Consider the following 55925-nt stretch of genomic DNA (forward strand, 5'->3'; position numbering starts at 1 on the left):
TCAACCTTAAAAGTAAAAGTGGTCTTATTTTCAAAAGGCCTACCTTCTACTGGTCTTGGAATGGTGCGTTCTGTATATTCACTTAAGTTTCCATAAAGTCCTTCCTCATTTTCTATCTGATACAGGTCTGCTGGAGACAAATACACCCCTAATTTAAGACCGTACTTTTTACATGATTCTGAAAGTTCCCTTAACACATCACCCTTACCATCTTTAAAAGGAGTAGACATTATCCCGTGATCGGTATACCTACTTTGCCAAAGCACAAATCCGTCGTGATGCTTTACTGTAAGGATTACCTTTTTCATTCCGGCATCGCTCATGGCCTTAACCCATTGATCTGTGTCCAAATTTTTAAGATCGAATATCTTGGGATCCTCCATTCCATTCCCCCATTCCATTCTAGTAAAAGTGTTTGGGCCAAAATGGATAAACGCAATAAATTCGTTTTTTAAGGCCTCGTACTGGTTAGGCGTAGGAACTACATGCGCCGCTTTTAAAATAATGGAATCCTTGGTATCTGTATCCTTCACAGGAATAGTACTGGAAACTGGCATTATCAAAGCATCGAACTTTGGTTTTTGAGCACAAGCCGATAAAAAAACTGCTATGGCTAAAAATTGAAATATTTTATTCATTTTATTATTCTTTCACTTTTCGTTGATCGAAATTATTACCAATACGCACTCTGGTTATGCTATCAAATTGAGCAATCACCGCATTAATATATCTCCAAATTGACACATTGACTCATTGGTACATTGGTACATTCACTAATTGGTACACTGGTTCACTAATCAATTGCTACATTAACCCAATAATCCTATCCATTCAATTTTATAAACCCTCCATCAATCGGGAAATCGGTTCCCGTTATAAAGGAGGCTTCATCTGAACATAGGTACAAAGCTAAATTGGCAACTTCCTCTGGTTTACCCATTCTACCAATAGGCTGGGTTTTAGAAAGTTTCTCAAACATCTCTGCTTCCTTTCCAGGATAGTTTTTTCCTATAAATCCATCTACAAAAGGTGTGTGGATTCTTGCAGGAGAAATACTGTTACAACGGATACCCTCTTCTAAATAGTCCTTTGCTACAGAAAGTGTCATAGTTAACACTGCACCTTTAGACATGGAGTAGGCGAACCTATCAGATATCCCAACTGAAGAAGCAATAGAGGCCATATTAACAATAACTCCACCTTTCTCCTTCATCTTTCCTACTACAGCATGCATACAATTATACACCCCTTTAATATTCACATTATAAATCCGATCCATATCATCTTCGGCCGTTCCCTCTAAATTTCCAACGTGGGCAATACCTGCATTATTGATCAGAATATCTATATATTGTTTATCAGCTATGGCATCCACTATTTGCGCAACCTGCTTTGTATTAGAAACATCACAGGCATGGAATGTTGCATTGCCTCCCGCGGAAGAAATCTCTCCTACCACTCTATTTCCATTTTCGGCATTAAATTCCAAAATATGCACATGAGCCCCTTGAGCAGCAAATTTTTTGGAAATAGCCTCGCCAATACCACTAGCACCGCCAGTAACAATAGCTGTTTTATTCTTTAAACTAAAAAGTGTCATATTCGTCAGTTTAATATTCGTTATTACGTATTTTATTACTGCGCTTTTTCCGCCGCATCTTGCTGCCAGATAACACCATTTGGAAAACTATAATCTTCCAAAGATTGCTCTTTCATGGTTATACTATATCCTGGCAATGAAGGAGGCATATAAGCTCCGTTCTTAATCACTACTGGGTCGTAGAAATGTTCGTGCAAATGATCTACATATTCAATTATTCTATCCTCAAGAGTTCCGCTAATCGCAATGAAGTCGATCATAGACAGGTGTTGCACATATTCACACAATCCCACCCCACCAGCGTGTGGACATACAGGAATTTCAAATTTTGCTGCCATTAAAAGAATGGCCAAAATTTCGTTCACTCCTCCAACTCTACAGCTATCTATCTGGCAGATTCCCAAAGCCTCAGCTTGCATCAACTGCTTAAAAATCACTCTATTCTGACAGTGCTCACCTGTAGCCACTTTTATAGGATCTACGGCCCTCGCAATTTTAGCGTGACCTAGTATATCATCTGGACTAGTAGGCTCTTCTATCCACCAGGGATCAAACTTTTTAAGTTTAGCCATATTCTCTATAGCCTCATCTACATCCCATTTCTGATTAGCATCCATCATCAGCCTTAAATCTGTACCAATTTCTTCACGGATAATGGCAGCACGGCGCATATCGTCTTGTAGATCGGAACCTACTTTAATTTTCATATGCTTAAATCCGGCTTCTTTCGCCTCCCTACAGAGACGTCTCATTTTATCATCCGAGTACCCTAACCACCCTGCAGAAGTAGTATAGGCAGGATAACCATTTTTAAGCAAATAGTCTATTCTTTCTTGCTTGGTAGCCTCTTTTTCTTTTAGAAACTGTAATGCCTCTTCTGGTGTAACAGCATCTGTGATATAGGTGAAATCGATACAGGACACCAGTTCTTCTGGAGACATATCTGCCAATAATTTCCATAGTGGCTTTTTCTCCATTTTAGCATAAAGATCCCAAACAGCATTTACCACAGCCCCTGTTGCCAAATGAATTACTCCTTTTTCTGGCCCCAACCATCTAAGCTGACTATCTCCAGTAATCATCTTCCAGAAAGCACCCATATTCTGGATAAAACTTTCCATAGATTTTCCTTTTACCAAGGGAGCAAGGGAGTGAATTGCTGCAGCACAAAGCTCATTCCCTCTACCTATAGTAAAGGTTAGCCCATGACCTTCCAATCCATCTGGATGGTCGGTTTTCAAAATTACATATGCAGCGGAATAATCTGGATCAGGATTCATAGCATCTGAACCATCCAAAGATTTACTAGTTGGAAATCGAACATCTTTCACCAAGACATCCGTAATTATTGTTTTACTCATTATTTATCATATTAGAACAACAAAATTAAGACTACCCCTACAACATCTCAACCACAACAAGACTCATTTTCGATACTTTTTTAACCCTAAATAGTCTTTAATCTTGTTTTTGAGTATGAAGCTTCACATATTCAGAAGGCGACATACCCATAATTGATTTAAAGTGGCGGTTAAAATTGGAGATATTATTAAATCCAGATTCATAACAAACAGGGGTGATGTTATCCCGATTTTCTATTAGCAATTTACAGGCGTAACCTATACGTATCTCATTAAGATAACGGGTAAATGTTTTTCTATGCACCCTTTTAAAGAACCTACTAAAAGCGGAAGGGTTCATCTTAGCAATTTCTGCCACATCTTTTGACCCTATAGGCTGATTAAAGTTTTTGAAAATATACTCATAGATTTCATCTAAACTTTTATTATCGGTCTTATTAAAGGAATTTAAAAAACCTGGACTAGATAATAGTTGATATTCCTCATGAGTAGCAAGTAGGTGAAGCACCTCTAATAGCCCAATGATTTTATGAAAAGGATCCATATTAAGTAGATCTTTAATTTTCGTTAGCACACTATTATCTATATTAACGAATTTAATCCCTTGCCTCGCTCTTTTTATTAATTGAGAAATGGGCTTCATTTCTATAGCCTTTAAAAATTCCTCCCCCAAAAAGTCTTCTTTAAAATGAACAGCGATTGCTTCTGCAGTCAGACTAGCATCCTCATCAAAGTAAACCTCATCATTGAGCCACATATGGGGCAGATTCTTCCCTAAAAGCACTAGCTCACCTTCCTCAAATTTTTCTATTCCATCTCCTATAAATCGCGTTCCTGTACTCTTTACAATGTACACCAACTCCAATTCGGGATGATAATGCCAAACTTTTAAAAAATGAGAAAAACTATTCTGTGTAACAGTAAAAGAACTATTCTGCAAACTAGCCCTATTAAGTAAATGTAGCTTCATAATAAGATTTGAGTAATAAACTAAAACAACTAGACCATAGCCAACAAATATACTCGATTTTAATGGTATTTCTTTATAAAGCAAAAAAAGTATTGAAATATTACCATATATTAGTTGCAATACATGGAAAATACAGAATACCTTCGACCATTCCCATTTTTATGTAAGCTCTTTCTTATAGAGAAAATTGACTGTAAGAGTAGTTAATTCATAAAAGAATGAAGGCTATGGAATCAGCTTTATATAAATCACAAAAACTTTTCAATTGGGATTATAATAACATACAAAAGAAACACAACTAGCTATACTAACTTAAAAACACACGTACAAAATGAACTGACAAAGAGAAAAAACAATAAGATCACTTTCACTAAAAACCGAAGATTGTTGAGATAATTCCAACAAAATAAAGTGAGCAAAACAAAAAAGTTAACCAACTAAACTTATTAAAAAATGAGAACAATAAACTCAGCGGAGCCCTTCCATTCGGATTGGCCTAGTACGTATCATTTAAAAATGAAACTGACCGCCCTTTTACTTATAATTTCACTATTTAAGATTCAGGCCAACACCTACACCAAAAATTCGAATTCCACATTAGATCCTAAAAATACTTCCATTCCACAACATTCAGTTAGCGGTACCGTTACGGATACTCACGGGGATCCACTTCCAGGGGCGAACATTGTAGAGAAAGGAACCACCAATGGGGTAACTTCTGATTTTGACGGTAATTTTTCGATTAACGTTACAAATGAAAATGCAATTCTTATTGTTTCGTACATTGGTTTTGCTTCTAAAGAAGTTCCTTTAAACGGACAAAGCACCATTTCCGTAAACCTTGAGGAAAGCGCTTCCGGACTAGATGAGGTGGTCCTAATTGGATACGGATCTCAGAAAAAAAGTGACCTCACCGGTGCTGTGGGCTCCGTAAAGGCCGAAGAATTAGCAGAAAGACCTGCAGCCTCATTAAACCAAGCCATGGCCGGTAGAGTATCTGGTGTAAACGTATCTTCTGGCTCAGGGCGACCTGGCGGAAGAACTACCGTAAGAATTCGTGGAAATACATCAGTAAGTATTGCAAACACCCCTCTCTATGTAATTGATGGTGTTATCTTAAGTGCTGCCAGCCTACCTAATGGCAGTACACCAATAGACTACATGAACCCCAATGATATTGAATCTATCGAGGTTTTAAAAGATGCATCGGCAACAGCTATTTATGGTGCAAGAGGCGCCAATGGTGTGATATTAGTAAGCACAAAAAAAGGCTCTAAAACTGGACGCACTAATGTTAACTATGATGTAGATTTTAGTTTAGGAACCTTACCAAAAAAATTAGACCTTCTAAATTCCGAAGAGTTTTTACTTGTTGAGGAAATAGCCTACGCCAATGCTGAAAAGTTTGATCCTGATGGATGGGCAGGTGGAAGATATACCGATCCTAGATTAAAGAGGACAGACCCTAGACTTTTTGACAGTAATGGGAAACCCCTCTACGATACAGATTGGCAAGATGAAACCATTAGAGATGCCTTTATCCAAAACCACCAACTTTCATTTACCGGCGGCAATGAAAACTCTAATTTTGGACTATTCATGGGTTTCCGTGATGAAGAGGGACTACTCATCGAATCATGGTTAAAGCGATATTCAGGAAGGTTTACTTTAGATACCGATGTTAATGACTGGCTAAAAGTTGGAGGTAGCCTAAGCTATAACGACCAAAACGAAAAACAAGTAGACGAACTTGGGGGTGGTGGTATCACTACAATGCGACAAGTTTTTGAGGCCTTACCAATTATACCTGTTCGTTATGAGGATGGCACTTGGGGGTCTAACATCGACTATCCTGGAATGGAAGGTGGCGGTAGCCCCGTTGCAGTAGCAAATGACCGTAGGTACTTCTTAAAAACCCAGACTGTTCTGGGTAATTTCTACAGTAATATTAAATTTAATGACAACCTACAACTACGCACCACTCTAGGAGCTAACATCATTAATCAAAGAAACGATTATTATGGCGGTAAAGACCTTAGATACATAGCCAGACCAGACGGTGCTGCACATGTGAATAATGCTCGTTATAATTCATGGCAATTTGAAAATTATTTGACCTATAACAAAGACTTTGATAGTGACAATTCGCTATCGGCTATGCTTGGTCTTTCTTGGCAGCATATTGATGAGTTTTCTGCAAGAGCATCTACCCGTGGATTTGCTGATGACTTTTACGGATTTAACAACCTTGGTGCAGGATCTAAACCTCAGGCGCCTTCTTCTAGTAAGATTGCATATGGATTAAACTCTTATTTTGGACGTGTTAACTATAACTATAAGAATAAATATTTGTTGACCCTTACTGGTAGAGCTGACGGATCCTCTAAATTTGGTCCAGAAAATCAATTCGCTTTTTTCCCTTCTGCTGCACTTGCTTGGAGAGCTTCTGAAGAAGACTTTTTAAAGGAGTCCTCTACCATTTCTAACTTAAAAATTAGAGCTAGTTATGGTTCTACAGGTAACTCCGAAATACCCGCTTACAGAGCATTGGCCGGTTTAACTAACGGAACCGTAATTTTCGGTGGTGATCGTGCGGCCTATACCGTTCCAGGACGTATGGCAAATCCTGATTTAAAATGGGAAAAAACAGACCAAGTAGACGCTGGTATAGAATTGGGACTTTTAAATAATCGTATTGGACTGGAAATAGATGTATATAGAAAATTAACGACAGATATGCTCCTAAATGCACCAGTACCTTCTTCTAGTGGTTTTTCTAATGTATTTAGAAACGTTGGTAGTATGGAAAACAAGGGTATCGAAATTAGTTTAAATACAACCAATATAGATAACGAGATTTTTGGATGGAACAGTAACTTTAATATTTCCATTAATAAAAATGAGGTTGTTGAACTTTCTGGAGGTTCCGATATTTTCTTGGGATCCACATTAATTCGTGTTGGTGAACCTGTTAGTACTTTTTACGGATATATTGATGAAGGGACATGGAGTACCGATGAGGCAGCTCAAGCAGCTATATATGACAGACTGCCAGGAGATATTAAATACCGCGACCTTAACAACGATGGAGCTATCAATAGTGATGACAGAACCATAATCGGAAAAGGTATTCCGGACGGTTTTGGAACCTTCTCCAACACCTTCAGATATGGCAATTTTGAGCTACTGGTAGACTTACAGTTTCAGTATGGTAATAGTGTTATGTACAGGGACGAACATTCGGCTGAGGACCGCCAAACAATTGCCAATAGCTTTAAGACCGTTTTAAATGCATGGACTCCAGAAAATCAAAATACACATATTGCTCAGATTAGACCTATTGCTGCTGGGTATGACACTAATAATGATTCTGGAAAATTAAAGGATGCTTCATTTTTAAGAGGAAGAAACTTAATGCTATCCTATGTATTTAAGCCTGAAGTAGCAAAGCGATTACACCTAAATCGCCTAAGATTATATACCTCAGTTCAGAACTTTTTTGTAGCAACAAGCTACCCGGGTTATGACCCTGAAAGCTCTAATGGTGGTGGAGCTTTTGATCAAGGATTCTCCCTTTATGATTATCCGAGACCTCGCACCTTTATGCTAGGATTAAATGTTGGACTATAACGATATAAAAGATAAAAAAATGAAAATCTATAAAAACTTTATAAGAGCTATAGCTGTGGTAACCGCATTAATATGCACAACAGCATGTAGTGATTTTTTAGATGAAGAAGATGCGTCTAACTTCACAACCGATACCTATTTTACTACGGCTGAACATGCAAAAAGTGCTGTTAATGGTATCTATCAGCCTTTAATTCCAATTACCGAAAGTGGATTTGGCGGAGGCCCTTGGTTAATGTTAGAATTTGCTACAGGCTTGGCCAACACATCTTTAGGGCAGGCTACAAACATTTATCTAGTAAAGGATTTAATTAACAATTCGGATAATGGGTATGGAAATAGCTTTTGGACCCAGTATTATACAGGCATTTCTAGAGCAAATCTTGCAATTGAAAAAATCCCTGAAATTAATATGAACGAAACCCAAAAACAGAATTATCTTGCTGAAGCTAAATTCATGAGGGCATACTATTATTTTGGCTTAATTAGAATGTTTGGAAACATTCCACTTATTACCAATTCTGTAGACTTGAGTTCGGATCAATTATACCCTGAGCAAGCTTCTCCTGAGGCAGTCTATGATTTAATTATTAGCGATCTAAAAGAAGCTGAGAGCGCTAGTTTACCATGGAGAGATCCGTCTGGAAGGGCTTCTTTGGGAGCAGTTAAAACTCTATTAGCAGATGTTTATCTAACTATGGCTGGCTACCCTCTTCAGAAAACAGAGAATTATGCGCTTGCAGCTGCCAAGGCTAAAGAGGTAATTAATTCTGGTGAGTTTAGACTTTTCGATACTTATGATGAGCTGCATGACCCATCAACTAAAAACACTGGTGAATACATCTTTATGACCCAATTTGCAGCCAATATTCAATCTGGTAATTGGCAACCAGCAATTTTACCATATAATTTAGGGATTTCAGCTTATTCAGCCCAAACCGGTGGTATCTTTTCAACTAATGAGTTTGTTGACTCTTACGAGACTGGAGATAAACGAGCAGAAGAGAAGCAGTTTTACTTTACAAACTACTCTTTAGAAGCAGACCGAAACGATAGTATTAATCTGGGAGCACCTTATCTCTATAAGCATTTTGATATTGAGGCAAATGAAGCGAGCGCACAATCTGACTTAAATTGGACTATTTATAGATATGCCGATGTATTACTAATGTATGCAGAAGCCGCAAATGAAGCTGAAGGCGGACCTTCAACAGAGGCCTACAATGCAGTTAATAAGATTAGACAGCGAGCTGAACTTGCCGACTTAGCAGGGCTTTCACAGGATGACTTTAGGACAGCTGTACGAATTGAACAAGTACATGAGTTAAGTTTTGAAAACCAAACTTGGTTCGACATGGTTAGATGGAGAAAAGCGTATAACCCTGAAACTAATGAGTTGAGGGATTTTATTGGTCACAACTTCTCTTATTTACCAAATAAAGCTTTGACCGAGAGAGAACTTTTATTTCCGATACCTACATCAGAAATGCAAAACAACCCGAATCTCGAGCAAAATACGGGGTATTAATTACAACCAATTAATTCAATAACCATTGATAAGGCATGGATAGATAAACACTATTCATGCCTTTTACATTTCAGCACTGTTTACGATTAAACACCCCCAATTAGCAACTAATTTAAATAATGCTGATTATACTTTTACTAAACTTCTAGGAAGCCACAAACAGTAAAAACCTCATTATGAGCAAAAAACGTATCAGCATCGGTACTTATAGAGGTAGCACACCTCCGTTTATTAATCTATATTGCACTATCTGCTCTTCCTAATAGAAAGAGCTGCAAAAAAATAAGATTACGTTTTATCTATATTAAATTGGTCCTACAAAAAGAACCAAGTACATTTTGAGTTAGTTTGGAAAATCCGGATACCGTCTTAATGGTTCCGGATTTTTTATTTTAATAATTTATTCCTCACATAAAAGACTATTTTTTTACAAAATTCTACATCTATATTTAAGCACTCTAATGCTTAGACAAACACTAAACGACCTCAGTAAAAAATAATATAAAACATAGCATTTGTATTAGTTGCTCTTTTCTTGAAGGTTAGGTATATTGGCCCTCTAAAAATTGAATGTCATAACAGAATAAATTTTGTTATTTTACTAGATTAAATACAAAGGAAGACCCCAAATTTCTTAACCCGATCCAATGAATTATAGATTTCTATTTCCTATCCTATTTCTAAGCTTACTAGTAAGCTGCAAGAAGGATGTTATATATACAGAACTGGACCGTATTCCCAAGTATGAACTTAAATTTGATCATCTAGCCTCCTCTTGGGATGAGGCTATTCCCCTAGGAAATGCCACGGTTGGGGCTCTTATATGGGAAAAAAATGGCAAGCTGCGCTTTTCCCTGGACAGGGCAGACCTCTGGGATCTACGACCTATGGAAAATTTAAATTTTCAGGAGTACGGATTCAATTGGGTAAAACAACAGTGGGAGAACGACACTTATAAAAATGTACAGGATCGTTATGATGTACCATATGACCACTTACCAGCCCCCTCTAAAATCCCAGGTGGCGCCTTAGAGTTCGACATAAGTGGACTTGGTGAAATAGATTACGTGAAGTTAAACCTAGCTACTGCCGTATGCGAAATTAAATGGAAAAACGGAGCCACACTTAAAACTTTTGTACATGCAACCGAGCCTTTAGGCTGGTATTCTTTTGAAAACGTAAACAGCGACCTAAACCCTACTATTATCCCCCCACCATACGTATCCTTACAGCAAGAAGGAAATGAGGATCCGGTAGCGGGACAAGATCTCCGTAGATTAGATTATGAAGGAGGAAGGGTCACACAAAGAGAGAATACCATTACCTATGACCAACAGGGATGGGAAGACTTTAAATTCCAAGTACACACCCAATGGGAGCCCACTCCTACCCACCTAAAGGGCAGCTGGAGCATCAGCACAAAAAATTCCACATCGGATGCTTCTAAATCTGCAAAGGAAATAGTTACCAATAGCCTTAAATCAGGAATGCCTAATGCTTTGGAAAGTCATACCAATTGGTGGCATAATTTCTGGAATCAATCCACCATTAGGGTTCCAGATCCCATTTTACAAAATCAATGGTATATGGAAATGTACAAATTTGGTTCAGCAGCAAGACAAGGGGCACCTCCAATATCCTTACAAAGTGTGTGGACGGCAGACAATGGGAAGCTACCACCATGGAAAGGCGATTTTCATCACAATGCCAACACCCAATTAAGCTATTGGCCTGCTTATTCGGGGAACCACCTGGATTTAGAACAGGGTTTTATAGATTGGATGAGTAACCACAAAACTGCTTTTAAGAAATATACCAAAGATTTTTACGGCACAAAAGGGTTAAATGTTCCCGGAGTAACTACTTTAACGGGAGAACCTATGGGCGGGTGGATACAATACTCCTTTGGTCCCACCGTCGGAGCCTGGCTGGGCCAGCATTTTTACCTGCATTGGCGCTATTCAATGGACCGAGAATTCCTTAAAAACAAAGCTTATCCGTGGATTAGGGATGTAGCCATCCATTTTGACGAACTTTCGGTTATGGACGAAAATGGCAAAAGGAAACTCCCCTTAAGCTCCAGTCCCGAAATTCGCAACAATACCCGAGATGCTTGGTTTAACGATATCACCAATTTTGACCTTTCCCTAGTAAGGTGGACCTATACTCATGCTGCTGAATTGGCAATGGAATTAGGTCTAAAGGAAGAGGCCGATAAATGGAATACCACCCTAAAAGAATGGCCAGATTATGCCATTGATAAAAACGGACTTATGGTATCCCCAAGTCTACCTTATAATGAATCTCATAGACATTTATCACATCTTATGGCGATCCATCCTCTTGGACTTTTAGATGTGTCTAACGGCGAAGCAGAAAAACAGATTATACAAAACACAATTGACAATTTAGACAAAATAGGATCTAGCCAATGGGTAGGATATTCTTTTAGCTGGTTAGGGAGTTTAAAAGCACGAGCCTTGGATGGAGAAGGAGCTGCTAAGGCTTTAAAAGATTTTGCAACAGCATTTGTACTACCCAACAGCTTTCATGTTAACGGTGACCAATCGGGTACAGGAAAATCTAATTTAATCTATAGGCCATTTACCCTAGAGGGTAATTTTGCTTTCGCTGCCGGATTACAAGAAATGCTAATACAAAGTCATACAGGCACTATAAAAGTATTTCCGGCCATACCAAAAAAGTGGGACAATGTAAGTTTTAGCAAATTACGGACAGAAGGCGCTTTTTTAGTTTCTGCCCAAATGAATTCTGGGGAAGTAAAATGGGTGAAGGTAGTCTCTGAAAAAGGAGGAGAATTAAGACTTAAAAATCCCTTCTCCACCCAAGGCCTTATTTCGGAACCGGATACAGATCTCCAATGGGAAGGCGATATCATGATCCTTAATATGAAACCGGGACAAGAGGTACAGTTTAAACTATAGGGTCTATTTTGTGGGAAGCGAATTACATTTAACACCTATTAATGAACTACTTAGCATAGACAGTCCGACCATTTGGTTTGTTTTGATTGCTGCAGATTTTGCCGACAGCAATGATTTAAGTCTATTTTTTCTCGAAAACATCCACGATTAGCTTATAATTTAGTAACTATCTAGCCTAAAGATGTGATTCAATTGTGCATTACACATTAGTATGTCCATTATCGAAATAATCGAGGCCAGGACTAATTATAAGACCCTCACTCTTGGGAAATATGAAGAATAGCATCTCCCTGATTCACAATTGGGGATTGGTTGATACATATAACATGGCCGGTAGCAGCTGCTTTTATACTCCGTTCAAAATTTCCAAAGGGATCGGAAACACTTCCTAAAAGATCGCCTTTTTTTACTTTGGCACCCAAGGCAACAAACGGATGGAACATTCCGGAATATTTGGCCCTAACCCACTGGGAGGATTCAATAGTAACAGGACTAAGGGACTTCCGCTCCATAAGGCTTAATTCTTCGGTGAAATTTCTCATTCCCAGATGGTCCATCACCCGGAGCGCACCTGCAATCCCGGTCTGGGTAACCATATCATTTATATCCAAGGATTTTCCCCCTTCAAAGAGCAATACCTTCTTACCCATTTTGGCCATAGCTTCCCGAAACGATTTCTCCCTGGTATTTGCCAATACCACAAATGGGGCGCCAAATACTTTGGCCAATTCCATACTTTCTACATCGTCCTTGTTTATCCTGGTCTGCGGTGCATTAAATCGGCTTTCCCCTCCCGTATGATAGTCGATACAATAATCTGCCAAAGGGGCTATTTCTTTCATAATATGATAGGCGAACCTACTGGCCAAAGAGCCGCGTGGGCTTCCGGGAAACACTCTATTGAGGTCCCGCCCATCGGGGAATTCCCTTGTTTGGTTTAGAAACCCGAAAATATTTACCACAGGAATACAGACGACCGTCCCAACTTCTGGTCTGTTGTATTTCTTGGAAATCAAAAGGCGGATAATTTCCACCCCATTCACTTCATTTCCATGAATCCCCCCAGTAATCAATAGAACAGGCCCCGGTTTCTTACCTCGTTGCACAATAATAGGAACCTCAATTTTTGTTCCTGTATGTAATTTTGCGATATCCAAATTCAGCAACATCCCCTTACCCGGTAAGATGGAATGACCTAATAATTCAAAATTAGTGTTCGGCATGTCTTTCTACATATTTTATAATAAGTCCGGCTATATCTTTTCCGGTAGCGGCTTCTATACCTTCTAAACCAGGGGACGAATTTACTTCTAAAATTAGTGGTCCCCTAGAAGATTGTAGCATATCCACTCCTGCTACACCAAGGCCCATAACTCGTGCCGCTTTTATGGCTGCGTTCTCTTCCTCATCTGTAAGTTCTATGATATTAGCAGATCCGCCACGGTGTAAATTAGACCTAAACTCACCTTCCTTACCCTGCCTCTTCATAGCACCTACCACTACGCCGTCTATTACAAAAGCCCTAATATCGGCACCTTTTGCCTCTTTTATAAATTCTTGGACGATCACCCTAGCTTTTAAACCATTAAAGGCTTCTAGGATAGATTCTGCAGAATTCCTATTCTCTGCTAAGACTACACCTAGTCCCTGAGTGCCTTCCAATAGTTTTATAACCACAGGCGCACCCCCTGCATTATCAATAATAGTAGACACATCCTTGGAATAATTACTAAATACGGTTTTTGGCAACCCCAGACCCGCCCTAGACAAAATCTGAAGACTTCTCAACTTATCCCGTGAGCGCACTAAAGCTTGTGATTCCACCGCAGTAAACACCTTCATCATTTCAAATTGCCTTACCACGGCGGTACCATAAAAAGTGATGGAAGCACCAATACGTGGAATAACACCATTTACATTCAATAGTTCCTCCCCCTTGTAGATTAGACCAGGTTTCTTTTTCTCAATAACTAGGTCGCACTTACCATGATTAACAACCAACATTTCATACCCTTTTTTTTCACCCGCTTCCACAAGCCTTTTGGTGGAATATAAATTGGGATTTTGGGATAGGATTACAATTTTCATATTTCTATTAATTAGTATGTTTTTTATAATGGAACCATAGAGATCGTAAGTACCACTTGAATTCTATTTTTTTCCAGATTTTAATATACGGCAAAAGCTTTAATTAAATCCATATCTACTCTTATATTATAGCGCGCACTTCTCTATAAAGGAGATTATAGTTGATTTTTAATATTACATCTACTTAGAAACTTTTACTCCTAAAACTACTATTTTAGTTAATAAACTATTTTTATAGTTGTACAACTGCAAAAATAGTTATAACTTGACCTCATCATTAGGATTTAATGAATAAATGGTAGACTAACACACTGTAGGAATATTAAAAACACACGGTCTCACGTGCTTTATTAGAACACCTATAATCTTAAAATTATGGCACAATGAAAAAACTGACAAACAAAGAGGAAGAGGTAATGAAAATTATATGGGACTTGCAAAAAGCTTTTGTAAAAGATGTCCTTGCCCAGTTTAAAGAAGACAAACCACATTACAACACCCTTTCCACAATTATCAGAAATCTGGAAGAAAAGGGTTATGTAGCCCATAATGCCTATGGAAACACCCATCAATATTATCCTGTAGTGGCCAAGGAAGCCTATAGGAAACAATTTATTAGCGGGGCCATTGAAGATTACTTCAATAACTCCTATAAGAGTTTAGTGTCTTACTTCGCTTCTGAAGATAAAATAAGTGTGGAAGAGTTAAAAGAAATAATAAACCATATAGAAAAAAATAATTAATGGAAGATTTCATTCTATATCTATTAAAAAGCAGTGGAATTCTGGCATTTTTCTGGTGTTGCTTTAAACTTTTTCTAGAAAAAGAAACTTTTTTTAAATGGCACCGGGTTTATCTAATATCAGGCATTTTTATTGCATTGCTATTTCCACTGTGGACCTTAACAGAAATAATCCTAGTAGATCCATTGCCCCACACGCTTACGGAAACACAAACTTCTGAAACAATAATCCTACCTGATGCTACTACAGATTGGCGGACAGTTATCACCACTATTTATGCAATTGGGGCTATGGTATTCTTAGCACGCTTTGGTGTACAGCTAATTTCTTTAAATAAACTTATACGGAAAGGAACTATTATTAAAACAGATGGAGTTACCATTGTAGAGACTAAGGAAAACACCTCTCCCTTTTCTTTTTTTAATCTTATCGTATATAATCCTAGTCTGCACCAGCCTAAGGAATTGGAAACGATTATTGCTCATGAAAAAATACACTGCCAAGAGCGCCATTCAGTAGATATAATATTGATACACCTATTATCTGCGCTCCAATGGATAAATCCATTTGTATGGCTATATAAGAAAAGCCTATCCCTTAATCTAGAATACTTAGCCGATAATGGAGTCACCAAAAACATGTCAAGTCCAAAAGAATATCAGTATCTCTTACTTAAACAAGCTGGTGTTAGTTCACCGTATTCATCAATCATCAATCCATTTTTCACATCATTAATCAAAAAACGAATAGTTATGTTAAACAAAATCAAATCAAAGAAAATCAGAGCTTGGAAATTCAGTCTAGTAGTACCTTTTCTCGCCTTCTTTCTAGTTGCTTTTAACACGAAGACGGTCACCCAAGTAAATCCGAATTCTGTCCAAGAGAAAGGTGTCACCAAAGTTGAATTTACCATTGATAAAACCAGCACTGCCAAAGACTTGGAGCAAATCTCCAAAACACTTAAGAAAGATTATGGAATTGAATTAATATTTAAGGACATATCCCGAAATGCAGAGGGGTTCCTTACAGCGATCAACTCATCATTTAAGTCCGAAGGTGGTGGCTCCGGCTCCAGTTCTACTTCTAACGTGGAAGGCATCCAACCTTTCAGTTTCATTATGGAAATCAATGGTGACGGGAGTTTTGAATCATTTGGATATAGAATGGGCACTAAAGAACAAGGGGGTGATGAAAAAACAAGTAATCAAAGTAGTATCCCTCCGATAACCAGACTCTTAAAAAGCTCTCTTACACAAGATTCCACATTAACCGACCCACTTTATATAGTAGACGGAATAGAGGTAGCCGCCAACTTTAAGGCCACCGATATAGATCCTTCCGAGATACACAGCGTCAACGTTCTTAAAGGATCTACCGCTACTAATAAATACGGGGATAAAGCCAAAGCTGGGGTTATTGAGATTACCACTAAAAGTTTTCACAATGCACGGACCCCATTGAAAAAAACAGAAAAAAACAAAACTGTTTCTACCTATCAGGTAACTATTAATGTTCCGTTATATATAGTAGACGACGTGGAAAAAGAAGCAGGTTTTAATTCCAATGATATCCCCGCAAGTTCCATTGAAAGGATAAATGTTACTAAAGGGGAAGAGGCCATAGAAAAGTTTGGCGAAAAAGGGAAGCATGGAGTGATAGAGATTACTACTAAAAAAGATTAAAGCATACACTTTTCAAAAAATAATATAAATGGCAACTTCGAAAGGGGTTGCCATTGTTTTTAAAACTCATTCTTTGTTTATTTTCACCCCTAATTTATCCATCCTAATCTTTTTAATACGTGATTCATTCTCCAACACATTATGACCAGAATATAACATCTGCTTATTAAACGATATTATATATCTTTAACAGTACCAATCCATACCACTATGAAATCATTCCTTTTTATATTAATCAGTTTATACTCAATGACCAATTTTGCCCAGAACACCATTCTTCCCCTTTGGCCCAATAAAATTCCAAATGCCATAAAGAATAATGATTCAGAAGAAATAGTAAGTGCAGACATTGTAAGGATATCCAAAGTTCAGAATCCGACCATAGAAGTGTACCTCCCCGCAAAAAAGAATGCTACAGGACAGGCGGTTTTAATATTCCCGGGTGGAGGATATGGGATCTTGGCTTATGATTGGGAAGGAACGGATTTTGCAAAATTATTAAATTCCAAAGGCATCGCTGGTATAGTAGTAAAATACCGCCTACCAAACTCCAAATGGGCAACAGACATACATCATGTACCCTTACAAGATGCCCAACGCGCTATACGCTTGGTGCGCTCCAAAGCAGAGGATTGGAACATTAACCCCAACAATGTTGGTATAATTGGATTCTCAGCTGGTGGACACTTGGCTTCCACCTTAGGCACGCATTACAACGAGGAAGTGTATTCCAAACGAGATGCAATTGACCAACAAAGCGCACGACCCGATTTTATGACCTTAGCTTACCCCGTTATTACCATGGGAGAAATAAATACGCACGGGGGATCTAGAAAAAACTTGTTAGGTGAGAATCCATCCCAAAAGATGATAGATCACTTTTCTAATGAATTGCAGGTAACCGCCGATACTCCGGCCACATTTTTGGTCCACGCCACGGATGATACCGCAGTGCCGGTAGAAAATAGCCTTCTTTTTTATTCGGCACTCCGTAAAAACAAGGTCGCCGTAGAAATGCATATTTATCCTACTGGCGGACATGGCTTTGCTTTGGGATTAGACGATCCACAGCTCGCTAGTTGGACAGACCAATGGATAGGTTGGTTGTCTGGACTAAAGCCTTAAATAGTGCTAGATAGTTATGTTTAGGACTAAGCCTGCCTACTGCAGACAAGCTCAACCACACAACTTGCGTATAATTTTTATCCCATAAAAACGCTATTAAACTTTATAATTGCATAAAATCCTCTTTCAGAACTTTTCGTAAATAGAACACCAACTCTTCTGCATTTTCAAGGGTAAATACTAAAGGTGGTTTAATTTTAAGCACATTATGATCGGGACCGTCGGTGCTCATTAAGATACCGTGCTCTTTCATTCTATTGGCTAAGTAATCAGTTTGCTCAGCCAAGGGTTCCATAGTTTTACTTACCAATTCTATCCCCAAGAACAGCCCCTGCCCTCTTACATCCCCGATAATTGGAAAATTGACTGCTAATTCCCTCAACTCCGCCTTTAAAAATTCACCTATTTCATAGGCATGTTCTTGTAACTTTTCTCGTTTCACCACCTTTAACACCTCTGCGCCAATGGCACAAGAAACCGGGTTCCCACCAAAGGTGTTGAAGTATTCCATACCATTAGCGAATTTTTCTGCTACCGCTGGGGTACAAGCTACTGCCGCCAGAGGATGTCCATTTCCTAAGGGTTTCCCTATGGTTACAATATCTGGGACAACATTGTGCAATTGAAAACCCCAAAACGTTTTCCCCATACGGCCACAACCCACTTGTACTTCATCGGAAATACAGAGTCCGCCTGCTTCCCTCACCATCTCATAAGCCCGGGTTAAAAACCCTTCCGGTAGTTCTATCTGTCCCCCGCAACTAATGATAGGTTCAATAATGAAAGCCCCTATATTCCTGCCTTTAGCATGAATTTCGTCAAGCTGTTTTTTTACTTCTTCTGCATAATTTGCAGCGGTATTATCCCCTCTATACTTCCCTCTAAATGCATCTGGAAGAGGAAAGATATGGGTATGCTCTGGAGCGCCCTGACCTCCTTTTCCGTCAAACTTATAAGAACTGATATCGATACACATATTAGAATTACCATGATATCCCACTTCAGAAGCAATAATATCTCGTTGCCCTGTGGCAGCCTTTACCATTCTAATTGCCAATTCATTAGCCTCACTCCCCGAATTCACAAAATGGAGTACACTCAATTCTGGAGGTAATGTTTCTAACAGCTCTTTGGCAAGTTCATTAATATTTTCATGCAGATACCTACTGTTGGTATTAATCAATGCCATCTGCTCTTGCCCAGCTGTTACCACCGCAGCATGTTCATGCCCTACATGCGCCACATTGTTTACCGTATCCAAATATTTTTGACCATATTGATCCATTAAATATTGACCAGCACCACGAACCATTTTAATAGGAACTTTATATTGCAGACTAAGGCTTTTCCCCAAATGTTCTTTTCTATAGGCGATGATATCTTTATTGGATACCTCAGCATTATGCTCTAAAGCATCTGACTTAAATAAAAGATTGGGGTCAGGACAGATACTTGCCCAAACGGAGCGTTGTTTAAAATAAGCCACTCCTGGGAAATCCTCGGTATTCTCTAACAGGGAAAGCATCACCTGGAAATGCAGATGAGGCACCCAGTTCCCATTTTCATGGACCTCTCCCAAAACGCCAATCTGTTGTCCGCTAGTAATTCTATTACCCAACTTATGTTTGGTAGTACTTTCTATAGATAAATGCCCATAAAGCGAATAAAATTCTAATCCATCTACCTTATGTTTTAAAATTACCAGTCCCCCATACTCCTTTTCACCAGCATCGTTTACTGCCACTACCACTTCTCCATCCAATAAAGCATGAACGGTTGTAGCTGCAGGCAACCAGAAATCGACCCCTAAATGTATAGTGCGACTCTCCCGACCCTTATTTCCTATTTTATCATAGGAGGATGTTGTATATACGGGACGGGGTTCTAAATACCCACCCGCCAATATTTTAGAAGGATATTGGCTTTGTAATTTATTGATTTTGTATTGAAAGTAATCTAGATCATTATAATCCTTTTCGTGGCCTAACCAGGTACTAGAAACACTTAAATCTATAGGATGAATTTCATTAAGTCCTAAATAGGGAAACAACTTCTCTAAGGAAAATGTTGTTTTTCTGGCCCATTTTGCAAACCTGTTTTCTTGGGGATGCGCGGTATACCCACAAGCCTCCCTAAAACTAAAATGGGCATAATCTGCGGGGATATATCGCCATTTTTTTAGTACCTCCCAGGCTGGTGTTTCACTTATTAGCAAATAAGTATTATCTGGCTCTTCTATTTTGTTGAGGGCGCTTTTGGTTACTGATATTACCAACCTCATAGCAATGGCCATGTACAGATGCTTCAGCTCCTTTTCTTCTAAAGGAAACGTTTGGTGATAGCCTTTAATAATAGGCAAGGCCGCTTCTAAGGGGTCGTTATGACCCATAATGGCATAGGCGCAGGCAATGGCCAAGTCATTAATTATCTGTGTGTAAACGGCATCTCCAAAATCGATTGCCGATACCACCTTGGGATTCACTAAATCCTCAGAAACTATTACATTATTGTCATTAGCATCATTATGCACTACCGCTTTCCTCAACTGTACATATTCTGGTCGCGCATTTTGAAACTGTTCCTGAAAAAAGGAAATAATCTCTTTGTCTTCGTCATCAAAAAGATGTAGGTGAGCGGTTGTCCAATATCCTTGGGCCACATCCCAAACAAAGTCCCGTTGCGCTTCCTTATGATTAAAACCTTGTAACGCATAGGTAAGCCTTCCACAATGTTCCCCCAGGCTATAACGCAAATCGTCTAACTGCGGATTAACCCCACTCCACACTCGCCCTGATATCCATGTCAAGAGTCGCACTTTCCGCATCTGGCCAAAATCGTCCTTAATTTCCGATATCGCATTGCCAGCTACATCGGCAATGACCCTAGGCGAGATTAAATCTTTACCATGGATTGCAGCATACTGTAATAATTGTTGTTGAAAATCTAGATAACCCTCATTTTCTCCTGGACGGGATACTTTTAGGATATATGATTTTCCGTCTTCTGCTTTTATTTTAAAATTAAAGTCGACCTCCCCAGGAAGGGATTTTGCGGAACCTTGGACATTAAAAATTTCGAAGGCAATCTTTTCTGCCTTCTCTGTGGTTATATGTAAATTGCTATAATCCATTAAACCTAGTTTTATTATTGGCGCCCCAATTTTATATACTTGTACCTTAGGCTCCTTGCCATCTAAGGCTACCGTCTATAAAAGAGCATTTAAATCTACACTTTTTAAATCTAAAGAAGGGAGATAATAGCGGTAAATAATTAGTTCTAGAAATAGGGTAATGATGAATTATTCTAATAAAAGATCTTGATAGAAAATATATTTAATTTCTTTAAGTTCCTTAAAATTAGACATAAAAAAACGCCCTAAAAGCAGTCTATTGATTTAGGGCGTTATTGGGTAATGTGTATTTTATTATTTCACCAAAGCTTCTTTTTTGGATGTTTCTTTCTCCTCAACTTCTTCAGGGGCCGCAAAATATCTTTCAAAGCTATCATCCATTTCATCTATCCAATTGGTATGATGATTATCGGCCATCGTTCCTGTCATTACCGATCTAAAAGTTTGGTCTCGGTATCCTAGGATATTCTCGTCCTTATCTTTTAACCATTTCTTAAAGTGAGCAGCTACCGTATCCAAATCAAATTCAGGGTAATCTGTCATACTAATAAGATCTCTAATATAATCCGTTTGGAAATCTATCTCATCATCATGTGTCTCCAAGGCGAGAGACTTGTCTAACCACTCTTTAAAATCTTTAGTACGCTCCTCTTTTTCAGGGAGTGGCAACTTACCTAACATAATATCTCTAGCCACCCAAGCCTGTGCATCAAACATATTAAAAGTGTAGTACTGATCTTGCATTCCCAAATAAATCAACCTAGGAAGATCATTAAAAACAACACCCTTATACAAATGATCAGGGAACAGACAGTTATGGGTCTTTAGTCTCATTTCATCTGGCAAGAATGGGAATTTATGCTGATAACCGGTACACATAATAACGGCATCAAAACGTTCTTTGGTACCATCACTAAAGTGAGCTACATCTCCTTCAAAGTGCTTAAGCAATGGAACTTCCTTAATCCCTTCTGGCCAATTAACACCAATTGGGTTGCTTCTATATGTAAGCGTCACAGAATTGGCGCCGTGCTTATGGCACTGTACTCCAATATCCTCCGCAGAATAACTACTTCCCACCAAAAGGATATTTTTTCCTTCATAAGGATCTGCTCCTCTAAAGTCGTGCGCATGCATAACAATACCTGGGAAGTCTTCTAAGCCTTTATAATATGGCATATTTGGAGTGGAATAATGTCCGCTTGCCACTACTAAATAATCAAAAATCTCGGTATATGTTCTATCATTAACCAAGTCGTCCAAAACCACAGAAAACTTTTGAGTTTCTTCATCAAAGAACACCCAACGAGCCGCGGTATTAAACCTAATATGTTTACGGAGGCCACTTTTCTTTACCCTTCCTTGAATATAATCGAAAAGTACAGGTCTTGGGGGATAAGAGGATATAGGCTCTCCAAAGTGCTCATCAAAACTATAATCAGAAAATTCTAAACATTCTTTTGGACCATTGGACCAAAGGTATTTATACATACTGCCGTGTATAGGCTCTCCGTACTTACCTACTCCGGTACGCCATGTGTAATTCCATAATCCGCCCCAGTCACTTTGTTTTTCAAAACAAACTATTTCAGGAAGTTCTTCTCCTTTAGTTGCTAGGGAATCAAATGCCCTTAACTGTGCTAGACCACTAGGTCCGGCTCCAATAATGCCAATTCTTAACTTCATATATCTATCTTTTTTCGTTCCAATTCCCAAAGAAAAGTGCGCACAAAAGTATATACCTCTAAACCTCGGTATAAAAGAATATTACCTTCGCAAAGTGCTACTTTCCTAACTTTAATTTTGCTGGCACCCAATATAGAGCTCTCGGGTGGTAGAGGCGTTGTTTTATAATAAAACTAGGTACTTGCCTCCATGCTGCCGTAAATGCAATCTAAAAAAAAATAAAAAGGTACTTTCAGATGCAAAAAGTATCCTATTTATTTTTCCCCTTTAAATTTTTGATGCTGCAAAAGTACGATTTTTTTGTCAATTTTACAAAAACCCGACCTAAAGTGCTGAAAATCAAAATAAAAGAGTCCTGGATCAATACAATAATTGAAGAGTGTGCAAACTTGGCATTACCCAATAGGATCTTGCTAAATCTCTAAAATTTAAATCATTATCAAAATCTTATAAACAGATTAAAAAATAAAAGAGCATAGGAAAATTAGTGCATTCTATCTTCAGTAACATAAGTTACAATCAATTACTTGCCTATAGCCTAAATTTGTAGGAACATAATGAAGTTTGTCTATATTTTATTCGTTGATTACATTCAACAACTGCAAAGAGGCATGACTTCATCAAAAATAATATAACATGTCATTTTTAGCTAAACTATTCGGATTCCAAAAAGATGTATCTGATAAAATTGAAATTCTAGACCCAAAGGCATACTCACAAGCTATCACAGATAAAAAAGTGCAATTAGTAGATGTTAGGACTGAAGAAGAGTTTATTAGCGGGCATATAGATAAGGCCGTAAACATAGATATCTTTAACGCCACCAATTTTATTAAAGCGTGTGAAAAAATGGACAAGGATAAACCCGTATATCTCTATTGTCGTTCTGGTGCAAGGAGTCAGAAAGCAGCTAGAAAATTAATTGATATGGGCTTTGAAAAAGTGTACGATTTGAAAGGTGGTTTTATGAGATGGAAATAAATTTCATTATCATAGGCTCTACCTCATGTTTAATTAAAAAAAACCGATTATAAGAAATTATTCATCACACTATGGAATCAACAATTACAGTACAGAACATAAAATGTGGCGGATGCGCTAGCACTATTACCTCAAAATTATCAGAATTAGAAGACATCACAGATGTTTCAGTAGACGTAGTTTCTGGAACGGTGTCCTTTGAAACTACCAACAAAGATGGAATTCAGGAATTAAAAAATAAATTAAAATCGTTGGGGTATCCTGCAGCGGACGAAAAGAATGGATTGGACCAAAAGGTAAAGTCCTTTGTTAGTTGTGCAACGGGTAGATTTAAATAAGGTTGGGAGGGTTCTACTTCCCAAGCATATGACCTAGCGACTTTTGATTTATATACTGACAAAATAAGAAGTTAACCGTTCTTAACAGTATAATTAAAACCCATTATAAGGGATAGTAATCCCCACGATAAATTTGTAATTTTGTACCAAATTAAGGGATCTATGACTATTCATAATTTAGGGGAAGGTAATTCTTTGTTAAACCAGTTTGTTGCCGAATTAAGGGATGTGGACATCCAAAAAGATGCGATGCGTTTTAGAAGAAATATTGAGCGCATAGGGGAAATCCTTAGTTATGAATTAAGCAAAACCTTAGACTATCAACAAAAGACTATTACTACCCCATTGGGAACCAAGGAGATGAGCATACCCAACAATGATTTGGTATTGTGCTCCATTCTTAGGGCTGGTTTTCCCTTACACCAGGGAATCCTTAATTATTTTGACATGGCTGAAAATGGATTTATTTCTGCTTTCAGACACCATCCAAACGACGGGGACGAATTTGAGGTTGTGGTAGAATATTTTGCCACCCCTTCTTTAAAGGATAAAACATTGATCTTGATAGATCCTATGTTAGCTACAGGCAGAACCATGGAAAATGTTCTAAAATGTCTTGAGAAGTATGGCATCCCCAAACAGATACACCTTGTATCGGTCATTGGTTCCAAAGAAGGAATAGCACACGTGGAAGAGGTATTCCCCGATAACACCCATTTATGGATTTCTGCCGTTGATGATGCATTGAATGGTAGGGGTTATATTCTTCCTGGGCTTGGCGATGCTGGTGATCTTTGTTATGGGAGTAAGCTATAGAGTAGAAGCTAATTAAGATATAAAATTACACTCCTTAAATCAAAATAAAATACCTGGGCTCCCCCAGGTATTTTAAAACTAACAAACTCAAACAAAACAAACTTACTTTTACCATGGCTTAGAAACGCCTTGTAATATCCAAGGCTTAGACCACGGTGTATCGTTTTCTATATATCCTGGAACATCATCTGTGTGCGAGGTAGTCTCCAAGCTATTTAAGGCAGAATAATAATTTTCTCTATTTAGGGTACTATTTGAAGTTGGATACACAAAACGTACTGGGATTACGGTAGATTTTGCAAAAGGACCTGTTTGAAGATCAGGTAAACCTGTACGTCTCCAATCCAAATATGCTTCCGATGCCGAACTAAAATTGGCGATCCACTTTTGTTCCATAATTTGCTCTAGGCTACCATCAAAAGCTACAGCAGGGTTGCTTATATAATCTGAATATTGATCACCTATTCCCCATGTTTCAAAAGAAGCTTCCACTCCTTTGTTATAGTTACCTTCAGCATCAGAACCCCATCCTTTTAATGCCGCCTCCGCTTTAAGAAAGCATACTTCCGCGTATGAGAATATTCTAGCCTTAAGATTTGGTCCTTTTACGGCATCAAACATTGGATTCATCAAAGATACATGTGGATTTCCCCCTCCTTGAACAGGGTTTGGGTTTAGATTATAGGTATAGGGTTCGGACCCTTGATAAGACACTGGAATACCCACATAAACACTATTAGTATCTATTAAATTTAAGCCAGCTTCACGATCTGCATACCAGGTTGCAGGATCAAAAATCTTAAGCCCGTTGGGTGCCAGCGTCTCTTCGTTTATATAGCGAACACCATCTACCACCGTATCATCGGCACCACCAGGCACCTCAGAGGCTGGTACTACTTTAATAGGAATTTCAACAGCATCAAACCAAATGGACCTTCTTGGATCATCCAATTCGGCCAATTTATAGGTAAATGTAGTACATGGTTTAACCCTAGTAAAGCTAGAAGGAGAACCCTGCTGTCCATTACTAGGCTGGGAATCGAATGCTCCCGTTCCTAAATAAGGTATTGCACATTCCTCATCTACACTAGAGATTAAAGGTTTTGCTAAGGTAGCTTGTACTCCAGTACCTGCAAATCCAGGATCTTTTTCAGAGAACCTCATATAATATCTAAGAGCCAAAGAGTTAGCATATTTCATCCATTTCTCTGCATCTCCTTGAAAAAAGATATCCTGCGTAGCTCCAAATACCTCTAGGTTCCCCATATTGGAGGAAAGCATGGCCGAAGCTGCTTCAAAATCAGCAATAACCCCTTTATAAACAGATTCTTGGGTATCGTACTTTGGTAAAAGAATTTCCCCATCACCTTGTAAGGCCTCGGTGTAGGGCACATCTCCGTAGAAATCTGCTAGAAGAGCAAAATTATGTGCAATTAGGATTGTCGCCACCGCTTCATGAAATTTAAAATCCAATTCTTTGGCTCTTTCCAAAGCTAATTTAGCAGAACGTAAATTATTGTAATAGCCATCCCAACCACTACCAGACCAGTCGTAATTATTATTTCCCCAAGCGTCTTTTTGGGTATACTGTACAAAGGCAGATAACGGATCGCTATACCCTTTATTCCCAATATCCATCGCCGTATTAGCCATTACATCCGTTAATAAAAAACTCGGATTAGCTTCATCTAGGTTTAACCCATTGGGGTTGCTATTTATATCTGTAATGTCGTTGTCACAGGAAGATGTGGACAAGAGGCACACTACAAACATCAGTTTTAATAGTTTATTTATAGAAGTCATAATTATATCGTATTTAGTATTAATTGCCTTTATTTAGAAACTTACATTAAGTTTAAAACCAATTGGGATTGCCCATGGATTAACATTAAAACGCTCTATACCTTGCTTAAACTGAATACCACTACGACCCTGGGTAGAAGATTCTTGCTGGAAAGCCATTTCTGGATCAATTCCTATATCTGCTTTAGTCCACAACATGATATTTCGGCTAAATAAAGAGATAGCTAAATTTTGCAGTCCTATCTGCTGAATAGCCTTATTAGGCACAGTATAGGTAAGGGAGACTTCTCGCAATTTTATAAAATCGGCATCGAAAGTTGCTGTTCTTGCAAAATCCCACCCATAATGATCTTGGTATCTGGTATATACTGTCCCTGGCCCTCCTAAATTCTCTGCTACGGCAACAAATTTTCCATTATCGTCATAATCTCCTTGCACTCCTGGCATAAACACTCCATCATTCAGTGTAATACCACCTTCGGTTACCGGATAGCCGCCCGCATCTGCTGTTGGCCCACCTACTAAAACGTAGAACTCCCCATTTTCAGAAAGGTATTTATCTGCATTGTCTTTTAGGAATGATGGCACATCGCCCACATTACTAAAATTATAAAGCTTGTCTAACCAACGTTGGGTGTGCATATCGGACTCACCATACCTATGGGTTTGTGAAATAAACTGACCTCCTTTTCTCCAGTCGAAATTCATAGAAATAGACCAGTTTTTATAGGAAGCGGAAGTGGTCATCCCAAGGTTAAAGTCGGGATTAAAGTTACCTATAATAGGCGCCACCCTCTTACCATCTGCATCCTCTAATGTTCTATCGCTATCCTCAAAACCAGAATCATCTATAATTGGCCAACCATGGTAAGGCGAACTAGGATCATCTACACGAACTAAGGCACGGTCAATAATATTACCAATTTCCTCTCCTAACCAAGTGATTGCTCCTCCTTTTGCATCTTCCCAAAAAGTAACCGAGTTCATTCCGTCTACCAGTTCCATTACTTTGGTACGGTTACGTCCAAATACAAATCCCATATCCCAGTTCCAATCGGCATTACTAACTATCGTTCCACTTAGTCCAGCTTCTACACCATTACTCGTAATTAGTCCCGCGTTTATAAATCTAGATCCGTAACCCGATGAAATGGGAGTGTTTACAGGGAAAATTTGATCTTTGTTTTCGCTTTCGTAATAGGTAAAATCCATTCGAAGTCGATTATTAAAAAAGGCCAAATCGGTTCCTACTTCCCATGAATTTTGGGATTCCGACTTTAAATCTGGATTTAAAAGGGTTCCTGGAACAGACAGCATGGATCCGTTACCCCAAGAATTGCCACTATTTAAAACAGGCTGCAAATTATAGGGATTGGTATCATTCCCTACCTCTGCATAACCGGCACGTAATTTTATCAGAGAAATGTCCCCTGCTAAATTTAGCGCCCTATGAACCAATAAACTTGAAGATATAGAAGGATAGAAATAAGAATTATTGTTATCTGGAAGCGTACTAGACCAATCGTTTCTACCAGTTGCATCTATGTAAAACATATCTTTAAATCCCACGCTCACTAAACCATATAGACTATTCACCTGTCTTTCACTCTTATAGGAAGCATAATTAAGGTTGTCTGGAGCTATATTTGTTAATGTAAAGAGTCCAGGAGCTAAGATACCAGATCCTCTATTTTTTGTGGAATTAACTACGGAAGATGATTTAGTAGATCTTTTATTTCCACCTACAGAAGCTGAAAAATCCCAATCCTGATATTTCTTCGCATAAGTAAGCAAGAAATCAACATTGATTTCATTGCTTAGGATATTCTGAATACCATAGGCTCCGTTAATATCTCTCGTATATCCTTTAGACATTTTGGTTTCTCTAACTTCATTTATCTCATCAAAATTGTAGCGCGCCATGGCAGAGAACTCATCCGTTATTTTCCATTCTGCCTTAACATTCCCATAAAATCTATTCCTCTCAAAACTGTTATTTACTTCATGTGCTAAGAAATAAGGGTTATTCCACTCCGTATCGGTTGGATCGTCCCCAAAAGCAAAGGGAGAATTTTGGCGAAAGCCTTCATAACCTGGCAGCCAATAATCCTTCATTTGTCGTACATCTATATGAGGAGCAATTTCATATAGTGCTTGGATCGGATTTGCTCCCCGGTTAGTTGCAGGCCTATTGTCGGCTCCAGATTTTGTATAATTTAGGCTAGAGCTCACCTGTATAGCATCGATTAATTTCAGAGCAGAATTTAAACTGATACTGTGTTTATTAAGATCTGAATTTGGAATAAACCCTTTATGCTTTAAGTCGGAATATGATAACCTATAATTTATTCTTTCTGTATTATCCTGAATAGATATATTGTTGGTTGTAGATACAGCCGTATTGAAGAAATTAGACGCATTGTCATAAGATTTTAATTCCCTTGGAACTGGAATCCCACTTGCTATTTCTTCTTGAGAGTAAGGCCAGTGAATTGCTTTTATACCTTGATCTAATGCCGGACCCGCCCATGCAGAGGCAGTTTCTCCAATAAGTATTGCGCCATAGGTATTAGCGGGAAAATTATCTTCGGTAAAAGGTCTAGACCCCGCAGCAAACTTTCTATGGGTATCCAAATAACGGTAAGGAATATCAAAAACAGTGCTAGAATTAATGGTAACTCCGAGTCCTTTTTTTGCTTTCCCTGATTTAGTGGTAATTAAAATAACCCCATTCGCAGCCCGCGAACCATACAAGGCGGCTGCACTAGCTCCTTTAAGGACCGTCATACTCGCTATATCATCGGGGTTGATGTCGGAAATGGCATTTCCATAGTCCACTCTATTCTCCCTTCCTATTTCACTAATATTATTCACGGAACTAATAACTGGTGTTCCATCTATTACAAATAGTGGTTGGTTGTCACTCGATAAAGACGAGGCCCCTCTAATATTAATATTCACAGTAGATCCAGGACCTCCAGTGGAATTGATAGCCACCCCAGATACTTTACCGGAAAGAGCATTCATGGCGTTTTCTTGAGGGACGTTATCTATAGCATCGCCACTAACTTCACTCACCGCATATCCTAAAGATTTCTTTTCTCTAGAAATACCAAGTGCTGTTACTACCACCTCATCTAACTCTTCCGAAGAGGTTTCCATTATCACATTAATGGTAGTTTGGTTTCCTACGCTCACCTCTTTATCTTTCATTCCCAGATATGAAAAAGCAAGTATGGCATTTCCGCTGGGTACAGTAATGCTATAGTTTCCATCAAAATCGGAGGTTACTCCAGTAGTAGTTCCCTTAATTACAACAGAAACTCCAGGCAGTAATTCTCCCGTATCACTACTGATAACTCCTGTCACCTCTTGCTGCCCATACATGAAGGAAGTCATCATGCCCAACAGAAGAAGCAATAAGATTTTAAAATTATGTTTTTCCATATTCTAGTATTTTAACGGTTTGGTTAATTCTATTTCTAACAAATCTATCTCATTATTAACACTATACTGCATTACATATTATTAATTATACAGTAAATCTTAACCTATTATGAGTATATATTAAATAAAATGGATTTTATTGTTAATTTAATATTACCAACTAAACAGCTAATCCATTAAACTATAGATAGAATTTGATAAGAATATTACCGTTGAAAGCACTAGAAAACTTCTAAAAAACCCCTAAATGTGATTTCCAGATAATGGATAATAGTAGGTAGACCTGAATTTAATCAAATAAATCAGGGAGGGGGGCATTCTATTATTTTAGAGAATATGTTTTAAATCTTCAATTTGGGATATGGTATATGTGGCGCTGGGCACTTGTCCAAATCCGTAATCAGCAAAGACAAATGGTAGGTTATTGTCTTCTGCCGCCAAATAATCCCCTAAGGTATCGCCAACATAAAGTGAGTTACTTAATCCATTTCTTTTTATAAGCATTTCAATATTCATAGCCTTAGATTTGCCTGTATTACCGGAGCATTCAAAATCTTTAAAATAATGCTCCAATTTATGATACTCATAAAAAGCTTCGATATAACCAGCCTGACAATTACTGACTATGAATAGCGAATACTTCTTGCTTAAGGCCTTCAATGTTTTTTCTAATCCAGGATATAAAACACCGCCAACCTCCTTGATATCCTTAACCTCCTGTTCATAGCAACTGTTCATAATTTTGTCTTGCTGTTCTGTTGAGAGATAGGGAAAAAGCTTCTCTCCCACTAAACTATGTTGCATCCCCATAATACCTTGTATATCTTCCTTGGAAACAGGATTTTTTATACAATCGAATCTATTGAGGGAGGTATGCCAAGCTTTAACACTCATGGGCATGGGATCCCAAAGCGTACCATCTAGGTCAAAAATGATATTTTCTAAATTACTTAATAATCCGTTAAGCCCCATTTTATTGCCATCTAACTTAAATTTACTACCTCACCCGTTTTGGCAGAGGTATAGGCTGCATCCACAATGTCTAGCACCGTTTGTCCTTCAACAAGTCCTGGAACAGGTTGTTTTCTATTTTTAATACAAGATACAAAATGTTCCATTTGGCGAGTATAGATTATTTGATCGCAGTGCTCATCCCTTTTAGGAAGTTCTGGCACTGTTGTAATAGCATCTTCTCCATTTTTCATTTTTAAATATGTGGGAAAGAGATTGGCATATCCTTTGGTCCCAAAAAGGCTGGTACTAGCTTCTGGTCCATCCATGTGGGGATGCCACCATCCGCTCTCAATAATACTTTCTGTCCCATTGTCCCATGTAATAATCAAAATACCGGTATCATCCACGTTATAATCACCAAATTCTGTAGAAATCCTAGCATATACCTTAATGGGCATAGGGTCTCCTAAAATGTACCTTACGGCATCAATGGCATGTACCCCCATATCTGCTAAGGCTCCGCCCCCGGCCAATTCCTTCTTGGTAAACCATCCAGAAGGCCCCCAATTTTCATGTATTCCATATCCTTTGGTCTTAAAGATTTTACCTAATTTCCCAGATAACACGGTCTCCTTAATATACTGCATATCAGCATCAAATCGCCACATATGTCCTACCATTACCAATTGGCTTTGCTCATTGGCCACTTTCGCTATTTGCTTCCCTTCATTTCCATTTATCGCCATAGGTTTTTCCAGAAAAACGTCCTTGCCTTTTTCTAAAAATGCAATGGCATAGGGCGCATGAAATTGATTAGGGGTGCTAATAATAACCGCATCTAAGGTATTATCTTCTACCAAGGAAGCAATATTGTTATAGGCCTTCTCAATCCCATATTTAGTAGCAAACCTCTCAGCATTCTCGATGTTTTTTGAAACCACGGCGACTATTTCCACTTCTGGTATTGTCTGAAGACCGCGGGCGTGATAATCTGCGATAAAGCCTGCACCAATAAGGGCTATTTTAATTTTTTTCATTTTTTTTGATTTGCTTGTATAGCAAAGTGACTTCACGGTTATAGCTCAATTTAATTCATTAAAAGCTTTTAGCATTCTAGACAAACGATCGGTCAGAATAAAATTGACTCCTAAATCTAATAATTCCTTCACTCTCGCTACTTCTTCGGAATGATAATAATTGATGTAGACCCTATTATCTTTTAGCCTTTTTATATCTGTATACATATTTATATCATCGCGATTATTTTTTAATTGAATAAATGCAAAGCCTTTTTCTATGGGCTGATCAATATATTCTGTACGAGAGGACATTCTTTCCACATTACAGATCATAATTTTTGGACTAACTTGCCTTACTCCATTAGCCGCCCCTTTTTCGCAAGCAATAATAGCCTGATGGATTCTATTGGCCGCAATCACAACTTCTGCCGTTGCATAACCCAATAGTTCATCTCCTTTTAAATGGATGTTAAGCCAAATATCCTTAGGCATTATATGAAGCACCTCCTTTAAGGTGGGAACCTTTTCCCCTTCAAATTCTTCAGATTTCCATTTTCCTGCATCTAGGTGTTTAATTTCTTTAAGAGTTAAATTTCCTACTCGTCCCCAGCCATTGGTTGTCCTATTCACTGTTTCATCATGCATGATCACCAACACTTTGTCTTTGGTCAACTGAACATCAAACTCAATCATCTGCGCTCCCAATCTAATAGCTTCTTCAAATGCCGCTAAGGTATTCTCAGGGTGGGTTTCACTGGCTCCCCTATGGGCGCAGATACCTTTATCTGGCATATCATAGTTTGCTTTGCTCCCTAATGCATCTTGTGCAGAAATAAAGGTGGGATACACAAATAGCAATAGAACAAGAATGAGCGTTATCATCCTGTTAAACATATCGATTTTAATAGCTATCAAGGTTTCTATATTTGGTAAATGCTTAATCCATTAATTCCTCTGCATGGGAGTAGATTTTTTTTATGGCCAATGCTATTAAATCCATATCTGCCTTGGTTCCCATCAGCACTTTGTGGTGTACACAAACAGATTCTTCTTTAAAAATACGTTCACAAACGGGTAGTGAAAATCGCTTGGGATCAATAGCCTTCCAATAGAATTCATCTAGCTTATGGCGGGCTGGTTTGGTATGTGGCACATATAAGGAGCAGTTATTTAAAGGTTCATAGCTAGCATCTACCACAATTCCTAATTCGGCCTCCAACGCACTTCTAAATTTCTCTATGGGCAGGCCCTTAAATTCATCTTTATGATATCTAAAGGCGAAATTAAAATATGCTTTTTTGGTTTCCCTTATATCTCGTTTTATAGGAGAAACCCCATCAATATCCTCCAACAGGGAATTTAAATACTCCCCATTAGCATCTCTATTGGCATTCTGAGCTGGTAGGCGTTTTAGACCTTCTATTAAGATGGCGGCTTGAAATTCAGTAATTCTAAGATTCCCAGACTGAATAAAGTTACCATCATCGTCCCCATAATCTCCCGCTCCCTTATCTACTTCTTCCAACATAGTTTCTTCTGGTCTACGCCCGCAATTCCTCAGCGCATCTAGTCTTTCTGCTAGTTCGGGATTATTAGTGGTTACAGAACCCCCTTCCCCAGCCGTTAAATGCTTGGAAAGTTGATAACTAAAACTTCCTATATCCCCAATACTTCCTGCTTTATTCCCATTCCATTCCCCACCGTGCTTATGGGCGCAATCCTCAATTACATACAAATTATGTTTCTTGGCAATTTCCATAACGGCATCCATATCGGCAAAGGCACCATACAGGTGTACTGGAATTATAGCCTTTGTCCTTGGGGTGATGGCTTTTTCTATTTCCTTTGGATCTATACACCAGTTATCCTCACTTACATCTACTAATATAGGGGTAGCATTAACATCTATTACCGTAGCTGCTGTGGCCTGCCAGGTGAGTCCGGGTACTATAACCTCATCTCCTAGTCCAACCCCCAATGCTTCTAAAGCTATTTGCATGGTTACCGTACCATTCACCGTACAGATGGCATGTTTAACTCCAGTATATTCCGCAAAAAGCCTATTAAATTCGGTTTCTTTGGGACCGTTATAAGACCACACCCCACTATGTAAAACTTCTAATAAACCCTTTTCTTCTTCCTTTCCCCACACCGGCCATTTTGGCCAGGGATTTTTGATGGTATCCCTACTAGGTGTTCCCCCATTTATTGCTAGTTTTTTCATGTTCTTTTAGATTGATGTTATTACTACATACCTTACTATCCTAAGATATCAACATTATTTTAAGTTCCACCCTTCTACCTTTAATTCTGCTTCCCCTTTAAAGGTATAAGTAGCAGAAAGGAGTCGTTCTTCTCCGGGCAATAAGCTTATAAAGTTATCCTCCCAAAAAATGGGGAGAATTAAATCCCCCGTGGATTTATCCACCATCTTAAGATTTATTAAAAAGGCAATATGATTGCTACTGTTTTTTAGTTGAACCTCAATGTTTTGATTTTTCCCGTCTTGACTAAAATGATGCGTCTCAAATACTTGGACTTTTGGCAAGAGGTTTAGTTCTGTAAGATCTGCATATTCTTTGCTAGGGGTATGAAAGGCAAAATCCCCCAAGTCAGCCTCATAATCTAACATCTCCTCTTTTTTGGATAGCCAATAAAAGTTATTAGCTATTTCGTTAGTCTCAGTATCTAATAATCGTAAGTCAACGAAATAAGTAGTTGATAAGCTCGTAAATTCCTTCAATTTAAAAATGGATGCCGATGAATCTGCCTCCAAGGAAAGCGGCACTTTTTCATTTAACACTAACTCTGAGTTTATGGAAAACACCCTAATATGAGCCTCTAGATTTTCTACTCGATACCGATGATCATTTACAGCATAAATGTGTTTATCTCCATAATTATAGATAAGATTTAATGGGGAACAGGCTTTTTTAGTGGCGTAAAAGGCGGCAGTTGGATTTAAATAATAATCGTACAATTGCCAATACATTTTGGGCCAAGCTGCATTCAGCATCCACTGAATTAACCCCGTGCATCGTTCTTTATACACCTGAAAAGCTTCAAACATGGGTCTCATTAGCTCATAATTCATCGCTTGGGCCTTCTTATCAAATTCCGTTAGCGAATTTGGAGTTCCATATCGTTCGTTGATAGCTTTGGTAAACCGACTTAAATCAGAAAACTCGTATCTCCCACAATGGTAATCCCAAACTTCACTAATTGGCCATAGCTGGTCTTTAGGGATCATTCTTTTTAAACTTTCTAATTGAGGAACCTGGGCTCCAGGACCTGTTTCTGTATTAAATCCATAGGCACCCCCAAATTGGGTATCCGTAAACCAATATACCGGTGCCGTATAGGCATAGGGACCTAACATTTTTACTCCTGAAGATCCGCTAATCTCACTAATTACGTCTTCACTACCCACTACATGTTGGTCGCTCCCCACCCCGCCAGTAGAATTTAAATAAGGCCGGGTAGGATCATATTTAGCAAAGGTATCCACGTACTTTTGCTCCAGTTGGGTAATGGGCACCTTATCACTAGCTACTGTCCATACAAAAATGCTAGGATGGTTACGCAGCCAAACCACCTGATCTTCCCACGCTTGGGCAATATGTGCGATGTCTTTGGGTTTATAAACCCCTCCAAAACGTTCGTTCACGGGCACTCCCATATGAATTTCATGCTCCCAATGACAGCTCCATCCTACCATCAGCAAAATCCCATGTTGGTCACATAGGTCATACAGTTTATGGTCTTTTCCCCAAACCCCTTCTAAACGGATGCAATTAAGGTTCATATGTTTTACATACTTAACTTGGGCTTCTATATTTTCATCGGTATCCATCAGAAGCATATCATCTGTCCACCCACCTCCTTTTATCATAACTTTTTCACCGTTAATTTTAAAGCCACGATGCGTATCGTCTAACCAATAATCTTCTACTTCTCTAATTCCGAACATTAGGGTGGCGGCATCCACAACGCTATCTTCTTGCACAAATTCCAACTCCAAATGGTATAAGTTTGGTTCTCCCATTTGTACTGGCCACCAAAGTTTTGGGTCCTTAAAATTGAGTTGGGGAAATTCATCACTTGATAAGATGACCAGCTTCTTTTCTTTGGGAGCAAGGATAACTTCTTTTTTAAACGAAATGGATTCTATAGCCCCAATAAGCTCCCCAGAAATAGTAATATCGGAATAGTTGGTTAATTCCGCTGAAACGGTAAGATTGGCTTCTTCTAAAGTTTGAAGATTGACTTTGGTCTGCACAAAAGGTTTTTCAATCTGCACCCCGCCATGAAGATGCAAGGTCACGGGTCTAAATATGCCCATATTTCCATCTGGGGGCGCAGGATTCCAATCTACAAAACCAGTACTGAAATCTCCGGGTGTTGGTGGAATAACCTCAATTGCTAGTATATTGGTCCCACTAATAATGTAATTACTTATATCAAAAGAAGTAATCCTAAAGGCTCCATCAATATCCTTGGTATTGGCTATAAGATTACCATTTAGCCACACATTAGCTTTATAATTAAGCCCGTCGAAAGTTATATTCGCGAAATTTTCGGTTTGTTCTTTAGTAAATTCAAAATTAGTAGCATACCACCATGGCACCTTAAAAAGTTCAGTTGGAATTCGCTTTAAATTTTCCCCATAATAAGGATCAGGATATGTTCCATTAGCGACCAAAGTACTTAAAACAGTTGATGGTACTTTAGCAGCGATCCAGTCCTTTGAAATAGAGAAGGTCGTAGAAATTTCTTCTCCCTTTTCCAAAACTTTATTTGAACTCTGGATTCTCCAATTATCGGACAACGCAATTTTACCGGAATTATACATTTCACAGAACTTATTATTCTTTGTTAGCCTTTAATTTCTTTATAATATTTCTCGATCTCCATATCATACCTCCTCCTATAGCTATTAGCAGTAATCCAGCAACCATATCGGTCATATGTTGAATAAAGGTGTCCGTAAAAATCATGGCAAAAAGCACTATCACCCCAAAAATGAAAATGAAAACCCCTAGGGCATTGTTAATTTGGGCAGATTTTATTCCAGCATCTATTTCATTTGGTTTCATATTTTATTTAGGATTAAGGGGTTAAAAACTATAATAGATCGATGCCAGTATTGCCAAAACACAAATAGACCACAGTTTTAAATTGTTATACCAATGTCGGTCTTCCTTCGCTATACCCTCGTAAACATACTCGGTGGGTAACAATAATACCAACACTCCAATAAGCCCATACAAGCTAAGGAATATCATTTTTGCCGTTTCTTGAGAAACACCGGAAAGCCAGTCAAAATTGAACATGTTACACAGTTTTATTTTTTACCAAAATTTTAGAACTAAACACCAAGCCTTGCAGCTGCTCATCGGAATGTTTCTTTGTAAGTAAACTAACCGTCATATTTATGATAAAGCTTAGTAAGAAGGACCACCAAGAAATATATAGGAAAGGGTCTTCAATAGTGAAGAATTGCTCTTTAAACACATTTAAGTAAATAGCAAATCCAATTCCGATTACCAATGCGGAAAGGCCGCCCCATTCAGTAGTTCTTCTCCAAAATATTCCCAATAAAAGAATAGCGAATATGGGGCCTTGGAAGTAGGACATAAAGGTCTGAATGGCAACATAAATCCCAGGGAAATCACTACTAATAGGTGAGGTAGCCACCCCAACTACCAATAAAACTAGAGTTGTAATTTGCCCCACTTTTAGATAATGTTTATCATCTGCTCCTTTTTTAATAAAAGGTTCGTAAATATCCTTGGTAAATAAGGTGGCCGTAGAATTTAATAACGAATCTACGCTAGACATGAGTCCGGCAAAAAACGCGGCGAACATAAGTCCGACTAACCCAGGTGGTAGAATAGATTTAATCATCATGGGCAGCGCTTGATCCCCGTCTAGCAATCCGGGATGTACCACTACAGCCATAAGACCTGGAAACAATACCAAGATGGGAATAAACATTTTTAAAGCAGAGCCAAAAATCATACTCGCTTTTGCATGCCATTCATTTTTAGCGGTAAGACAACGCTGTACTATAGATTGGTTACCTATCATATATGCATTGGCCATAACAAAGGTGAGTCCAAATAAAATTCCTGTCCATGGAAAGGGAGATTTTGTATCCTGTGGTTGAATGATATCAAAATGGTTTCTGTACTCTGGTCCCATAGTGCTTATTTTTTCAACCATATTATCCCAACCACCAACTTCGTAAAGACTGAGAAAAACCAAGGCAAAACCTCCAATGAACATGATTATAAACTGAACCACATCGGTCATTATAACTGCGGTAATTCCACCAAAATAAGTATATAGCCCCACCACTCCAGCAGTAGAAATTATAGAAATCCATATGGGCCAACCCATAAGCACGTTTAATAATACCGCACTTGCCCAAAACAGAACCCCCAAATCCAAGGCAAAAAATAGAATCCATGTTACCGAAGCAATGGTCCTTACCTTTTGGTTATACCTTCTTCCCAAATATTCAGGAATGGTATACATACCGCCACGCCAGAAATAAGGAATAAAAATAAATGCAGCCAATAACATTGCAGGCACAGAACCTACCCAATCAAAATTACCTACAGAAACACCGTATCTATAAGCTTGCCCCGAAACTCCAACAAAATCTAAGGCACCAATATCCGATACTACAATAGACATCCCAATAGCCCAAAAAGGCAGGCTTTTACCTCCTAGAAAATAGTCTTCGGAGCTATTGACATATTTTTTGAAATATAGCCCTAGTAATAACATACCTATTATGTAAGCTATTACTATGAAATAATCGATTCCTGCTAACATACACCGCTATTTTAGTATTGAAGTTGTTTTTTAGCGAACAGAATTCATTTCTCCAGACCACCATAATTTGACCTACATCTACCTCCTTTCTGTTTTCCAATCCTAACAAAGGAAAAAATATTAAATATGAATCTCTTAGCATATATTACTCAATACGCATTAGATATTGTCCCAATTGTATATTTTATTGAATTATTATTATAAAATGAGTTAATATTATTGCATAGCTTTAAATCAAGTTTAATATTCATTTAAATTGGAGAAGCATGGGTGAAAAAATAAGATGGGGAATTTTAGGTACAGCAACCATTGCAGTAGAACAAGTTATACCTGCCATACAAGAGAGCAATTATGGCATATTAGGTGCTATTGCTTCCCGAAATATATCTAAGGCTAAGGAAGTTGCAAAGCACTATTTAGAGGTAAAAGCATATAGGGATTACCAGGAATTGTTAAACGATCCCAATATTGATGTCGTTTACATTCCTTTGCCCAACCACCTCCATGTACCTTGGGCTATAAAAGCAATAAAAGCTGGCAAACACGTTTTGGTAGAAAAACCAGTTGGCACCACCAAAAAAGAAGGGGAGTTACTACAACAGGCTGCTCAAGAGCATCCTCATTTAAAGGTGATGGAAGCCTTTATGTACCGATTTCACCCTCAATGGATAAAAGCGAAAAAGTTAATTACCGAAAATGCAATTGGCAAGGTGGGTATTATAAGTTCTTCGTTTTCATTCTTTGATGATGACCCAAATAGCATCACCAATAAGAAGGAGTTTGGTGGCGGAAGTTTACGAGATATAGGCTGTTATTCCCTTTCCCTCTCTCGTTATATTTTTGAATCTGAACCTATCGCTGTTTCGGGGGTACTGGGGTTGGACCCAGTAACAAAAGTAGATCTCTTTGCGAATGGTATTTTGGAATTTAAGGAGGGGACTTCTACGTTTTTTAGTTCAATCCGACTTACAGATCATCAAAGCACACAAATTTATGGCACTGAAGGAAGCATAGAATTTCAGCTTCCTTTTAATCCGCCTATAAACCAACCTTCAAAAATCTGGATCCATAGGGAAAATGGATCAGAAACCATCACCTTTAATACTTGCAATCAGTACACCTTACAAATAGACGCCTTTAATCTGGCAATAATAAACAATACGGATGTACCTACTCCCTTACAGGATGGCATTAATAATATGGCGGTATTAGAGAAATTGGAAGAAAGTCATGAGATAGGGGGAAGGGTTTTGCTGTAAAGTAATGCCCACTACGGAATATTATTTACCCAATTTTTCAACCACCTAGATTTGCCTAAAATCGATGCTTATCTCCTGCTATGCACCCACCTGTTTCGTGAGTTTATTTACCGCCAAAGCAATGGCTCCGTCCCCGGTAACGTTACAAGCGGTACCAAAACTATCCATTGCGATATACAAAGCTATCATGAGCCCTTGCATTTCTTCATTAAAACCTAGCATAGATTGAAGAATACCTATAGCAGCCATTATAGCACCTCCAGGCACACCAGGAGCAGCCACCATAGCTATACCTAGCATAAATATAAAGCCTGCAAAAAGAGTAAAAGTAAATGGAATTCCCTGCAAAATCATTAAGGCCATGGCACAGGCGGTAATTTTCATAATACTACCAGAAAGGTGAATAGTTGCACATAAAGGAATTACAAAACCTGCAATTTTTTTAGACACCCCATTTTTTATAGCCTGTTCTAAGGTAACGGGAATTGTTGCTGCTGAGGATTGTGTACCCAAAGCCGTAAAATAAGCTGGTAACATGGTCGCCAATAATTTTATAGGATTCTTTTTTGTAAGTAAGCCAGCAATAACATATTGTATGGCTAGTAAAAGAATATGCAAAGCAAAAATGACCCCTATAATCGTTACAAATACAGAAAGCACGGAATATACCTTTCCATTAAAAGCCATACCTGCAAAGATTCCAAGAATATATAGCGGCAAGAGAGGAACAATTACCTTCTCTATCAGTTGCATTATAATGACCTGAAAATCCTTAACTACAGCACCTAGGGCTGATTTCTCCTGATAAGATAGGCCAAGACCAATTAGAAAAGCAAATACCAAGGCCGTCATTACATCTAAAGCAGGTGGAATGGTAATACTAAAATAAGGCAATAGTTCTTTTCCCGTTTCTGTAATACTCGCGGCATTTGCTGCATGGGACTCTAATAATGTTGGGAAAATTCCCGCCGCAGCAAAGTAGGTCATAAAACCCGAAAAAAGGGTGGAGCCATAGGCGATAGCGGCAGTTAATAAAAGAAGCTTCCCCGCTCCCCTACCTAAATCGGATATAGCAGGCATAATTAGCCCCATAATAATTAAAGGGATGGAGAAATTTAAAAACTGTCCAAAAAAAGCATTAAAAGTGGCAAAGATTCTGTTAACAGATTCAGGTAAAAAAAGTCCAAATACAATTCCTAGAACAATACCTAAAAACACCTTAAATAGCAGGTTAGAAAAAATTCGTTTCATAGAAGTAGATTACTTAGAATAAGGGGCTACAGTTATTTCTCCCTTAAGGCAAAGCCACTAAATGGACTCTATTTCACAACAGTTGAACACCCTAAAGGCACGGAAATTTTGCTAATATACAACCTAGGATAAATAAAAGCATTACGAAGATTAACAAAACTTTATCTGATTTAGTTCGTATTGTTACGAACTAAAAGTTATTTTTGTATAAGGATACTATAATTAGGTACTTTAAGAGCACTACTATTAACACTAAGTATACAAGACTAAAATCCAATCTCTAACACTTTTTTTCTCCGCTGCAGGAGGTTTAATCTAAAAAGACAATAAAGCAAATTTCTACAGGATATAAACTCATATTAATATAAAACCATCTAAATCAATCCAATATGGAAACAATGTTCTTAAAATCGATTAAAAAAGCCATTAAAAACTGGTATATTCCACTTCTTGTAGGAATATTTTTTATTATCGTTAGTATTGTTGCATTTACAGCTCCCTTAAGTTCACTACTTACTTTGGCTATTTTATTTGCTATGTCCTTTTTATTTGGCGGAGTATCCGAAATTATATTCTCCATTGTAAACAAGGATCAATTAGAAAATTGGGGATGGACCCTAGGTTTTGGGATTATTACTTTTATCGTTGGTATCCTATTACTTATTAATCCGGCTCTTTCTGTTAGTACTATAGCTTTTTATATAGGGTTTATAATTTTATTCCGCTCCATTGCAGCTATCAGCTTGGCTATGGATATTAAGAGATATGGTAGTAAGAATTGGGGAGCACTTTTAGCCTTAGGTATCTTAGGTGCTATATTCTCATTCATCCTACTATGGAATCCTTTATTTGTGGGAGTGAGTGTTGTGGTATTGGTAAGTCTAAGTTTTCTTTTTGCCGGATTATTTAGCATGTATTTCTCCCTTCAGTTAAGAAAACTCCATAAACATACTAAAACCATATCATCAGATTTAAGACAACGGTATGAAGAATTATCTGAAGACCTCCGTAGAGAGTGGAACAATCAGTAATTAGCACAGAAACTGCCTGTAACGAAATAGGGAGGGCAATAAAATAAATATCCATAGTCTTCCCTATTTCTATTTCTTAACTCAACGAGAGTAAAGCACCTCATGGTTACTAATCAATTCCCTATTTAGGCACTTCTGCATCTTTCCGGAATTTGGGATTAACATAGAGTTTTCCTTCTTTTAATTTCTGCCAATACACCTTCATATCTGCACTTATCTCTGGTGCAAGAATATATAATCCAATAATATTAGGGAAAGACATGGCTAAAATCATCATATCTGCAAAGCTCAATACAGCACCTAGACTCACTGAAGCTCCTAATACTATAAACACCAAATACAATAATTTATATACCAGTTCTAATTTTTTACTACGACCAAAAAGGTAGGTCCAAGATCGCATTCCGTAATAAGACCAAGACACCATAGTAGAAAATGCAAACAGCAATACAGCTACAGCCAACACCATCGGAAACCAAGAAACTACACTTCCAAAGGCATCAGATGTTAGCTCTACACCACCCAAGCCAGAAACCTCGTGTTTTCCTGTAAAAATTAGTACTAAAGCCGTCATAGTACACACCAACATAGTATCTATAAAAGGTTCTACCAAGGAGGTAAATCCGTCGGCAATAGGATGGTTAGTTTTAGAAGCACTATGGGCAATTGCAGCAGACCCTACACCTGCTTCACTAGAAAAAGCAGCTCTTTGCAACCCAATAATCAATACCCCAATAAAACCACCTTTCATAGCCTGCGCAGAAAAGGCGCCATCGATGATTGAGCGAACTGCCCAACCAAGGTTTTCTATATTAGTTCCAATTACTACCAAACAACCTAAGACATAAAGTATAGCCATAAACGGAACTACCTTACCTGTAAATTTGGCAATACTCTTAATACCTCCAATTATCACGGCTCCAACGAGGAGGGCAAAACCAACACCAAACCAAAATCCATGTTCTTGTAAAAAGGGAAGTTGTTCGGATACTATTTTAAATGCTTGATTAGATTGAAGCATATTACCACCGCCAAAAGAAGCTCCGATACCTAGTACTGCAAAAAATCCTGCTAAAAATTTTCCAAGTTTTTTTAAGTTTTGCTTCTCCAATCCATAGCGCAAGTAATTCATTGGCCCACCAAAAATTCGACCTTCCTCATCTATAAATCTATATTTCACCCCCAAAGTACATTCTGCAAATTTTAAAGACATGGCAAAGAAACCGGCAGTAAACATCCAAAAAGTAGCACCTGCTCCTCCTAGAGATACAGCCACTGCTACCCCTGCAATATTCCCTAAACCAACTGTAGCTGATGTAGCGGTTGCCATCGCCTGAAAATGAGTAATGGTACCTGGGGCATTGGGATCATCATATTTCCCTTTTGCTAAATCTATAGAGTGTAAAAACCCTCTAATATTAACGAACTTTAGTCGGAAGGTAAAGAAGATACTTCCTAGAATTAACCAGATAACAATAAATGGAATGGTACTAGTTCTTGTATCTCCATTAGGGTACAATAATGGTTTAGGAGTTTCATATTCAATTTTGGCCAAATTAATTGGGCTCGTAGAAAGTCCATCTCTAGTATCAGCAATAAGGGTTCCTTCCTCTATAATATGTTCTAAAACACCATTTGCATTAGCATAAATCAATAGCTCCTTATTGTTTTTTCCTTTTAAAAGAGCTAGTTTTTGTCCTTTATCCACACTTTCTCCTTGTGACACCAACCATCTTTCTAGCGTATAGTTTTGCTTAATGGTTTCTTGTAAAGGAACGGATACAGCACTCTTATCATTATAAACTACTGGATCATATATTCCCAAAGCTGCAAATGGATCCCAGAACAAAATGGCACCCAAAAAGTCTACTGCCGGCTGCACGTTACTATTAAATACTTCTGTAATGGATGCTGCCTTTATTCTAAATGTTTTGGAAACCGTATTCCCATCAGCATCTGTAACACTTACAGTATGGTCCATACCTTCTATAAGTCCCGAGGCCTTATTCTCATCTAAGCCAGTCTGGGGATTACTCCATTTATAAAGATACGGTGCTTTACCCCCTGTTACCTTCACCTCAGCTATTCCATTATTTATTTCCTTAGACGGATTGGTTAGCGCTATATCAACTGCCATATTACCGCCAGAACCACCTGGGTCTTGGCCCATAAGGAAGATTGTTATTAAAGAGAATAGTAACGTGGGGAAAAATTTGTTTTTGAACATTAAATAGTTATTTCTATTTCGTTTAAATTTTAAAAATCCCCAATTTAACAATAAGAATAGGCCCTCCCAAGAATTTTACCATATTTCTCCGAGAATTACCTAGGCAAAACCAGTGTAAATACAGGCGATTAACCCGGTTACACCTAAGTCAAACACCCATGATTTACACCTTATAATGCACTAATGTTCAATAGATTGCGTAAACAATTCGAAGAAACGTAACAGCTCCTAGAAAAAGGAGCTAGGGACACCTCTTAAACAAATACTGATAAAAACACACTTTAACATTAAAAACGCAATCCCATACAAAAATTGAAATTTGAATTAAAATTGAATGTCATGATAAAGAATCTTAAAATGGTTGAATTCTACCGACAACCTTATTTTCTTTATTATTTTTAGAATCTAGGTTTAAATTTGACTCATTAATATTATATAGATTATTTTTGACTTTATATCTACCGTCCCAGCCAGCAAGACGAAAAGACCAAAATATAAATGCTTAAGAAAACGCTCCCAAAAACAAAATACCTATTTAATAAAAATGAAATGCTAGGGCTTGTATTAATAGCCCTACAAAAAAATGTATTAATCCTGGTCCTTCTATTCCTTTGGGTTGCACCCCATACTACTGTCTCCCAGGACAAGAAACCTAAAGTAGCCTTAGTTTTAAGTGGTGGTGGTGCAAAAGGAATTGCACATATACCTACTTTACAGATGTTAGACTCCCTTGGTATTGTGCCAGACTTGGTTGTAGGGAATAGTATGGGAAGTATTGTGGGCGCTCTATACGCTATGGGATATTCTGGGGATAGCATTGCCAACATTGCTAAAAATGCAAGATGGGACGACTTAATAGGTGGTGGTGTATCTTTAAGAACCGTTAGTGCAGAAGAAAAATTTGAGTTTAGGCGTTACCTGGTAGAGTTTAATTGGGCGGATGGCAACTTAAAGTTAGGCAACTTCTTGTTGAACGATCAGAATCTAAGAGACTTTATCTCTACACTTACATACCCCTCTTACAATACAAGTAATTTTGATGAGTTAGCAATTCCCTTCCGAGCCGTAGCCACAGATATCGTAAATGGCAAAGAAGTGATATTAGACAGAGGATCTTTAGGATTTGCCATGCGCGCTAGTATGTCTATTCCAGGAGTTTTCTCTCCCGTCCGCTATAAAGAGACGCTATTGGTAGATGGAGGATTATTGAACAATTTCCCAGTTGATATAGCAAAGGATATGGGGGCCGATATTATTATTGGAAGTGATGTTGGAGGAGGCATGGCCAGCAAAGAAAAACTTAATAGTTTTACCGCACTTATGTTTCAGGCAGGGATGATGACTAGCAATTTAAAAATCCCGCAAAACAGGGAGTTATGTGATATCTTAATTGACCACACTCCTAACCTAACCTATTCTACGGCCGACTTTCTAAGAAGCGATATTATATATGAAGAAGGAAAAATAGCGGTACACCGGAATATGAATAGCTTAATTGCCCTTTCCGAACGTTTAAAAAAATATGAACAACGCCCTCATCAACTCCCCGTTGTGCAGAAGCGCGTAAGCTTAGACAGTGTGGTTTACCATGGAATAAGCGATAACAACTTGGCTCTTGTTAGAGCCCGTACCAATATTAAAGCCCATAAATCCTATAGCATTTCAGATATAATGGACGGTGTTAACAGGGCAATGGGAACTACCATATTCAGTCAGATAACCTATAATCCTATTGTGGATAAGGATTCAATACAATTACATTTACATGGAATTGAAAGGTCTCAACATCAAGTAAAGGGGTCCTTACACTATGATGGGGACAATGGGGTAGGCGTAATTGTAAACTATACCGGCAGAAACATTATTGGTAATGCTTCCCGCTCACTGGTGACCCTCGATATTGCTGATCAGCCAAAATTTAGAATTCAGCACCAAAAAAACTTTGGTCATGACCGCGACTGGTGGTGGCGTTCAGAAGCTTTTGGACATAGACTAAGACAGAAAGTATTTGTTGGAGGGAAATATGCCGATGATATAAGCTACCGCTATTTTAATTTTGACAATCAATTTAATCGAAATTTAAGTTCCTTGCGGAGTTATGTTGGATTTGGGCTTAAGTTTCATAACACACGCCTAAGCCCTACGATAGATTCTGATGTTAAGGACAACGTGCTCCAAATTAACAAGTATAAGAACAGTGATACTGAACTATATGCCCATTACCGTTATAACAGCATGAATGATGTGCACTATGCTACACATGGTGCTATTTTAAAAGGGTATTTAGGTAGATCATTACATAACAGCTTAGAAGTAATCTCATCTGATGTAAATGTTCCTGATATTAACGGATCTACTAATGAGTATACTAGGATAGGGCTAGATTACGAAAAAAGATTCCGTGTAAACGATAGATCGGCAGGTATTTTAGGTCTATCTGGACATTTTATCTTTGAAGATGTACAATCTCGTGATGACTTGTCTTTTTCGGAATTGGGTCTTAACTCCAAATACTTCATAGGAGGAAATAGCAATAACCCCGGCAATGATAATTTTGTTTTTCCAGGGTTACACCAAGGGGAATTAAGTGTAACACAGTTTGCAAAATTGAAGTTGGGGCTACAAATAAATGCATTAAACAAAGTTTACATTACACCTCATATAGATATGGCTTCTGTTGGTTTTGGCAGGTTTAAAGACTACCTAGAAGATGCTTTTATACCAAAGGGCGATTGGTCAGAATCTATTGAACCAAGCATCTTAATGTCCGCCGGGACCACTTTCTCCTACAACTCTATTTTAGGACCTATTAATTTTGATGTGTCTTGGGTAAATAGCACAGATAGAGTTCGGTTTTTTATAGGTATCGGTTATCAATTTAATGTTTCTGACTAAACAGGGAGCTTTCAGCAAAATACTTATAAAACCCTTTATGCTGTTAAATAGGATAGATAAAATTATGAGGTAAACTAGTATTTCCGTAAATTGATTTGTTTAACCCAACCAGAACTCACCAATTTACGCATCGGTTCTAGTGAATTGAAGAAGAACACCATATAAATATACCATGAGAAACCACCTTTATCTACCAGTTCTACTACTTATTCTCCTAGCTAGTTGCGGCAACCCCTTCACCTCTACTGTTTCGGAAACTATAAAAATTAATTGTACCCCTGCAAACATCGATTCTAATTATGAGAAAATTCAACCTATCATAAGCGCTATTGATAGAGAAGCAGTCAATAGTGAAATAATTGAAAACTTCCCTGAATTAAAGAAATCGAACTATGAGATAGTTACTTTAGGCACCTCAAAAGTCCATAAAAGTTTTAAAATGGAAACTAGTTCTAATAGTAGCACCTCTAATGACCTATACTATGTTCTAGTACACATAAGCATTTCTCATAATAAAGCAGCTACTGAGTTAGCTAAACAAGCGGTGGAATTTTATAAGGAATATGTAAAAAAGGAACTTCAAAAGAATAATATTGATGTTGGGTAGGTTAGAATTATTCTAATGAATAATAGACATATTAAGACTCCTTGTTTATTGGCTTCAATTTAACCCACAGTACATTACCTCTACTTATTTATAGGCAATCACGATATTGTTTACATAATATTTACCTTCTTTAATTGTTATGGTAGCACTAGCAGGAATCTCAACTATTAGGCGAGAGTCTATACCGGGTATTTCTATTTTAGAGGATTTAGTCACGTTTTTGGCTACTATTTGATGAGAGATTGCATCGTAAAGATCAACTTTCCCTAAGGTTTCGCATTCATAGCTTATAAATTGCTGTTCCGGATGTGGATTGTATATCAAAAAAGTAGGATAGGCCTTATCGCTATAAAAATCGGTTGCTAGACAGTTCAATTTTAAAATTTCGGGTACATCTGTTTTTTCTATAATGGCAGCTGCAATACCAACATGTCCGCTACCGTAAACACTAAACTGAGAAACATCGGGGTTTCCTTCTATCCAATGCGGACCATCCCCAATTGCCACTGGAGCCGATATATGCTGATACTCATCAAAATGAGCCTCTTTTATTAATCCCTCATAAGCTATAACGCCCTTAGTATGGTCTTTTCGCTCTGGTATAGTCTGATGATCATCGGGCATTTCATAAGGATAGAAAAATTTAAGTGCATTACTTGCATTCAACATCCATTTACCCACTGCATTAGCATAACGCGGATCATACCGTACCATAGGCACCAATGGCCACATGGTGTCGTATGTATTCATTAGAAAGGCAAATCCCCCATGATCTACCGTACTGCCTACTAGGCCAGAGATGTCGTACCCGTTCCAATTATCGACCAATACACCCCAACCTTCTCTACATACGGAAGTACCATCAAAGGTCCATTCCATTATTTTTTTAGTTTCATAATCAGTCCCTTGCTCCGCATTTAAACGGGCGGACACATAGGCTCCAAAAGGCATTAAAATTTCATAGAACCTATTTTCTTTCTGGCTTAGAAGCGCTTCTGTAGCAGTTTTAGCACCTTTTAGATATTTTGCATCACCAAACTTTTTATACGCGGAATATAGCACATAGGCATGTCCGGCTGCTACATCTTCCTGGGTGCAAATCCAACTCTCTTTAGGTTCCATGGTGGAATAATCAAAAAAGGAGTAGGAATAATTACCAGCTAGAATAGAATCGGCCACATAGAATTTATCAGCAATAGACCGTTGTAGACTTTTAAAATCTGGTTCATTGGGATAAAGGTCTGCAATTGCATAAAATAGGACATTAGGATAAACATCGTACCACCAGTCTCGGGCGTAGCCACCTCCTAACATGGCAACTTCAGGACTAGTATTGTTCATCATAATGTTCCAATTTGTTTCGGTATTGAAATAGTTTTTCAACATACCTACATAATTTTCACCCTCTTGCTGGGATTTGTCGATTCCCACCAAACTGGCACCCAAAACAGTTCCCATGGTGGATAGCGACTCGTGAAAAATACCTTTATAATGGCTTTCCCCTTGTCTGATATCACCCATAGCGGTATACATCCCAAAGGTTTTTTGATCAAAATTCTTTCTGGAGTCGTCCTTCCAGACTAAAGGCCAATATTCACCGGTTTGAGAGTAATCAAAAGCAAGGGAATCAAAATCCATAGCCAACGCCTTAAAGTCCATTATTTTGAATGGCGTGGGAAAATTGGGCATGGCATCTATGCGTGCCAAGCTAATTTGCATCACAGGTTTAGCACTCTCCGTAATTTCTTTTTTATCTGCTTTGCAAGAACCTAGTAATAGCACCAGATTCAATATTCCCCAACACCAAAATCTATTCATTGCTTTCCGGTTTAACTTGTTGCATTCCCCTTGCCAATGAACAAGTTACAACTAATAAATTGAGGTTTTATTAAAGAAAGTTAGACAAGTAACGGATTAAGTGTAGAAGTTGGGTGTAAATAAAATCTACAGGTAGTTGTAATTGAAAGATCTTTATTATTCTTACCTAATTCAATACTCCTTTTCAGTGGCACTAAACTTACCATTTACTGCTATCCAAAATCAATAAAAGTAAAAAGCTATTACGAAGTATGAGGAACAATCATAAGAACCCAGCTGTTTCATAAAATAGGCTATAGAGGTGCTAAAAAACTAGTTGTTTAACTTTATCCTTAAGCTTTTGCTTAATGTCTTTTGGATACGTTCTTTTACCGTGAAAAATATTAGCCATTTCTTCGCAAACTTGTTGTCCGTATTTTTTCAAGAATAAGTTTCTAATGGTTTTCTGTTCGTAAAACCATTTAGAAAGCCAGAGAGCAGTTTTAAGTTCTGGTATTAATTTTGCGTCTAATTTCGCTTCATATAAGACTGCTGCTAACTGTGGTTCCTTATCTGCCTCGATTATAGCTTCAGCAGCTAATTTCCCACTATAAATTGCATTAGAGATTCCTTCTGCCGTAATAGGATCTGCAAATCCAGCTGCATCTCCAATTAGGAAAACATTGTTTTTAACAAAACCATCGGTACGTGGAGAAACAGGGATTTGAAAACCGTGTTGCGACTCACTAATTATGATATTAATTCCCAAGGTTTCCAAATAGGATTGATAATATTTTTTTAAGTTTATTTTACTTCTTTTGGTAGTAGCAACACCAATGGAAAGGTGTTTCTTTTTTGGGAAACTCCAGGCATAACCATAAGGAATAGCATCAATATCAAAACGAACAACTTTAGAAAGACGTTCAAAATCTTCATCAGACACTTCAACCTCATACTCTAAAGCGGGAATTAGTTTTCTAGTATCCTTTAACCAGCCAGCCATTTTAGCAGTTGGACTTAAAGCACCATCCGCAGCAATTACAAAATTGGTAGTTATTGTTCCTTGTGATGTAGTTAAGTATACTAGATTATCATTAAATTCTAAAGATTCTAATTTATGATTCTCTAACAAAGTTACTCCCACTTCTTTTGCTCTCTCCGTAAAATGCTTATCAAAAGAATCTCTCATTACCATGGTAATGGTAGGCTCTTCCCTATGAGTCTTAAATTGCAGTTTCTCCCCTAAAACGATGTCTACCGTGTAAAACTCTTTATCAACCACTGCCTTAATATCAAAGGGCAAGCTATTTCGCCCTCTAAACACTAGTCCACCTCCACATGTTTTGTAGCGTGGTAAAGTTTCTTTTTCTATGATTACTGTTGAAATACCTGCTTTAGCAAGGTGATATGCGGTTGAAGCACCAGAAGGACCGCTTCCTATTATTGCAACATCAAAATGTTTCATTCTACACAGGTTTAGAATCACAAATATAATATAAGCTCTTTCTAGAGGGTAAGTTGTTGGAGGAAATTAAAAAAATAAGGGGAAGAATTTTTCCTCTATAAATTAACTCAACTATTTGCATAAATATTCAAATATCCAGAAATTGGACATAATTCAGAATAGGACCCATATTTTTCCATGATTCACTACCTCAAGTTTAAATTTAAACAATGGGTAAACAATCCAGATTTGTAATAGGGAACCTCGAGATTTTATATGGGTACCGAATAGTGTACCTCTATAGGGGTGAATTTACACCTTAAACCACATACAATAAACTCATATAGAAAATAGACAATCTCGTCAAGAGCCTGTATACAAAGTACTATAAACAAAAAAACCCAACCTATTTTCATAAGTTGGATTTCTATTTTTGTCCCTCCTCTTGGGCTTACCTCGACTTACGCTCGGCACAGGCTTCTCGCCCAAGATTTGTAAAATAAAAAAAGCCACTCGTTTGAGTGGCTTTTCGTCGCTATTGCTCCTCCTCTTGGGCTCGAACCAAGGACCCTCTGATTAACAGTTGGTCTGAGTATGGTCTTAAAAACATTCAAATGACCTTAAATGCCTCATTATCAGTGTTTTTTATTATATTTAAGTAAATTAAAGACCATTAAAAACCAAAAAAAGCACGCAAAAAGCACGCAACTAAATTTCCATAATATCATGGCCACAATTAAGATAACCTTCGATAAACGGGACAACTCCAGATCTAAAGATAATAAATTGCCGTTGGTATTAAGAATTGGGCACGCAAGAAAAACACGCGATATTCCCTTTAAGCTACACTTAAAAGAAAGTCAATATAATATTTCAACCGGCAAAATCACGGGGATACTCAATGCAACAAGGCATACTAAACGTATCCGTAAAATTTATTCCGAGGTAGATCTATGGATGGATGAACATAAGGGCGAAATAAGACATTGGGAGATTAAAAAATTGAAATCGGAAATAGAACGGATATTTTTCAATAAATCCCCGTCCCATTCAATACTGCATCATGGAGCAAGGTATTTGAACAGACTTCGACTTGAAAACCGTTTCTCAACAGCCAGTACTTACGAAGATGCCCTGAAAGCTTTAATTAAATTCAGAAAAAGCCTCAATAATCAAGACGATACGGCTTCAATTAAAACTCTATTTAAAACGGAAGATAAGAAGTTAAAGGTATTGGAAAAGTTTAATGACTTGGATATGGAAATAAAAGCTATGGACTATTCCTTCTTAAAAGACTTCAAAGCCTATATGAGTAATCGGTATAAGTCAAAGAATACACCAGCTCTTCATCTTAGAAGCTTACAAGCTATAATGAACGACGCAGGAAAGACATATTACGAATTAAAAGACCACAAACCGCTATCAGGTATCAAAAAGCAAAGTCATGAAAATGCTCCAGCTCCTCTTAGTTTTGAGGATATATCAGCTATCCGAAAATTGAAATTAAAGGCCCGTACTCCTATTTGGGATACTCGAAACTTCCTGCTTTTCATGTTTAATAATATGGGAATGAACCATTATGATATGGCGACAATTAAGCGTTCTCAATTTGAAGATAACCGTATTAAATATTACCGTAAAAAGACTCACTACCAAGGGGATTATTTTAGTGTTCTCCAAAATGATGAAGCTCTAAGAATAATTGGGTATTATTTTAACGGTCAAAATGAAGATGAATACCTTTTTCCCATTATACCAAAGGACACCTTGCCAGAAAATCTACATAAAGTTAATAATGGAAAGGTCAAAATTTTCAATCGGTATGCGAAACGAATTGCAGCCCTTGCAGGAATCGATAAAAAGATTACCACCTATACTATTAGGGATACTTGGACAAACATTGGCTTGGATTTGGGTATCGATATCCGTAAAATTTCTTCAGGACTAGGACACTCAAGTGTTCAGGTAACTGAAAAGCATTATGGAAAAAATGTATCGCAAAAAGTTCTGGATGAAATCAATGCCATCATTACCCAAGAACATCGCTCATAACCCTCATAGCACCACTCACTTTATAATTCATATTTTACAAATTGATTTAACCCTATATTCAACCCACGAAAAGCAACACCTATTTTACTCACGATAGACTTATTTGCGCTCACATTTATTCAAGAGCGCTTAGTTTTATTGTATATTGCGCTTAAATTCTACAACTTATGTCAACCAGCGCTCATTTTTCATGTCATGCACCCATTTTTCAGGGAAAGACAGTTCCCGAAAAAGGAACCATTGTTGGATATAGTGCCATAATTCAAAAGTTAGGACTGAGAATTCCGATGCCTAGCCAAATCGCTTTGGTCTGTCTCCAAAACAAAAGATATCAAACTCCAGAATGGAACGTTCTACCCAACAGCTATTTACCAGATGACCATAAACATCTTTCAGAAATAGAAGCGTTATATAAGCAATTGGTGTTTTCTCTTAAATATGAAGGAATCAATCTCTTATTTTTTAGCTTTTTGGCTAAACATTATTCCCAGGACCAACTAACGGAATTGGTCAGTATAGAACCAACCGGACAATACAGCAGACGTATCTGGTTTTTACTGGAATGGATACTAAAAAAACAATTTTCCACAAAAAAAGATCTAACAAAGAAAAGTTATGTTCCTTTAGTGAACGAAAACCTGCAATACACTATTGAAGGGGTGAGATCATCGCGCCACTTAATTATCAATAATCTACCTGGAACACCTGACTTCTGTCCCCTCATTTTTAAGACCAAAAAGTTAGAGGATTATATCGCCTCCAAATTGTCGGAACGTGAAAAAGAATATCTAAAAGGGATCCGCAAAGACATTCTCCAACGAGCGTCCGCTTTTCTTTTATTAAAAGATTCTAAAGCTTCATTTACAATTGAAGGTGAGAGCCCTCGGAGCAAAAGAGCCGCCCGTTGGGGGCAAGCAATTGGGCAGGCAGGTTCCAATGACCTTAGCGAAGAAGAATTTATCCGACTCCAACAAATCGTTATTGAAAATCCGAGATTTATCGATATCGGATATAGAAAAAAAGGCGGTTTTGTAGGAGAACATGACCGTACTACGGGAGAACCGATTCCAGATCACATCTCAGCAAGGTGGCAGGATATCGAAGTTTTAATCAAGGGGCTTTTAGAAACCAACAGTCTCTTATTAAGGTCTAATATGGACCCAGTGTTAATTGCAGCTTCAATTGCTTTTGGTTTTGTTTTTATTCACCCCCTACAAGATGGAAACGGTAGACTACATCGTTACCTCATTCATCATATACTGGCCAAAAAGCAATTTTCGAAACAAGGTATAATATTTCCCATATCCGCTTCCATACTGGACCATATCGTTGATTATCAGAAAGTATTAGAGGACTATTCTCACCCGTTATTGGATTTTATTGAATGGAAAGAGACCCCCGACCACAATGTAGAGGTCACCAATGACACTAAAGATTATTACAGATACTATGATGCAACCAAACAGGCTGAATTCTTATATGATTGTGTAGAAGATACTGTTCAAAACGTCATTCCTAAAGAAGTTGCCTACCTCCAAAATTATGATGACTTTAAGAGGTATGTGGCCGATGAGTATGAAATGCCAGATAAGATGATATCTGTACTAGCTCGTTTTCTTGAACAAAATGAAGGTAAACTTTCACAAAGAGCACGAAAAAAAGAGTTTATACAACTAAGCGATGAAGAGACTCTTCATATTGAAAAAAAGTACAAGGAGTTCTTTATTTTAAAATCTTAAAATCTCACCCCTTTTCCATCTTACTGTCTGTTATAAGTGTTCTCCATTGGGAATAAACTTCTATTTCAAATTGTTACTATTATTTCCTACATCGAAAACCAATTCCCCTTGTACTTGGAATAATCCGTTAGCTCGTCCCTGAACCCGTTATAGGCTTCTTCCTCTTGGGAGGTGGTAGGGCCCATGAGCGTATCTAGGGCATTCCAACCTGTCTGGAGCATCCTGGCCTGTGCTCTTCGGTCCCGCTCTGTGGCAACGGCCACCAAGGCCTCCTTGAATCCGTTTGCCATATGATGCTCCACTAGTTCGGACGGCAAATTGGGTAATACACCTTCCAATACGTAACTATACGCCGCTTGTTTATAAAGTCCGCGATCCATTAAGTGCCCCATCCAAAGGCTTTTTAAATTGTCCTGTCCTTTGGCTATTATATTGTTCAGGATGATGGACTGCCTGGCCATGGCACTAGCAAGCTCAGGAGACGATTGCAGGTAGTCCTGCATTTTCGTTGAAAGCGATACGGTTACCTTATACTTGGAATACAACGAGCCCACCCGGAGTTTTCCTTCCTGCTCTTCAAAATAAATGGAGTGTCTACCTTTGATGGCACTAATTTATTAAGTCCGTAATAAGTATATTTGAGTTATGGCAAAACAGTATGATAATGAATTCAAGGTTATGATAGTTGATCTATTAAAATCTGGATTAAAGGCAAAACAGATTAGTGAGGACTATGGTCTGAACGATGGTATGATACGTCGATGGAAAAGGGAATATGAAGCTAAATCGGGGGATTTTGACAAGAAAAGAGAGGTTTCCCCTCAGGAGAAGGAACTCAAGGCCTTGCAGAAAGAGCTGAGAGAGGTCAAAATGGAGCGGGATATATTAAAAAAGGCGGTGAGCATCTTCTCCAAGAGCGACACGTAATATATCA

Annotated in this window: 39 protein-coding genes and 1 pseudogene (1 of these 40 only partly in view); 17 read left to right on the forward strand and 23 right to left on the reverse strand. The window is 38.1% G+C overall.

What is annotated here, in order from left to right; translation table 11 throughout:
- From H344_RS0106505 to H344_RS0106520, 4 genes are all read right to left on the reverse strand, one after another.
- Positions 1-638, reverse strand: the beginning of a protein-coding gene (locus H344_RS0106505; protein ID WP_034256251.1) for an alpha-L-fucosidase. 1606 nt of this gene lie to the left of the window's left edge; only the first 638 of its 2244 coding nucleotides appear in the window; the start codon lies at positions 636-638; its stop codon lies off the left edge, out of view.
- Positions 639-823: 185 nt separating this feature from the next.
- The gene (locus H344_RS0106510) at positions 824-1600 is read right to left on the reverse strand and encodes an SDR family NAD(P)-dependent oxidoreductase (protein WP_026809577.1); all 777 of its coding nucleotides are present in this window, start codon (positions 1598-1600) and stop codon (positions 824-826) included.
- A gap of 35 nt (positions 1601-1635) precedes the next feature.
- Positions 1636-2961, reverse strand: a complete 1326-nt coding sequence (locus H344_RS0106515) for an L-fuconate dehydratase (RefSeq protein ID WP_026809578.1) — start codon at positions 2959-2961, stop codon at positions 1636-1638.
- Positions 2962-3058: 97 nt separating this feature from the next.
- Positions 3059-3931: an AraC family transcriptional regulator gene (locus H344_RS0106520; RefSeq protein WP_026809579.1), complete on the reverse strand. Its 873-nt coding sequence runs from the start codon at positions 3929-3931 to the stop codon at positions 3059-3061.
- A 453-nt stretch (positions 3932-4384) separates the two neighbouring features.
- Here H344_RS0106520 and H344_RS19785 point away from each other — a divergent pair, with 453 nt between their 5' ends.
- From H344_RS19785 to H344_RS21645, 4 genes are all read left to right on the forward strand, one after another.
- Entirely contained in the window at positions 4385-7561 is a 3177-nt protein-coding gene (locus H344_RS19785; RefSeq protein WP_084148745.1) for a SusC/RagA family TonB-linked outer membrane protein, read from the forward strand.
- A 19-nt stretch (positions 7562-7580) separates the two neighbouring features.
- The gene (locus tag H344_RS0106530) at positions 7581-9089 is read left to right on the forward strand and encodes a RagB/SusD family nutrient uptake outer membrane protein (RefSeq protein ID WP_026809580.1); all 1509 of its coding nucleotides are present in this window, start codon (positions 7581-7583) and stop codon (positions 9087-9089) included.
- Positions 9090-9736: 647 nt separating this feature from the next.
- Positions 9737-12034, forward strand: coding sequence for a glycosyl hydrolase family 95 catalytic domain-containing protein (locus H344_RS19790; protein ID WP_051254148.1), 2298 nt, complete (start codon positions 9737-9739; stop codon positions 12032-12034).
- Between the two features lie 10 nt (positions 12035-12044).
- A complete protein-coding gene (locus H344_RS21645; protein ID WP_157378166.1) occupies positions 12045-12185 on the forward strand; it encodes a hypothetical protein in 141 nt (46 codons plus the stop codon).
- A gap of 106 nt (positions 12186-12291) precedes the next feature.
- On the opposite strand, the gene H344_RS0106540 is transcribed toward H344_RS21645, so the two are convergent.
- Positions 12292-13257: a succinylglutamate desuccinylase/aspartoacylase family protein gene (locus tag H344_RS0106540; RefSeq protein ID WP_026809581.1), complete on the reverse strand. Its 966-nt coding sequence runs from the start codon at positions 13255-13257 to the stop codon at positions 12292-12294.
- On the reverse strand, positions 13244-14122 hold the full coding sequence (gene rimK / locus H344_RS0106545; protein WP_026809582.1) for a 30S ribosomal protein S6--L-glutamate ligase: 879 nt from the start codon (positions 14120-14122) through the stop codon (positions 13244-13246). Before rimK ends, H344_RS0106540 begins: the two co-directional genes overlap by 14 nt.
- A gap of 383 nt (positions 14123-14505) precedes the next feature.
- Here rimK and H344_RS0106550 point away from each other — a divergent pair, with 383 nt between their 5' ends.
- The 3 genes from H344_RS0106550 (at position 14506) to H344_RS0106560 (ending at position 17672) form a co-directional block, all read left to right on the forward strand.
- Positions 14506-14865: a BlaI/MecI/CopY family transcriptional regulator gene (locus H344_RS0106550; RefSeq protein ID WP_026809583.1), complete on the forward strand. Its 360-nt coding sequence runs from the start codon at positions 14506-14508 to the stop codon at positions 14863-14865.
- Positions 14865-16547, forward strand: coding sequence for a M56 family metallopeptidase (locus H344_RS0106555; RefSeq protein WP_026809584.1), 1683 nt, complete (start codon positions 14865-14867; stop codon positions 16545-16547). Before H344_RS0106550 ends, H344_RS0106555 begins: the two co-directional genes overlap by 1 nt.
- Positions 16548-16796: 249 nt before the next feature.
- Complete coding sequence (locus tag H344_RS0106560) at positions 16797-17672, forward strand: alpha/beta hydrolase (RefSeq protein ID WP_240484952.1); 876 nt, start codon at positions 16797-16799, stop codon at positions 17670-17672.
- A 103-nt stretch (positions 17673-17775) separates the two neighbouring features.
- On the opposite strand, the gene H344_RS0106565 is transcribed toward H344_RS0106560, so the two are convergent.
- Both H344_RS0106565 and H344_RS0106570 read right to left on the reverse strand, forming a co-directional pair.
- Positions 17776-20802, reverse strand: a complete 3027-nt coding sequence (locus H344_RS0106565; RefSeq protein WP_026809586.1) for an aminotransferase class III-fold pyridoxal phosphate-dependent enzyme — start codon at positions 20800-20802, stop codon at positions 17776-17778.
- A 294-nt stretch (positions 20803-21096) separates the two neighbouring features.
- Positions 21097-22488 (reverse strand): flavin-containing monooxygenase, encoded by a 1392-nt coding sequence (locus H344_RS0106570; RefSeq protein WP_026809587.1) that lies wholly within the window; start codon positions 22486-22488, stop codon positions 21097-21099.
- A gap of 636 nt (positions 22489-23124) precedes the next feature.
- On the opposite strand from H344_RS0106570, the gene H344_RS0106580 reads away from it, so the two are divergent.
- The 3 genes from H344_RS0106580 to upp all read left to right on the forward strand — a co-directional run bounded on the left by H344_RS0106580 (position 23125) and on the right by upp (position 24623).
- Positions 23125-23469 (forward strand): rhodanese-like domain-containing protein, encoded by a 345-nt coding sequence (locus tag H344_RS0106580; protein WP_026809588.1) that lies wholly within the window; start codon positions 23125-23127, stop codon positions 23467-23469.
- A gap of 71 nt (positions 23470-23540) precedes the next feature.
- Positions 23541-23807: a heavy-metal-associated domain-containing protein gene (locus tag H344_RS0106585; RefSeq protein ID WP_026809589.1), complete on the forward strand. Its 267-nt coding sequence runs from the start codon at positions 23541-23543 to the stop codon at positions 23805-23807.
- A 162-nt stretch (positions 23808-23969) separates the two neighbouring features.
- Positions 23970-24623 (forward strand): uracil phosphoribosyltransferase, encoded by a 654-nt coding sequence (gene upp, locus H344_RS0106590; RefSeq protein WP_026809590.1) that lies wholly within the window; start codon positions 23970-23972, stop codon positions 24621-24623.
- 108 nt (positions 24624-24731) lie between these two features.
- Here the strand turns inward: upp and H344_RS0106595 are convergent, their stop codons facing one another.
- The 10 genes from H344_RS0106595 to H344_RS0106635 all read right to left on the reverse strand — a co-directional run bounded on the left by H344_RS0106595 (position 24732) and on the right by H344_RS0106635 (position 38689).
- The gene (locus H344_RS0106595; protein ID WP_026809591.1) at positions 24732-26426 is read right to left on the reverse strand and encodes a SusD/RagB family nutrient-binding outer membrane lipoprotein; all 1695 of its coding nucleotides are present in this window, start codon (positions 26424-26426) and stop codon (positions 24732-24734) included.
- 33 nt (positions 26427-26459) lie between these two features.
- Entirely contained in the window at positions 26460-29873 is a 3414-nt protein-coding gene (locus H344_RS0106600; protein ID WP_157378169.1) for a SusC/RagA family TonB-linked outer membrane protein, read from the reverse strand.
- 327 nt (positions 29874-30200) lie between these two features.
- Entirely contained in the window at positions 30201-30845 is a 645-nt protein-coding gene (locus H344_RS0106605) for an HAD family hydrolase (RefSeq protein WP_026809593.1), read from the reverse strand.
- 11 nt (positions 30846-30856) lie between these two features.
- On the reverse strand, positions 30857-31864 hold the full coding sequence (locus tag H344_RS0106610; RefSeq protein ID WP_026809594.1) for a Gfo/Idh/MocA family protein: 1008 nt from the start codon (positions 31862-31864) through the stop codon (positions 30857-30859).
- Between the two features lie 45 nt (positions 31865-31909).
- Positions 31910-32728, reverse strand: a complete 819-nt coding sequence (locus H344_RS20980) for a glycerophosphodiester phosphodiesterase (protein ID WP_051254150.1) — start codon at positions 32726-32728, stop codon at positions 31910-31912.
- Positions 32729-32783: 55 nt separating this feature from the next.
- Positions 32784-34070 (reverse strand): DegT/DnrJ/EryC1/StrS family aminotransferase, encoded by a 1287-nt coding sequence (locus tag H344_RS0106620; RefSeq protein WP_026809595.1) that lies wholly within the window; start codon positions 34068-34070, stop codon positions 32784-32786.
- Between the two features lie 54 nt (positions 34071-34124).
- Positions 34125-36698 (reverse strand): glycoside hydrolase family 2 protein, encoded by a 2574-nt coding sequence (locus H344_RS19800; RefSeq protein ID WP_051254152.1) that lies wholly within the window; start codon positions 36696-36698, stop codon positions 34125-34127.
- A gap of 13 nt (positions 36699-36711) precedes the next feature.
- Complete coding sequence (locus tag H344_RS0106630) at positions 36712-36942, reverse strand: hypothetical protein (protein ID WP_026809596.1); 231 nt, start codon at positions 36940-36942, stop codon at positions 36712-36714.
- Between the two features lie 21 nt (positions 36943-36963).
- Positions 36964-37179 carry a hypothetical protein gene (locus H344_RS19805; protein WP_034256256.1) on the reverse strand — a complete coding sequence of 72 codons (216 nt, stop codon included), beginning with the start codon at positions 37177-37179 and terminating at the stop codon, positions 36964-36966.
- Between the two features lies 1 nt (position 37180).
- Positions 37181-38689 (reverse strand): sodium:solute symporter family protein, encoded by a 1509-nt coding sequence (locus tag H344_RS0106635; RefSeq protein WP_026809597.1) that lies wholly within the window; start codon positions 38687-38689, stop codon positions 37181-37183.
- A gap of 266 nt (positions 38690-38955) precedes the next feature.
- Between H344_RS0106635 and H344_RS0106640 the strand changes: the two genes are divergently transcribed.
- A complete protein-coding gene (locus tag H344_RS0106640) occupies positions 38956-39948 on the forward strand; it encodes a Gfo/Idh/MocA family protein (protein WP_026809598.1) in 993 nt (330 codons plus the stop codon).
- 78 nt (positions 39949-40026) lie between these two features.
- Here H344_RS0106640 and H344_RS0106645 read toward each other — a convergent pair whose 3' ends face one another.
- Complete coding sequence (locus H344_RS0106645) at positions 40027-41199, reverse strand: dicarboxylate/amino acid:cation symporter (RefSeq protein WP_026809599.1); 1173 nt, start codon at positions 41197-41199, stop codon at positions 40027-40029.
- Between the two features lie 389 nt (positions 41200-41588).
- On the opposite strand from H344_RS0106645, the gene H344_RS0106650 reads away from it, so the two are divergent.
- Positions 41589-42230, forward strand: a complete 642-nt coding sequence (locus tag H344_RS0106650; RefSeq protein ID WP_026809600.1) for an HdeD family acid-resistance protein — start codon at positions 41589-41591, stop codon at positions 42228-42230.
- 121 nt (positions 42231-42351) lie between these two features.
- On the opposite strand, the gene H344_RS19810 is transcribed toward H344_RS0106650, so the two are convergent.
- Positions 42352-44400: an amino acid carrier protein gene (locus tag H344_RS19810; protein WP_240484953.1), complete on the reverse strand. Its 2049-nt coding sequence runs from the start codon at positions 44398-44400 to the stop codon at positions 42352-42354.
- A 555-nt stretch (positions 44401-44955) separates the two neighbouring features.
- Here H344_RS19810 and H344_RS0106660 point away from each other — a divergent pair.
- On the forward strand, positions 44956-47352 hold the full coding sequence (locus tag H344_RS0106660) for a patatin-like phospholipase family protein (protein WP_026809601.1): 2397 nt from the start codon (positions 44956-44958) through the stop codon (positions 47350-47352).
- Positions 47353-47524: 172 nt separating this feature from the next.
- The gene (locus tag H344_RS0106665) at positions 47525-47959 is read left to right on the forward strand and encodes a hypothetical protein (protein WP_026809602.1); all 435 of its coding nucleotides are present in this window, start codon (positions 47525-47527) and stop codon (positions 47957-47959) included.
- A gap of 84 nt (positions 47960-48043) precedes the next feature.
- Here the strand turns inward: H344_RS0106665 and H344_RS0106670 are convergent, their stop codons facing one another.
- The gene (locus tag H344_RS0106670; protein ID WP_034256264.1) at positions 48044-49777 is read right to left on the reverse strand and encodes a hypothetical protein; all 1734 of its coding nucleotides are present in this window, start codon (positions 49775-49777) and stop codon (positions 48044-48046) included.
- Between the two features lie 304 nt (positions 49778-50081).
- Positions 50082-51221, reverse strand: coding sequence for a geranylgeranyl reductase family protein (locus tag H344_RS0106675; protein WP_026809604.1), 1140 nt, complete (start codon positions 51219-51221; stop codon positions 50082-50084).
- A gap of 705 nt (positions 51222-51926) precedes the next feature.
- On the opposite strand from H344_RS0106675, the gene H344_RS0106680 reads away from it, so the two are divergent.
- Both H344_RS0106680 and H344_RS0106685 read left to right on the forward strand, forming a co-directional pair.
- The gene (locus H344_RS0106680; RefSeq protein WP_169514953.1) at positions 51927-53252 is read left to right on the forward strand and encodes a tyrosine-type recombinase/integrase; all 1326 of its coding nucleotides are present in this window, start codon (positions 51927-51929) and stop codon (positions 53250-53252) included.
- A gap of 167 nt (positions 53253-53419) precedes the next feature.
- Positions 53420-54991 carry a Fic family protein gene (locus tag H344_RS0106685; protein ID WP_026809606.1) on the forward strand — a complete coding sequence of 524 codons (1572 nt, stop codon included), beginning with the start codon at positions 53420-53422 and terminating at the stop codon, positions 54989-54991.
- 86 nt (positions 54992-55077) lie between these two features.
- Here the strand turns inward: H344_RS0106685 and H344_RS0106690 are convergent, their stop codons facing one another.
- Positions 55078-55536, reverse strand: a complete 459-nt coding sequence (locus H344_RS0106690) for a hypothetical protein (RefSeq protein WP_026809607.1) — start codon at positions 55534-55536, stop codon at positions 55078-55080.
- 100 nt (positions 55537-55636) lie between these two features.
- Between H344_RS0106690 and H344_RS0106695 the strand changes: the two are divergent.
- Positions 55637-55925 (forward strand): annotated as a pseudogene (locus H344_RS0106695) (transposase); the annotation flags it as partial.

Origin of the sequence: Arenibacter latericius DSM 15913 (assembly GCF_000424985.1) — a bacterium.
Classification (GTDB): Bacteria; Bacteroidota; Bacteroidia; order Flavobacteriales; family Flavobacteriaceae; genus Arenibacter; species Arenibacter latericius.

Excerpts from the sequence above, each read along its gene's own strand:
- H344_RS0106660 (WP_026809601.1), top strand. The coding sequence starts at position 44,956 with ATGCTTAAGAAAACGCTCCCAAAAACAAAATACCTATTTAATAAAAAT.
- H344_RS19790 (WP_051254148.1), top strand. The coding sequence starts at position 9,737 with ATGAATTATAGATTTCTATTTCCTATCCTATTTCTAAGCTTACTAGTA.
- H344_RS0106520 (WP_026809579.1), bottom strand. The coding sequence starts at position 3,931 with ATGAAGCTACATTTACTTAATAGGGCTAGTTTGCAGAATAGTTCTTTT.
- H344_RS20980 (WP_051254150.1), bottom strand. The coding sequence starts at position 32,728 with ATGATAACGCTCATTCTTGTTCTATTGCTATTTGTGTATCCCACCTTT.
- H344_RS0106565 (WP_026809586.1), bottom strand. The coding sequence starts at position 20,802 with ATGGATTATAGCAATTTACATATAACCACAGAGAAGGCAGAAAAGATT.
- H344_RS0106685 (WP_026809606.1), top strand. The coding sequence starts at position 53,420 with ATGTCAACCAGCGCTCATTTTTCATGTCATGCACCCATTTTTCAGGGA.
- H344_RS0106650 (WP_026809600.1), top strand. The coding sequence starts at position 41,589 with ATGGAAACAATGTTCTTAAAATCGATTAAAAAAGCCATTAAAAACTGG.
- H344_RS0106605 (WP_026809593.1), bottom strand. The coding sequence starts at position 30,845 with ATGGGGCTTAACGGATTATTAAGTAATTTAGAAAATATCATTTTTGAC.
- H344_RS0106610 (WP_026809594.1), bottom strand. The coding sequence starts at position 31,864 with ATGAAAAAAATTAAAATAGCCCTTATTGGTGCAGGCTTTATCGCAGAT.
- H344_RS0106510 (WP_026809577.1), bottom strand. The coding sequence starts at position 1,600 with ATGACACTTTTTAGTTTAAAGAATAAAACAGCTATTGTTACTGGCGGT.
- H344_RS19805 (WP_034256256.1), bottom strand. The coding sequence starts at position 37,179 with ATGTTCAATTTTGACTGGCTTTCCGGTGTTTCTCAAGAAACGGCAAAA.
- H344_RS0106620 (WP_026809595.1), bottom strand. The coding sequence starts at position 34,070 with ATGAAAAAACTAGCAATAAATGGGGGAACACCTAGTAGGGATACCATC.
- H344_RS0106580 (WP_026809588.1), top strand. The coding sequence starts at position 23,125 with ATGTCATTTTTAGCTAAACTATTCGGATTCCAAAAAGATGTATCTGAT.
- H344_RS0106560 (WP_240484952.1), top strand. The coding sequence starts at position 16,797 with ATGACCAATTTTGCCCAGAACACCATTCTTCCCCTTTGGCCCAATAAA.
- H344_RS0106555 (WP_026809584.1), top strand. The coding sequence starts at position 14,865 with ATGGAAGATTTCATTCTATATCTATTAAAAAGCAGTGGAATTCTGGCA.
- H344_RS0106530 (WP_026809580.1), top strand. The coding sequence starts at position 7,581 with ATGAAAATCTATAAAAACTTTATAAGAGCTATAGCTGTGGTAACCGCA.
- H344_RS0106665 (WP_026809602.1), top strand. The coding sequence starts at position 47,525 with ATGAGAAACCACCTTTATCTACCAGTTCTACTACTTATTCTCCTAGCT.
- H344_RS0106600 (WP_157378169.1), bottom strand. The coding sequence starts at position 29,873 with ATGGAAAAACATAATTTTAAAATCTTATTGCTTCTTCTGTTGGGCATG.
- H344_RS0106540 (WP_026809581.1), bottom strand. The coding sequence starts at position 13,257 with ATGCCGAACACTAATTTTGAATTATTAGGTCATTCCATCTTACCGGGT.
- H344_RS19810 (WP_240484953.1), bottom strand. The coding sequence starts at position 44,400 with ATGGGCCAAGACCCAGGTGGTTCTGGCGGTAATATGGCAGTTGATATA.
- H344_RS0106645 (WP_026809599.1), bottom strand. The coding sequence starts at position 41,199 with ATGAAACGAATTTTTTCTAACCTGCTATTTAAGGTGTTTTTAGGTATT.
- H344_RS0106515 (WP_026809578.1), bottom strand. The coding sequence starts at position 2,961 with ATGAGTAAAACAATAATTACGGATGTCTTGGTGAAAGATGTTCGATTT.
- H344_RS0106595 (WP_026809591.1), bottom strand. The coding sequence starts at position 26,426 with ATGACTTCTATAAATAAACTATTAAAACTGATGTTTGTAGTGTGCCTC.
- H344_RS0106675 (WP_026809604.1), bottom strand. The coding sequence starts at position 51,221 with ATGAAACATTTTGATGTTGCAATAATAGGAAGCGGTCCTTCTGGTGCT.
- H344_RS0106640 (WP_026809598.1), top strand. The coding sequence starts at position 38,956 with ATGGGTGAAAAAATAAGATGGGGAATTTTAGGTACAGCAACCATTGCA.
- H344_RS19785 (WP_084148745.1), top strand. The coding sequence starts at position 4,385 with ATGAGAACAATAAACTCAGCGGAGCCCTTCCATTCGGATTGGCCTAGT.
- H344_RS0106570 (WP_026809587.1), bottom strand. The coding sequence starts at position 22,488 with ATGAAGTTAAGAATTGGCATTATTGGAGCCGGACCTAGTGGTCTAGCA.
- H344_RS0106635 (WP_026809597.1), bottom strand. The coding sequence starts at position 38,689 with ATGTTAGCAGGAATCGATTATTTCATAGTAATAGCTTACATAATAGGT.
- H344_RS19800 (WP_051254152.1), bottom strand. The coding sequence starts at position 36,698 with ATGTATAATTCCGGTAAAATTGCGTTGTCCGATAATTGGAGAATCCAG.
- H344_RS0106630 (WP_026809596.1), bottom strand. The coding sequence starts at position 36,942 with ATGAAACCAAATGAAATAGATGCTGGAATAAAATCTGCCCAAATTAAC.
- upp (WP_026809590.1), top strand. The coding sequence starts at position 23,970 with ATGACTATTCATAATTTAGGGGAAGGTAATTCTTTGTTAAACCAGTTT.
- H344_RS0106670 (WP_034256264.1), bottom strand. The coding sequence starts at position 49,777 with ATGAATAGATTTTGGTGTTGGGGAATATTGAATCTGGTGCTATTACTA.
- H344_RS0106550 (WP_026809583.1), top strand. The coding sequence starts at position 14,506 with ATGAAAAAACTGACAAACAAAGAGGAAGAGGTAATGAAAATTATATGG.
- rimK (WP_026809582.1), bottom strand. The coding sequence starts at position 14,122 with ATGAAAATTGTAATCCTATCCCAAAATCCCAATTTATATTCCACCAAA.
- H344_RS0106680 (WP_169514953.1), top strand. The coding sequence starts at position 51,927 with ATGGCCACAATTAAGATAACCTTCGATAAACGGGACAACTCCAGATCT.
- H344_RS0106585 (WP_026809589.1), top strand. The coding sequence starts at position 23,541 with ATGGAATCAACAATTACAGTACAGAACATAAAATGTGGCGGATGCGCT.